The sequence below is a fragment of the Streptosporangium amethystogenes genome (assembly GCF_000721075.1).
GTDB classification, from domain to species: Bacteria; Actinomycetota; Actinomycetes; order Streptosporangiales; family Streptosporangiaceae; genus Streptosporangium; species Streptosporangium amethystogenes.
The window spans coordinates 169,199-226,869 of the sequence record NZ_JOEQ01000001.1 but is presented as its reverse complement, the minus strand read 5'-3'; the positions used below and the strand labels follow the sequence as shown (position 1 = coordinate 226,869).

The 57,671-nt window shown below is 71.4% G+C and carries 43 protein-coding genes (2 of these 43 running past the window's edge); 21 read left to right on the top strand and 22 right to left on the bottom strand.

Annotated features, from left to right (window positions below; genetic code table 11):
- The 3 genes from pgsA to IG98_RS0101005 form a co-directional block, all read left to right on the top strand.
- Window positions 1–269, top strand: partial view of a CDP-diacylglycerol--glycerol-3-phosphate 3-phosphatidyltransferase gene (gene pgsA / locus IG98_RS0101015; RefSeq protein WP_030904162.1) — the final stretch only. It extends 337 nt beyond the left edge of the window; only the last 269 of its 606 coding nucleotides appear in the window; its start codon lies off the left edge, out of view; its stop codon occupies window positions 267–269.
- On the top strand, window positions 266–769 hold the full coding sequence (locus IG98_RS0101010; RefSeq protein ID WP_030904160.1) for a CinA family protein: 504 nt from the start codon (window positions 266–268) through the stop codon (window positions 767–769). Before pgsA ends, IG98_RS0101010 begins: the two co-directional genes overlap by 4 nt.
- A 207-nt stretch (window positions 770–976) precedes the next feature.
- A complete protein-coding gene (locus IG98_RS0101005; RefSeq protein WP_030904158.1) occupies window positions 977–1,324 on the top strand; it encodes a helix-turn-helix domain-containing protein in 348 nt (115 codons plus the stop codon).
- On the opposite strand, the gene IG98_RS0101000 is transcribed toward IG98_RS0101005, so the two are convergent.
- The 3 genes from IG98_RS0101000 to IG98_RS0100990 all read right to left on the bottom strand — a co-directional run bounded on the left by IG98_RS0101000 (window position 1,321) and on the right by IG98_RS0100990 (window position 4,325).
- Complete coding sequence (locus IG98_RS0101000; protein ID WP_030904156.1) at window positions 1,321–2,112, bottom strand: Fpg/Nei family DNA glycosylase; 792 nt, start codon at window positions 2,110–2,112, stop codon at window positions 1,321–1,323. The genes IG98_RS0101005 and IG98_RS0101000 overlap by 4 nt on opposite strands.
- Before the next feature lie 78 nt (window positions 2,113–2,190).
- A complete protein-coding gene (locus tag IG98_RS0100995; RefSeq protein ID WP_030904154.1) occupies window positions 2,191–2,640 on the bottom strand; it encodes an RrF2 family transcriptional regulator in 450 nt (149 codons plus the stop codon).
- Between the two features lie 20 nt (window positions 2,641–2,660).
- Window positions 2,661–4,325: a condensation domain-containing protein gene (locus IG98_RS0100990; protein WP_157594095.1), complete on the bottom strand. Its 1,665-nt coding sequence runs from the start codon at window positions 4,323–4,325 to the stop codon at window positions 2,661–2,663.
- Between the two features lie 335 nt (window positions 4,326–4,660).
- Between IG98_RS0100990 and IG98_RS0100985 the strand changes: the two genes are divergently transcribed.
- Window positions 4,661–5,839, top strand: coding sequence for an ROK family transcriptional regulator (locus tag IG98_RS0100985; RefSeq protein ID WP_030904150.1), 1,179 nt, complete (start codon window positions 4,661–4,663; stop codon window positions 5,837–5,839).
- A 155-nt stretch (window positions 5,840–5,994) separates the two neighbouring features.
- On the opposite strand, the gene IG98_RS0100980 is transcribed toward IG98_RS0100985, so the two are convergent.
- Window positions 5,995–7,491, bottom strand: a complete 1,497-nt coding sequence (locus tag IG98_RS0100980; RefSeq protein WP_030904148.1) for a glycoside hydrolase family 3 protein — start codon at window positions 7,489–7,491, stop codon at window positions 5,995–5,997.
- A 169-nt stretch (window positions 7,492–7,660) separates the two neighbouring features.
- Here IG98_RS0100980 and IG98_RS0100975 point away from each other — a divergent pair, with 169 nt between their 5' ends.
- Window positions 7,661–8,767 carry a condensation domain-containing protein gene (locus tag IG98_RS0100975; RefSeq protein WP_030904146.1) on the top strand — a complete coding sequence of 369 codons (1,107 nt, stop codon included), beginning with the start codon at window positions 7,661–7,663 and terminating at the stop codon, window positions 8,765–8,767.
- 39 nt (window positions 8,768–8,806) lie between these two features.
- On the opposite strand, the gene IG98_RS0100970 is transcribed toward IG98_RS0100975, so the two are convergent.
- From IG98_RS0100970 to IG98_RS0100955, 4 genes are all read right to left on the bottom strand, one after another.
- On the bottom strand, window positions 8,807–10,261 hold the full coding sequence (locus IG98_RS0100970; protein WP_051751317.1) for a glycoside hydrolase family 3 protein: 1,455 nt from the start codon (window positions 10,259–10,261) through the stop codon (window positions 8,807–8,809).
- A gap of 107 nt (window positions 10,262–10,368) precedes the next feature.
- Window positions 10,369–11,250, bottom strand: coding sequence for a carbohydrate ABC transporter permease (locus IG98_RS0100965; RefSeq protein WP_084195057.1), 882 nt, complete (start codon window positions 11,248–11,250; stop codon window positions 10,369–10,371).
- Window positions 11,247–12,260, bottom strand: a complete 1,014-nt coding sequence (locus IG98_RS0100960) for a carbohydrate ABC transporter permease (RefSeq protein WP_030904140.1) — start codon at window positions 12,258–12,260, stop codon at window positions 11,247–11,249. The genes IG98_RS0100965 and IG98_RS0100960 overlap by 4 nt, the downstream gene beginning before the upstream one ends.
- 2 nt (window positions 12,261–12,262) lie before the next feature.
- The gene (locus IG98_RS0100955) at window positions 12,263–13,600 is read right to left on the bottom strand and encodes an extracellular solute-binding protein (protein ID WP_030904138.1); all 1,338 of its coding nucleotides are present in this window, start codon (window positions 13,598–13,600) and stop codon (window positions 12,263–12,265) included.
- A gap of 207 nt (window positions 13,601–13,807) precedes the next feature.
- Here IG98_RS0100955 and IG98_RS0100950 point away from each other — a divergent pair, with 207 nt between their 5' ends.
- The gene (locus IG98_RS0100950; RefSeq protein ID WP_030904136.1) at window positions 13,808–14,980 is read left to right on the top strand and encodes an ROK family transcriptional regulator; all 1,173 of its coding nucleotides are present in this window, start codon (window positions 13,808–13,810) and stop codon (window positions 14,978–14,980) included.
- 215 nt (window positions 14,981–15,195) lie between these two features.
- Window positions 15,196–15,840 (top strand): M15 family metallopeptidase, encoded by a 645-nt coding sequence (locus IG98_RS0100945; protein WP_030904134.1) that lies wholly within the window; start codon window positions 15,196–15,198, stop codon window positions 15,838–15,840.
- On the opposite strand, the gene IG98_RS0100940 is transcribed toward IG98_RS0100945, so the two are convergent.
- Window positions 15,819–16,415 (bottom strand): hypothetical protein, encoded by a 597-nt coding sequence (locus IG98_RS0100940; RefSeq protein ID WP_030904132.1) that lies wholly within the window; start codon window positions 16,413–16,415, stop codon window positions 15,819–15,821. The two genes, IG98_RS0100945 and IG98_RS0100940, sit on opposite strands and share 22 nt — an antisense overlap.
- Window positions 16,416–16,703: 288 nt before the next feature.
- Here IG98_RS0100940 and IG98_RS0100935 point away from each other — a divergent pair, with 288 nt between their 5' ends.
- Both IG98_RS0100935 and IG98_RS0100930 read left to right on the top strand, forming a co-directional pair.
- A complete protein-coding gene (locus IG98_RS0100935; protein ID WP_245651354.1) occupies window positions 16,704–18,851 on the top strand; it encodes a sensor histidine kinase in 2,148 nt (715 codons plus the stop codon).
- A complete protein-coding gene (locus IG98_RS0100930) occupies window positions 18,848–19,510 on the top strand; it encodes a response regulator transcription factor (protein WP_030904128.1) in 663 nt (220 codons plus the stop codon). Before IG98_RS0100935 ends, IG98_RS0100930 begins: the two co-directional genes overlap by 4 nt.
- Before the next feature lie 86 nt (window positions 19,511–19,596).
- Here IG98_RS0100930 and IG98_RS0100925 read toward each other — a convergent pair whose 3' ends face one another.
- The 5 genes from IG98_RS0100925 to IG98_RS0100905 form a co-directional block, all read right to left on the bottom strand.
- Entirely contained in the window at window positions 19,597–21,429 is a 1,833-nt protein-coding gene (locus IG98_RS0100925) for a N,N-dimethylformamidase beta subunit family domain-containing protein (protein WP_030904126.1), read from the bottom strand.
- Between the two features lie 112 nt (window positions 21,430–21,541).
- Window positions 21,542–22,927 carry a condensation domain-containing protein gene (locus IG98_RS0100920; protein WP_030904124.1) on the bottom strand — a complete coding sequence of 462 codons (1,386 nt, stop codon included), beginning with the start codon at window positions 22,925–22,927 and terminating at the stop codon, window positions 21,542–21,544.
- 28 nt (window positions 22,928–22,955) lie between these two features.
- Window positions 22,956–23,252, bottom strand: coding sequence for an acyl carrier protein (locus IG98_RS0100915; RefSeq protein WP_245651353.1), 297 nt, complete (start codon window positions 23,250–23,252; stop codon window positions 22,956–22,958).
- A 2-nt stretch (window positions 23,253–23,254) separates the two neighbouring features.
- Window positions 23,255–23,428, bottom strand: coding sequence for an MbtH family protein (locus IG98_RS0100910; RefSeq protein ID WP_030904120.1), 174 nt, complete (start codon window positions 23,426–23,428; stop codon window positions 23,255–23,257).
- 1 nt (window position 23,429) lies between these two features.
- On the bottom strand, window positions 23,430–29,630 hold the full coding sequence (locus IG98_RS0100905; RefSeq protein WP_051751313.1) for a non-ribosomal peptide synthetase: 6,201 nt from the start codon (window positions 29,628–29,630) through the stop codon (window positions 23,430–23,432).
- A 366-nt stretch (window positions 29,631–29,996) separates the two neighbouring features.
- On the opposite strand from IG98_RS0100905, the gene IG98_RS0100900 reads away from it, so the two are divergent.
- From IG98_RS0100900 to IG98_RS0100870, 7 genes are read left to right on the top strand one after another with little or no spacing between them, the layout of a single operon-like run.
- Window positions 29,997–31,475, top strand: coding sequence for a class I adenylate-forming enzyme family protein (locus IG98_RS0100900; RefSeq protein ID WP_030904116.1), 1,479 nt, complete (start codon window positions 29,997–29,999; stop codon window positions 31,473–31,475).
- On the top strand, window positions 31,475–32,758 hold the full coding sequence (locus IG98_RS0100895) for a condensation domain-containing protein (RefSeq protein WP_030904114.1): 1,284 nt from the start codon (window positions 31,475–31,477) through the stop codon (window positions 32,756–32,758). The genes IG98_RS0100900 and IG98_RS0100895 overlap by 1 nt, the downstream gene beginning before the upstream one ends.
- A complete protein-coding gene (locus IG98_RS0100890; RefSeq protein WP_030904111.1) occupies window positions 32,737–32,967 on the top strand; it encodes a phosphopantetheine-binding protein in 231 nt (76 codons plus the stop codon). Before IG98_RS0100895 ends, IG98_RS0100890 begins: the two co-directional genes overlap by 22 nt.
- On the top strand, window positions 32,960–33,883 hold the full coding sequence (locus IG98_RS0100885; protein WP_030904109.1) for a thiamine pyrophosphate-dependent dehydrogenase E1 component subunit alpha: 924 nt from the start codon (window positions 32,960–32,962) through the stop codon (window positions 33,881–33,883). The genes IG98_RS0100890 and IG98_RS0100885 overlap by 8 nt, the downstream gene beginning before the upstream one ends.
- Window positions 33,874–34,857 carry an alpha-ketoacid dehydrogenase subunit beta gene (locus IG98_RS0100880; RefSeq protein WP_030904107.1) on the top strand — a complete coding sequence of 328 codons (984 nt, stop codon included), beginning with the start codon at window positions 33,874–33,876 and terminating at the stop codon, window positions 34,855–34,857. Before IG98_RS0100885 ends, IG98_RS0100880 begins: the two co-directional genes overlap by 10 nt.
- On the top strand, window positions 34,850–36,022 hold the full coding sequence (locus IG98_RS0100875; protein ID WP_030904106.1) for a 2-oxo acid dehydrogenase subunit E2: 1,173 nt from the start codon (window positions 34,850–34,852) through the stop codon (window positions 36,020–36,022). Before IG98_RS0100880 ends, IG98_RS0100875 begins: the two co-directional genes overlap by 8 nt.
- Complete coding sequence (locus IG98_RS0100870) at window positions 36,019–41,697, top strand: non-ribosomal peptide synthetase/MFS transporter (RefSeq protein ID WP_030904103.1); 5,679 nt, start codon at window positions 36,019–36,021, stop codon at window positions 41,695–41,697. Before IG98_RS0100875 ends, IG98_RS0100870 begins: the two co-directional genes overlap by 4 nt.
- A 172-nt stretch (window positions 41,698–41,869) precedes the next feature.
- Here the strand turns inward: IG98_RS0100870 and IG98_RS50035 are convergent, their stop codons facing one another.
- Both IG98_RS50035 and IG98_RS0100860 read right to left on the bottom strand, forming a co-directional pair.
- Window positions 41,870–42,013 (bottom strand): bacteriocin, encoded by a 144-nt coding sequence (locus IG98_RS50035; protein WP_157594093.1) that lies wholly within the window; start codon window positions 42,011–42,013, stop codon window positions 41,870–41,872.
- 137 nt (window positions 42,014–42,150) lie between these two features.
- A complete protein-coding gene (locus IG98_RS0100860) occupies window positions 42,151–47,109 on the bottom strand; it encodes an ATP-dependent helicase (protein ID WP_030904101.1) in 4,959 nt (1,652 codons plus the stop codon).
- Between the two features lie 232 nt (window positions 47,110–47,341).
- Between IG98_RS0100860 and IG98_RS0100855 the strand changes: the two genes are divergently transcribed.
- Together IG98_RS0100855 and IG98_RS0100850 are read left to right on the top strand one after the other, a co-directional pair.
- Window positions 47,342–47,872 (top strand): VOC family protein, encoded by a 531-nt coding sequence (locus tag IG98_RS0100855; protein ID WP_051751311.1) that lies wholly within the window; start codon window positions 47,342–47,344, stop codon window positions 47,870–47,872.
- Between the two features lie 255 nt (window positions 47,873–48,127).
- On the top strand, window positions 48,128–48,322 hold the full coding sequence (locus IG98_RS0100850; protein WP_030904097.1) for a DUF3046 domain-containing protein: 195 nt from the start codon (window positions 48,128–48,130) through the stop codon (window positions 48,320–48,322).
- A 19-nt stretch (window positions 48,323–48,341) separates the two neighbouring features.
- Here the strand turns inward: IG98_RS0100850 and IG98_RS0100845 are convergent, their stop codons facing one another.
- Window positions 48,342–48,620 (bottom strand): hypothetical protein, encoded by a 279-nt coding sequence (locus IG98_RS0100845; RefSeq protein WP_030904095.1) that lies wholly within the window; start codon window positions 48,618–48,620, stop codon window positions 48,342–48,344.
- A 326-nt stretch (window positions 48,621–48,946) separates the two neighbouring features.
- On the opposite strand from IG98_RS0100845, the gene recA reads away from it, so the two are divergent.
- The 3 genes from recA (at window position 48,947) to rny (ending at window position 52,795) form a co-directional block, all read left to right on the top strand.
- A complete protein-coding gene (gene recA / locus IG98_RS0100840) occupies window positions 48,947–50,077 on the top strand; it encodes a recombinase RecA (RefSeq protein WP_030904093.1) in 1,131 nt (376 codons plus the stop codon).
- Window positions 50,078–50,090: 13 nt separating this feature from the next.
- Window positions 50,091–50,900 (top strand): recombination regulator RecX, encoded by an 810-nt coding sequence (gene recX, locus IG98_RS48015; protein WP_342666789.1) that lies wholly within the window; start codon window positions 50,091–50,093, stop codon window positions 50,898–50,900.
- 284 nt (window positions 50,901–51,184) lie between these two features.
- Window positions 51,185–52,795, top strand: coding sequence for a ribonuclease Y (rny, locus tag IG98_RS0100830; RefSeq protein WP_030904089.1), 1,611 nt, complete (start codon window positions 51,185–51,187; stop codon window positions 52,793–52,795).
- Between the two features lie 72 nt (window positions 52,796–52,867).
- On the opposite strand, the gene IG98_RS0100825 is transcribed toward rny, so the two are convergent.
- The 5 genes from IG98_RS0100825 to IG98_RS0100805 form a co-directional block, all read right to left on the bottom strand.
- A complete protein-coding gene (locus IG98_RS0100825) occupies window positions 52,868–54,745 on the bottom strand; it encodes a S9 family peptidase (protein ID WP_030904087.1) in 1,878 nt (625 codons plus the stop codon).
- Between the two features lie 264 nt (window positions 54,746–55,009).
- Window positions 55,010–55,954, bottom strand: a complete 945-nt coding sequence (locus IG98_RS0100820) for an amino acid ABC transporter permease (RefSeq protein WP_051751309.1) — start codon at window positions 55,952–55,954, stop codon at window positions 55,010–55,012.
- On the bottom strand, window positions 55,951–56,619 hold the full coding sequence (locus tag IG98_RS0100815) for an amino acid ABC transporter permease (protein ID WP_030904083.1): 669 nt from the start codon (window positions 56,617–56,619) through the stop codon (window positions 55,951–55,953). Before IG98_RS0100815 ends, IG98_RS0100820 begins: the two co-directional genes overlap by 4 nt.
- A gap of 59 nt (window positions 56,620–56,678) precedes the next feature.
- Window positions 56,679–57,497, bottom strand: coding sequence for a glutamate ABC transporter substrate-binding protein (locus IG98_RS0100810; protein WP_030904081.1), 819 nt, complete (start codon window positions 57,495–57,497; stop codon window positions 56,679–56,681).
- A 39-nt stretch (window positions 57,498–57,536) separates the two neighbouring features.
- On the bottom strand, window positions 57,537–57,671 hold the final stretch of the coding sequence (locus IG98_RS0100805; protein ID WP_030904079.1) for an amino acid ABC transporter ATP-binding protein. It continues 621 nt past the right edge of the window; the window shows 135 of its 756 coding nt (coding positions 622–756); the start codon falls outside the window, past its right edge; the stop codon is at window positions 57,537–57,539.

The window sequence follows — 57,671 nt, the reverse complement described above, 5'->3', positions numbered from 1 at the left end:
CCGTCGTGATCCTGGGCAGGGAACTGGGCGTCACCGCGCTGAGGTTCGCGGTCATCCGGCACGGTGTCATCCCGGCCAGTTACGGTGGGAAGGTGAAGACCGTCCTGCAGATCGCTGCGATCGTCTCCTACATCTGGCCGGGTGTGCCCGACCCGATCCGCTGGGTCGTCATGGGAGCGGCGGCCGTCGTCACCGTCGGGACCGGCCTTGACTACGTGATCCGGGCGATCAAGCTCAGGCAGGTCGCGAAGCGGGCGCGGGCCGTATGAGCCACCGCCTGCTCGCGACCACCACCGTCCTCTCCCTTCTCGTCCGCAGGGGCGAGACGGTGGCGGTGGCCGAGTCACTGACCGCCGGACTGATCGGGGCGGCCCTCACGGAGCCGCCGGGAGCCTCCGCGGCCTTCCTGGGAGGGGTCATCTCCTACTCCACCGAGCTCAAGCAGCGGTTGCTGCACGTCCCCGCGAACCTGCTCGACCGCGAGGGCGCCGTGCACCCGCAGGTCGCCGCCGCCATGGCGACCGGGGTGCGCCTCCTGGCCGGCTCCACCTACGGTCTGGCCGTCACCGGTGTGGCCGGTCCCGAACCACAGGATGGTAAACCGGTCGGTACGGTTCATCTCGCCGTTAGCGGTCCGGACGGACGGGTATGGCACCGGGATCCGCAACTCGCGGGGACTCGTGAGCAGATCCGGGAATCGACGGTGAATGAGGCCGTAGACCTTCTCCGAGGTGTGCTGGAGGCGAACGTGGGGGAACATTCCGGGTGATTACCGCGTTACGTCCCCAGCGAACATACTCACCATGGTCTGCCGCGGCGTCGGTGGATACAGGTACGGTGGAACTGTGAGTGAGGTAAAGGTCAAGCGATGATGACGGCGAGGAGTATGTACCAAGGGTCGCGTTCGAAGAACGGGCGGCACGAACCGATAGCGCGGAGTGTCGCGAAGGCATCCGCGCCGGGGAGGGAGCGACAGATGGTCCTGCTGCGTCAGCTGCTCGGTGACGTGCTGCGGCGGCTGAGGGTGCGGCAGAGTCGCACCCTGCGTGAGGTGTCCACACTGGCTCGGGTTTCTCTTGGCTACTTGTCCGAGGTGGAGCGTGGCCAGAAGGAGGCCTCTTCAGAGCTGCTCGCGTCGATTTGCGGTGCCCTGGGCGTGCCGCTTTCACAGGTTCTCCGTGAGGTCTCCGACCAGTTCGCGTTGGCCGAACTCCAGCACGCTCCGGTGCTGGCGGGCGATGTCCCCGAGCGGGAGCGTCTGCCGATTCCCGAGACCGTGCCCGATTCCGTCTTCCCTGAGGTCAACGACATGGTCGCCGCCTAGCCGGTCGGTTCTTCCGGCTGGCAGTGACGGCACCAGACGATCAGCCGTTCCTGCGGCTGTGCGCCCATCTCCCCGCGACTGATCCGATGCCCGCAGCGCAGGCAAGGCCGCCCGGCCCTGCCGTAGACCCAGGTGCCCCGTCCCGGACGAGGGTCGCCCGTCGTGGTCCTGTTCGGGCGCTCCTTGTTCGCGTCCATCAACCGTCGCGCGAGCGAAACGATCGCCTCCAGATCCTTTACCGCACCCACCGGTCGCCACGGCCACACCCCGGTGAGAAAAAGCGTCTCGGCACGATAGATGGTGCCGATTCCCGCCAGGTTGCGCTGATCGAGCAGCGCGACCCCGATGCTCGTCTCAGGCCGCCGCGCCAGCCGCCGTACGGCTTCGGCCTCGTCCCAGTCACCTCCGAGTAGGTCGGGTCCGAGATGCCCGACGAGTCGCCCCTCCTCCTCGGCGCGGACCAGGTCGACCATGCCCAGCCGGACCCCCACCGCCTGCCACTCCATGTTGGCCAGCACCAGGCGGACGACGTCACCTCGGGGCAGTCCCCGCCCCGAGGGCGAGATCTGCCAGCTCCCGTCCATCCTCAGGTGGGTGTGCACGGTCAGGCCACCTTCGACGCGGGTGAGCAGGTGCTTGCCGCGTGAGACGGTCTCCAGTACCGCACGCCCGGTGAGATCGGCCGCGGAGTGGCGCGGCACCCGGAAGTCCGAGCGGGTCAGCGTCCGCCCGTCGAGTGCCCGGCCGAGCCGCAGTGCGGCCTGGTGGACGACGTCACCCTCGGGCACGGCGCCCGCCGGGAGACAGGTGCCGGCCGCGGGTGGGCGGTGCCGGCACGATCACGGGGGACGTCGCGGGCGGCACGGTCAGTCCCAGGCCGCGGGGTCGGCGGATAGGCTGCGAACCCGCTCGGGGAGGGCACCGGTGGCCACGTTCTCAAGCGTGACCTCCTCCAGGATCGCCCGCTCACTGGCGCGCAGTGCGATCCAGACCTGCTGCAGCGACTCGGCGGGACCCCGGTAGCCGACGTGCTCGGGCCGCTCCCCCCTGACGTTGGCGAGCGGGCCGTCAACGGCACGGATCACATCGGCCAGGCTGATCTCGGTGGCCGGGCGGGCCAGCACGTAGCCCCCCTCGGGACCACGCTGGCCGCGGACCAGCCCGGCGCGGCGCATTTGGAGCAGGATGTTCTCAAGATACTTGGGAGGCATGTCCTGCTCTTTGGCCAGCTCCCCTACCGTGGTGGGGCCATCACCCGCGGCGGCGAGTTCGGCGGCGGCACGGAGGGCATAGTCGACACGAGCGGATAGGCGCATGTAACCGATTATCCCGCCTGCTATTGGTTACTTACGCGCGAGGGGCACTGAGACCTCGAACGACGCCCGTCGCCCTCGGTGAGGACGGGGCCGTACGGCGACGCGCCGGTGGGTTCCGGTGCGTGCACGACGTAGCGGTGGGGGGCCATCGCGGAGGTGCGGCCCGGCAGCAGGGCGAGGCAGGCCGCGTGGACCTCCTCGGCGGTTCCTGAGGTGACGTGGCAGGTCAGGAGCCCGTCCGGAGCGTGTGTCACGAGATGAGGTCTTCCCTGGACCGCCTCACCGACGAGCCGCTCCACCGCGCGGAGGCTCACCCAGCAGGAGTCGATGTAGATCCAGTCCTCATCACGCTCGATAGGTAAAATTCCCGATATATTCGTAATGTCGCAAGCTTGGACGTCCCCGTCCCCGGCCGCGATCAGGAGCCGGGCGAGCCCGGTCCCGAAGCTCTCCGCCTGCTCCCGGTTCATCACTCGCGGATCGATCCAGAGCGTCAGGTCCACCACCTCCGTCAGCCGGTTGGCCCAGAGCGCGAGGTGTGCGGGAAGCGAGGCCTCCGGCAGCCAGTCGCACTCGACCTCGGCGGCGGGTGCCGGTTCCGGCGAGGGGCCGGTGACACCGCTCATGTCGTTGAAGACGCAGTCACGGGCGAAGTTCACCCCCCGTTCGGCGTTGACCGCCTCGATCACCTCCCAGAGCGCTGTGGAGTCGAAACGGCTGTGCTGGTATCCGGAGAGGGAGGCGCCGCGGAAGCGGCGGACGGCCTCGTCGAAGGTGAGCACGTCCAGCTCCGCGGTGATCAGCGCGTCCTGGGCCAGCGGCCCGACGTAGTCGCGCAGCTCGGGCCGTATTCGGTTGCTCGCCAGCGACGCGATCACGCAGGTCCGCTGCGTGTTCCACAGGCCGATCAGGATGCCCAGCGCGGCGAGTGTGATCGCCGAGCGGCCGGCCCCGGTACGGCTCGCGATGGCTTCCAGAGCCTTGGCCGCCGGTGCCGAGCGGACCCGCAACCGGGGCCGGATCGCGTCGGCGTCGGCGGTCTCGTCGACCGTGAACATCGACTGCGGTGCCCGCCGCAGGCCGTTCTCCCAGTGCCGCAGCGCCGCCTTGGTCCGGCGCAGGGACGCCGGGGTGCCCTCGGCGGTCGCGAGGTCCAGCGGTTGCGTCGGGTACGGCGCCGGTACGGCGACTCCCCGGATCAGGCGCTCCCACTCCCTCATGAGGGTGGCCAGGCCGATGGCGTCGACCGAGGTGTGAGGCAGGACGAACACCACCAGGCGAGGGTCCCCGTCCTCGGTGATCACGGCGACCCTGATCGGAAGCTCGCCCTCCAGGTCGAATCGGGTGCCCTGCATCCGCAGGCCCACGTCCTCGGCGACCTCGTCCGCGAGGCCGGTCCCGGCGCCGTGCACCTCGACGGACAGCGAGCCGGAACCGGCCACGACCTGGACGCCGGAGTGGATGGTGGCCCGCAGTCCCTCGTGCCGGGAGAGTAGCCGCCCGAGCGCCTCGGCGACGGCGGGCAGGGACCTTCTCCCGGGGAGGCGCTTGGTGACGCGGAAGTTCATGTGCAGTGGTGGGTCGCGGAGCACGCAACGCGCCATGTTGGCTTGGCCCATGGTCACGGGCCCCTGCCGGGCCTGTGGCCCCGTGTAGTCGGCCGCGATCCTCAGGACGGTATCCATGTCGAGACCTGCCTCGTCACCGGTCGGCAAAGGGTTTACTGAAAAGAATCTTTACTGTTTTCGGGAGTGTTCCACGCGCCGTGTCGACGTCGCAAGCCCTTGATTTTCTGGATTCGCAGTGGTTCGCCACGCCTGGGCGACGGTGTGCGCACGGCGTACGAAAACCGGAGGGGTCCGTCCCGGAGCGCGGGACGGCGGCGTGGCGGGGACCCTCGCGGCACCTCCGCCGGGTCTCCACGGGGCTAAACTATCGGGAAGTCTTATTAATGAATAGAACCGTTATTCTTGCTTGAATGTAATTGCGACGGGGAAACGGCGAACAAGAGAGCATGCGTATGGAGCGACGTCCTGGCGTGCCCAGGCTATTGAGGGAGATCAACGACAGGGCCGCCCTGGAGTTGTTGCTCGCCTCCGGGCCGCTGACACGGGGGCAGATCGGGGAGCTCACAGGTCTTTCCAAGGTGACGGCCTCCCAGACGCTCGCCCGTCTGGAAGGCCGCGGCCTGGTGGAGGTGGCGGGGGAGCAGGCGGGGGGACGCGGGCCTAATGCCGCGCTTTATGGGATTATTTCCTCCTCGGCCTATGTTGCGGGCCTGGATGTCGGCCCGGAATTCGTCACGACCGCCATCGCGGATATCCATGGGGAGATCATCGCCGAAGCGCGGGTGGCGCCGAACGGGCATGAGGATCCGGTCGCCCTCGTGCACAGTGGGGTGGTCAAGGCCTGCCGGTCCGCCAAGGTCGCGCTCTCCAAGCTGCGCGCGGTCGTCATCGGCACCCCGGGCGTGGTCGACCCCCGCACCGGCGACGTGCGGTTCTCCTTCGACCTGCCGGGCTGGCACGAGGGCATCCACGAGGCGCTCGCCCGTGACCTGCGCCGCGACGTCAGGATAGAGAACGACGTGAACCTCGTCGCCATCGCCGAGCGCACCCTGGGTGCCGCCCGAGAGGTCGACGACTTCGTGCTCCTGTGGGTGGGCCGCGGCATCGGCCTCGGTGTCGTGCTCGGCGGGCGGCTGCACCGCGGCCGGTCCGGCAGCGCGGGTGAGATCGGCTACCTGCCGGTGCCCGGGGTGCCGCTGGCCGAGGACGTGCGGGCCGTGCCCGGCAGGCTGCCCTCGCTCGCCGGTGGTCTGCAGTCCCTGGTCAGCGCCGAGGCGGTCGCCGAACTCGCCGCGACGTACGGCTTCGAGGGGGAGAGCGCCGCCGAGTGTGTCGCGGCGGCGGTCGCGGCGGGGGAGCGGGGAGAACCCCTGATCAACGACATCGCCGGGCGGCTGGCGCTGGGCGTGGCGTCGGTGTGCGTCGTGCTCGACCCCGGACTCGTGGTGCTCGCCGGCGAGGTCAGCAGGGCCGGAGGTGACGCGCTCACCTTCAGGATCGAGGAGGCGGTGGCCAGGAGCTGCCCGGTCCGGCCGCAGGTGGTGGCCAGCGAGGTGACCGGCAACCCGGTGCTGCGCGGGGCCGTGATAGCGGCTCTGGAGCAGGCCCGGGAAGAGATCTTCGCCTCCTGATACGGGTTCTGTGGATCTCCGCCTGCGCCGCGGACCGGCCGGACGGATGGCCCGCGAGGCGGAGAAGGGGCCCATGACGGAGTCATGGGTGACGACAACGCCGCAGGGCATCCGTCCGGGAGAGCGCGGGAGGCGAGAAGATCCGTAAAGCACGGCTAGTGGCCGGCCAGGAGTTCGGCGGCGGCCCGGCCCGAGGCGGCGGTCGCGCCGTGGGTGGTGATGTGCGTGGCACCGGGGGTGGCCGGACCCGGCAGGCCCATCTCCACCACGATCGCGTCGGGGCGGTGTGACAGCAAGGCGCCCAGGCGGTCCGCGACCCAGGCGTGCCGGTGGGCGTCGCGGACCACGATCACCAGCGGGCGCCCGGCGGTGGGCGGCGGGAGCGCGTCCTCGGGGCCGAGCCGGAGAGCCGTCGTGCCCGGCAGCAGTGCGGCCAGCGGCGAGGCGACGCCCCACGGGGTGGCACGGTCGACGGCGATGTTCGTCTCGGAGACGAGTTCGATCACCTGTGGCGCCGAGGGCAGCGGGAGCCCGTCGCCGCGGACCCGCAGGGCCCGCCTGGCCGCGGCGAGACCGGCGGGTCCGCCTTCCGGGACCGCCGCCCCGGCCGTCCGGCGCCGTGCGGCGGACCAGGCGGCCAGGCTGCGGACCCGGGAGGCGGCCTCGGCCAGGCGCTCCTCGGGAAGGGTGCCGTCGGCCACCGCGGCCATGATGGCGTTGCGGATGAAGCCGACCACTCCGGGACCCTTGCGCTCGCCGCCCACGCAGATCGCGTCGGCCCCGGCGGCGAGGGCGCGGACCGCCGCCCCGGTCACGCCGTACCGCCCGGCGACCGAGGGCATCTCCACACCGTCCGTCACGATCAGCCCGTCGAAGCCGAGTTCCTCCCTGAGCAGCCCGACCAGGATGCGGTCGCTCATGGTGGCGGGAGAGTCGGGGTCGTAGGCGGGGACGAGCAGGTGGCCGGTCATCACGGCCCGCACCCCGGCCTCGATGACGGCCCGGTAGGGCGGGAGCGTGGTGGCCGCGAGTTCCTCGGCCGAGTAGGCGACGGTCGGCAGGTCGTCGTGCGAGTCGACGGCGGTGGCGCCGTGGCCGGGGAAGTGCTTGGCACAGCCGGCCACCCCGGCGGACTGGAGGCCGGTGACCCAGGCGCGGGCGTGCCGGGCGACCAGCCAGGGGTCGGTGCCGAACGCGCGGGTGCCGACGACGGGGTTGTCCAGGTCGGAGTTGACGTCGACCACGGGGGCGTAGTTGAGGTTGATGCCCGCGGCGGCCATGTCCAGCCCGACCTCCCGGGCGATGAGCTCGGTCAGCTCGGGGTCGTCCACCGCGCCGAGTGCGAGGTTGCCGGGGCGCGAACTGCCGGTGAGCGCCTCCAGCCGGGTGACGTCACCCGCCTCCTCGTCGGTGGCGATCACCACGTCGGGGTTCTCCGCGCGCAGAGCGGCGGTCAGCGTTCTGACCTGCTCGCCGTCCACGAGGTTCCGGGAGTAGAGCGCGACCCCGCCGAGCCCTCCGGCGAGCCGCCTGCGTAGCCAGTCCGGCGCCTCCACGCCCACGAATCCGGGTTGCAGCACGGTGTCGGCCAGCTCGGCCAGCTCGGGGCTGGCGCCATTCGGCCCGCCCGTCCGGCCGCCACGAACGATCATCAACGCCTCCGGCTCGGTTCGTCACACGTCGCTTGTCTCAGGCGTACCACATGTGTAGCATTCGAGATGTATAAATAAACAAGAAACTTTCCTAATAATTCTCTGCCGGGCGTGACCCGCGCCCCGGCGCCCACCCGAGCGGAGGTCACCTGCGAGGGAGCAGGACAGGATGGCGTACACGCCCTTCGAGCTACGGGGAATCCCGCTGGCGCTGCACCTGAACGGCCCCGTCGACGCTCCGGCGCTGCTGGGCGCGTGCGCCGCCGTAGCCGGCAGGCACCCGGTGCTCGGCCGGGTCAGGGTCACCCGTACGGAGTCGGCCCCCGAGGGTTACCCCGGGATCGCGGCGGCCGAGGCCACTCGCCCGTTCGACCTGAAGCGCGGCCCGTTCGCCCGGTTCACGCTCGTCAGGGTGGGGCCCGAGCGCCTCCGGCTGCTCTTCACCGCGCACGCGCGGGTGTTCGACGCAGGCTCCAAGGACCTTCTGGTCCGTGACCTGGCCGACGCCTACTTCTCGCGTGCGCCCCTCCCGCCGCCGGATGGTACGCCGTCCGCGACATGGGCCCCGGCACCGCCCGAGGGTGCCGAGGAGTTCTGGAGGGAGCGCGAGCGCGAGCCCGTCGAACCGGTCCTGCCCGGCCTGCGCGCCGTCCCGCACGGCGCCGGCCCCGGTGAGATCGTCGAGATGGTGCTCGGCGCCGCAGAGTCCGGCGCCCTCACCGAGGCCGCCGCGATTCTTGGCGCGACCAGGTTCGAGTTGCTCCTGGCGGCGGTGGGCGTGCTGCTGCGGAGCTACGGCACCGTCGCCTCGCCGCTCGCCCTCGACCTCGGGACCCGCACCTGCCGGACGCGCGAGCGCATCGGGCCGTTCGTCGCGCGGGTGCCGTTCACCCCGCACCCCGGCCCTGACGAGGAGTTCCCCGCCTACCTGCGTACGGTCCGGGCCGAACTCCACGCGATGTACCGGTTCCGGTACGCGCCGCCGGAGCCGCCCGTCGCACCGGTGCTGTTCAGCTACCGCAGAAGGGCGGCCGTCCCGGAGTTCCCCGGTGTCGGGGCGGGGGTGGAGTGGACCGTCTTCAACGGGGTGGCCCACGGCGCGCTGCACGTCCAGGCCGTGGACGCGGAGCGGAGTCTCACCCTCGGCCTCCGGTTCAACCCCGCCGTGATCGGTCACGACGACGTGTCCCAGATCGCGGGTCACCTGCGCGCGCTGCTGCGGGCCCTCGCCACGGAACCCGGCGCGAAGGTCTCGGAACTGCTGGAGCCGGTCTGACCCCGAGCCTGCCCAGGCTCGGGGCGGGGGGGACGGCGCTCAGACGCCGAGGAGTTCGGCGGCGGCCTGCGCGTTGGCGCGGGCGGCACCGTAGGTGGCCACGTAGGTCACGCCCTCGGGGCGCCAGATCGGCAGGCCCATCTCGACCACCGTGGTGTCGGGGCGGGCGGCCAGCAGCGCGGAGATCACCGACTTGCTGGCCTCGTAGCGATGGGCGTCCTTGACGACGACGATCAGGGAGCGGCCCGAGGCGCGTTCCAGGATGCCCGGCACGTCGGCGGCCTCCGGCTTGACCCGCAGCACCTCCGCCCGCGGCAGCAGCGGCGTGAAACCCCACGGCACGTCGCCGACCGCGATGGTCGGCGGGGTGTCCACCTCCACCACCAGCGGGTCGACCGGGGGAGGCGCCGAGCCGGTGAGGCTGACCGCGCGGCGGGCGGCGGTGAGGCCGATCACGTCCCGCTCGGCCTCACCCGTGCGGGGCGTGCCGAACCAGGCGCGCAGGGCGGACACCCGCTCGGCGGCCTCCTCCAGGCGGGACGCGGGCAGCCGCCCGTCCAGTACGGCGTCGACGATCTCGTCCAGGATCAGGCGGACGTCGTCCTCGGTGGGGATCGGGCCGAGGCAGAGCAGATCGGCTCCGGCGGCGAGGGAGAGCACCGAGCCGCCTGCCAGGCCGTAGGTGTCGGTGACGGCCCGCATGTCGAGGGCGTCGGTGACGATCACACCGTCGTAGCCCAGCTCGCCGCGGAGCAGGCCGGTCAGGGCGGCGGGGGAGAGCGTCGCGGGGAACCCGCCGGTGACGGCGGGGACACGCACGTGCGCGGTCATGATGGATCTGGTTCCGGCCTCGATCGCGGCGCGGAAGGGCACGAGTTCGCGCTCGCGCAGCAGTTCGGCGGAGGCGTCGACGAGCGGGACCTCCAGATGGGAGTCCTGCCGGGTCGCGCCGTGGCCGGGGAAGTGCTTGACACAGGCGGCCACGCCCGCCGACTGCAGGCCGTGTACGGCGGCGACGGTGTGCCGGGCGACGAGCGCGGCCTGGGCCCCGAACGAGCGGGTGCCGATCACCGGGTTGTCCTCGGCGGTGTTGACGTCCGCGGACGGGGCCATGTCCAGGTTGACGCCGCACCGGGCCAGGTCGTCGCCGATGGACCGGTAGACCCGCCGGGTGAGCTCGACGTCGTCCACGGCGCCGAGGGCGGCGTTGCCGGGATACGGGCTGCCGACGTGGTAGGCGAGCCTGGTGACGTCTCCCCCCTCCTCGTCCAGCGAGATGACCGGGTCGCTTGTCTCACGCAGCCGGGAGGTGAGGGCGGACAGCTGCGCGGCGTCGGCGACGTTGAAGCCGAAGAGCGTGACGCCGCCGAGACCGTTCTCCAGCTCCCGCAGGACCCACTCGGGTGCCTCGGTGCCCTGGAACGCGGCGAGCAGAGTGCCGGCCGCGAGACGACGCAGCCCCTGATCGCCGCGATCCGCGATGAGCTCAGACATGGCGGTAGGTGTTCCTTACCTGAGATGTAGGGGAGCGGACATGGAACAGGCAGGGCTGGTACGGCTCGCGCCTTGTGGGTGCGAGCCGTACCAGCACCGATGGGGGATCAGCCCTTGACGGCGCCCGCGACGAGTCCGGAGACCATCCGCCGCTGCACCAGGAGAAAGAAGACGATGACCGGGATGGTCATCAGGGTGGAGGCGGCCATGATGCCGCCCCAGTCCACCGACCGCTGGCTGACGAAGTAGCGCAGCGCCACCGGCATGGTGTAGCTGCCCTGGTCGCCGATGAGCGTCAGCGCGAACACGAACTCGTTCCACGCGGTGATGAACGAGAAGATGCTCGTCGCGACGAGGCCGGGGGCCACCAGCGGGAACAGCACCCGCCAGAAAGTGGCGAACCGGCTCGCGCCGTCGATCCAGGCCGCCTCCTCCAGTTCCTTGGGAACCGCCGCGACGAAGGTGCGCAGCATCCAGATGGCGAACGGCAGCGTCATCGCGACGTTCACCACGATGAGGCCGAGGAGCTGGTCGTACAGCCCGGCCCGCCTGACCATCATGAACAGCGGGATGAGCAGTGCCTCGCCGGGGACCATCTGCACGATGAGCAGCAGGATCAGGAACGAGGTGCGCCCGCGGAAGCGGAAGCGGGCCACCGCGGTCGCCGCCAGCAGCGAGAAGACAGCGCCGATGAGCACGGTGCCGAGGGCCACGATGGAACTGTTGAGCAGGTAACGCCAGATGGAGTGGCCGGCGACGCCCTCGGTGAAGACCCGCCGCACGTGTTCGAGGGTGGGATCGGTGGGGAAGGGGATGAAGTCCGTCGTGAAGATCTGCTCGCTGCTCTTGAAGGCGGTGCTCACCATCCAGTAGACGGGGAAGACCGCGAACAGGAACACCAGGACGGCCGCGGTGTTCAGGCCGATGTTGCCGAGTCGCTTACGCCGCTGGAGATCTCCCCGCGGCCCGCGCCTGCCGTACGTCGTCATCGCACGTCCTCCGTCTTCACGATCTGGCGGACGTAGAAGAAGGTGATGAAGAGCAGGATCAGCGTCAGCACCACCGCGATGGCCGCGCCCATGCCCATCTTGGGCGGTGCGCTGAAGGCCTGGGTGAAGGCGAACAGCGACAGGTTGAACGCCTCCCGGTTGGAGGTGCCGCCGGCCAGCACGAACAGCTGGGTGAAGACCTTGAAGTCCCAGATCACCGAGAGCACGGTGAGCACCGCGAAGACCGGCTTCAGCAGCGGGAAGGTGATCTTCCAGAAGATCCGCCACGCGGAGGCGCCGTCCACCCTGGCCGCCTCGTACAGCTCCTTGGAGATGCTCTTCAGCCCGGCCAGCACCGAGACCGCGATGAACGGGAACGACGCCCAGACCACCGCGATGATCAGCACGATGTAGATGGTGAACGCGTCGTTCAGCCACGGCTCGCCGGTCCAGTCCGAGCGGCCGAACAGCAGGGAGGAGAACCAGTCGGGCAGCGCGTTGAGCGCCCAGTTGATGACGCCGGACTCCGCGTCGAACAGCCAGCGCCAGATGATCGCGGTGGCGATCTGCGGGGTGGCCCAGGCGGCCATGATGCCGACGATCAGGAAGGTCGACATCTTCTTGCCCAGCTTGTGCAGGAGCAGGCCGACCAGCGTGCCGAGCAGCAGGGTGAGCGCCACCGTGACGACGGCGAAGACCACCGTGTTGCGCAGCGAGGTCCAGAACAGCTCGGACTCGACGAGCTTCTGGTAGTTCTCCAGGCCGACGGACTCGGCCGGCACCCCCCGGATCTGCCGCAGTCCCACGTTCTGGAAGGACATGACGACCATCTGGAAGAGCGGGTAGAGCAGCAGGCCCGCGATGACGATCAGGCCGGGGACGAGCAGCGCGTAGGGGACCACCCGGACGGGCAGCCCGCTGGACCTGCGCGGGGGCGTGGCGCCTCGGTGCCCCCGCGCCGGGACGGAGGGGGAGCCCCCGTCCCGGGCGATGGTTGAGGTGTTCGCCATGACTACTGGTTCAGGATCTCTTCGAGTTCCTTGTTGGCGTCGGCCAGCGCGGTGTCGACGTCCTTCTTACCCTCGATGACCGAGCGGGCCGCGCTCTGCAGGACCGCCTTGGTGTCGTTGGCCTCGGCCCAGTTGGTGTCGTTCGGGAAGCCCTTGGCGACCTTGAAGGTCTCGGCGAACGGCGCCTGCACCGGGTCGGACGCGTACTCGGTCAGGGCCTCCGGGTAGAGCGGAAGCAGGCCGCCCTCCTTGGCGTAGCGGGTGCCGAACTCCTTGCCGGCGGCCAGCTTGACGTACTCGGCGGACAGTTCGAGGTTCTTGGTGTCCTTCCAGATGGCGATGTCGTTGCCGCCCTGGAAGGCCGGGGCCGGGCCGCTGCCGTCCTTGGCCGGGAGCGAGAAGAAGGACATCTTCGAGTCGTCGACCTTGCCGCCGCTCTGCTCCTTGATCGTGGTGATGTCCCAGCCGCCGGTCACGTACATGCCGACCTTGCTGTTGGCGAAGCGGGTCGCGATGTCCACCGAGTTCTGGGTGAGCGCGGACTTGCGCGAGACGCCGTGCTTGGTCACCAGGTCGGTGTAGTACTGGAAGCCCTCCTTGAACCCGGGCTCGGTCAGCTTGCCGACCCACTTGCCGCCCTCGAACGCGGCGAAGTCGCCGCCGGCCGACCAGACGAACGGGGAGAGCGACATGTTGGCGTCGGAGCCGCCGTTGAAGGCGAAGCCGTCGACGTCCTTGCCCTTCTTGGCGACGATCTTCTTGCCCGCCTCGACGAGCTCCTCCCAGGTCTTGGGCACCTCGATCTTCAGGTCCTCGAACCAGTCCTTGCGGTAGAGGACGGCGCGGGTGCCGCCACCCCACGGGGCGGCGTAGATCTTGCCGTCCACCGTCTCGTAGCCCCACAGGTTCTGCGGGATCTGCTGGAAGTCGGGGGCGGCCTTGACGATCTCGGTGATGTCGGTCAGCGCGTCCTGCGCCACCCAGGCGGCGACCTGGTCGTTGCCGAACTCGGTGACGTCGGGGCCCTCGCCACCGGCGAGCGCGGCGGTCCACTTGGCCTGCGCGTCGGGCCACGGCACCCACTGGAGCTTGACCTCGGCGCCGGTGGTCTCCTTGAACTTGGCGTTCAGGTCGCCCATGAGCTTGTTCTGCTTCTCGTCCGGAGCGCCGAGGCGCCAGACGGTCAGGGTCTGACCTGCGAACTTGGGTCCGGACGCGGCGGGTGCCGACGCGTCGGAGCCGGCGGCCGGGGTGGCGGGCTCACTGCTGCCACACGCGGCGAGACCCAGGGCGAGGGCGGCCGTGGTGGCCGTCGTGGTGGCGATTCTCGCGAACTTCACTGGAGTTCTCCCTTTCAGGCTTTCGCCGGAGTTTGCGCTCATCTGTTATGGCCGGGGTCCCCGCGACCCGTTGCACTCACTGGGAGCTGTCGGAACTGTCACAACCCGCGGTCCCGATCACTTGCCTGCGGGCTGGCTAGGGATAAACTAACAAGAAACTTTCTTAAAAGAAACGATCGTTAGCGGATCGTGACGGGAAGGACGGCCTTGTCCACACGCCCGGGGACCCCCCGGTTGCTGCGCCAGCTCAACGACCGCGCGGCGCTGGAGCTCCTGCTGTCCAGTGGCCCGCTAACCCGGGCCGAGCTGGGAGAACACACCGGGCTCTCGAAGGTGACCGCGGGTCAGCTGCTCGCCAGGCTCCAGGAGCGAGACCTTGTCGCGGTGGTCGGCGAGCAGGCCGGCGGGCGCGGCCCCAACGCCGCGCTCTACGGGGTGGTGCCCTCCTGCGCGTACGTGGTCGGGCTCGACGTGCTCCCCGACCGGATCAGTGCCGGGATCGCCGACATCACCGGCACACTCGTCGCCGAGGTCTCGGCCGACCCCAGCGGGCACGACGACCCGGTACGGCTGGTGCGCGGCGCGGTCGGCCAGGCGTGCGGGGCCGCGGGCATCGGCGCGGACCGGCTCCGTGCCTTCGTGATCGGCACCCGGGGCGTCGTCGACCCCGGCACCGGCGACGTGCGGTTCTCCTTCGACCTGCCCTCCTGGCACAACGGCGTGCTCGCCGAGCTCCGTCGCGACCTCGGCGTCCCGGTGACGATCGAGAACGACGTGAACCTGGCCGCGCTGGCCGAGCGCGCGCACGGCGCGGCGCTGGGCGTCGACGACTTCGTGCTCGTCTGGGCCGGGGTCGGCCAGGGGCTCGGCGTCATGCTGGGCGGGCGGCTGCACCGCGGTTTCACCGGCGGCGCGGGTGAGATCGGTTGGCTTCCCGTTCCGGGCGAGCCGCTCCCCACCGACGTGAGCGAACCCCAGTCGGGCTCGTTCCAGCGCCTGGTCGGCGGCGACGCCGTGGCCGGGCTCGCGAGCGCCTACGGCATCGGTTCCGTCGCCGACGCGACTCCGGTGGGGGAGCGGGTCCGTACGGCCGTCGCGGCGGGTGCCGAGGCATTTCTGGACGAACTGGCCGGGCGGCTGGCGGTCGGCGTCGCCGCGGTCGCCGTGGTCCTGGACCCCGGGTTGATCGTGCTCAGCGGCGACGTCGGCAGGGCGGGAGGGGACGCGCTCGCCGCCAGGGTGCAGGATGCCGTGGCCCGGGTCTGCCCGAGCCAGCCCCGGGTCGTGGTCTCGCGGGTCAGGGGCAACCCCGTACTGCGCGGCGCGCTGGTGTCGGCGCTGCAGCAGGCTCGGGAGCAGGTGTTCTCCGACACCGTCTGACGTTCTTTCACCCGGAGGACGCCGGTGGCCGAGCCGTTCTCGATCCTCGCGGGTTCCTTACCGGATGACGGCACCGGATGATGGATGGCGGCGGGCCGGGCTCCGGAGCGCCGCTCTGCCGGGAAGGCCGAAGTTGACGATTCGCAGACCGGTCCTTGACCCCTTCTGGAGAACCGGGTCTCCAGCCGGCAGGTGTTTGGTGAAGAATTGCCGTCATGCGTGACATCGTGCTGATCTCCGACGCCAGAGTCGCCTCGATCCCCGTCGAGGAGTCCGGTGAACCCTTGATCGACGTGCGGGGGCGGCTGGAGACGGACGGGCGGCTCGCCGACGCCGAGGGGGCCTTCGCCCACCTGCGGCTCGGGCTGCTGGACCGGCTGGAGAAGGCGCAGGCGCAGCTTCCGGGGGGATACCGGCTGCTGGTCGTGGAGGGCTACCGGCCACCGGCGACCCAGAAAAAGATCTTCGATGACTACTCGGCGGAGTTGCGGGCGACATTTCCGGAAATGTCGCCTGCGGAGCTCCGGAGCGCGGCGAGCCGCTACGTCTCGCCCGTCGAGATCGCCCCGCACACCGCGGGAGCGGCGGTCGATCTGACCCTGTCCGCCGAGGACGGGACCGAGCTCGACATGGGCACCCCGCTCAACGCCACCCCCGAGCAGAGCGGCGGCGCCTGCTACACCGAGGCCCCGGGCCTGTCCGCCGAGGCCCGTCACCACCGCAGGATCCTCGGTACGGCCCTGGAGGCGGCCGGCCTGGTCAACTACCCCACCGAGTGGTGGCACTGGTCCTACGGCGACCGCTACTGGGCCATGACCACCGGCGCCCCCTGCGCCGTCTACGGCCCGACCTCCACCTGACCTCCGTGCCCTCCGGGCACGGGCCGGATGCCGCTCACCGCTCCGCCGTCCACACCGGGGAGCACGGCGGCCGGGCGCAGCGCCAGGCGCAGCCCGAGCACCGCGTACGTGCCCAGCAGCCAGGCGGCGCTGACGTAGATCCCGACCCCTATCCCGAGCAGGTTCTTGACCGGGATCATCACGATCAGCCAGCTCCCGCACAGCAGCGGATGCCAGCGCAGGAAGCCCCGGTAGCGGCCCCGCCAGGCGACCACGCCGCCCATGACGAGCGTGCAGAGGTTGGCCAGCGGCCAGCAGACGTCGACGACGGCCAGCCAGAGCGGCATCTGGTCGTAGGTCTCGTACCAGAACCCGGCCACGCTGTACACCAGAGCCCCGGCCAGCAGGACCAGCTGCACCGACGTGATCATTCGCCCCGCCGCCCCGGTGGTCCCGATCACCCATGCCAGAGCGGCCACGCCGATCAGGTACAGGATCTCGGTGACCGTCGAGAAGACGACGATTCTCGTCTGGATGGTCTCGCCCGACACGAGGGTGCCCACCGCCCACGAGGCGCTGCCCACGGCGAGGATCATCCCTGCCAGCCTCACACGATCGGCTAGGGAACGGTGGGTATCCACCTGAACGGCCATGACCGGCTCCTTCCTGCGGGACCCTCGGTCCCCTGTTCTCGCTCGCACCGCGCCTGTGCACGGCCAGCTCTTCGGCTCGACCGACAAGCTCTCCCACCCCCGTCCCGGACGGCCAGGGAGCATGCCCTCGTCTCTGTCCCGTCTCCGCCCGCCACGGTTAGGGACAAGGGGGCCTCGACGCGGGACACCTGACCCGTGGCCGTGGGGTCCGTGGGGTGTCACCATACGAATGTGCCGACTCCTCGCCAGGAAGCCGCCGGCCAGCCGGACAGCTCTGATCACGCCGCTCCCTCCGGGCGGCTCGACCGGGCCCTGTGGATGTGCGCGTTCGTGTCGCTGATGCTGTGTGTGCTGGCCACCGTGGGCGGGTACCTGGCCGACGCGGCGGCGGGCGCGACTCCCCGGCCCGACCCGATCAGCTGGCCGATATGGACCTCCACGCTTCCCGGCCTGGTGCTCGTGGCGGCGGGGACCGTCCTGATCCACCGGCTACCCCGGCACCCGATGGCGTGGCTGCTGGTCGCCGGAGGCGTGCTCACCTGCGCCAACGGTTTCGGCGCCGGCTACGCGGCACTGTCGGTGCTGCGGTATGGCGGAGACCTGCCGCTGACCGAGATCGCACTGTTCATCGGTGGTCGTACCGGCCCCGTGCAGAACCTGTTCGTCCCGCTGGTGCTGCTGTTCTTTCCCGACGGGCGGCTGCCCTCGCCGCGCTGGCGATGGGCCGCCTGGCCGGCCCTGGGCAGCGCCGCGCTCGCCGTGCTGATCCTCTTCACCGTCCCCTGGCGGATCATCTCCGAGAAAGACCCCGTCTTCCCCGGCCTGGCCGGGCTCGCGGTCGACCCGGTCACCCCGCCGCTGCCCGAGGCGTTCTGGCAGGCGACCCGGTTCGGCATCCTCGCCCTGATCCTGGTCAGCGTGCTGATCTCGGTGGCGGCCTTCGTCCGCAGGTTCCGTAGCTCCGAGGCCGGGTTGCGGGCACAGCTGCGCTGGATGCTGCTCGCGGGGCTCGTCAACGTCGTGATCACCGTGGTCCTGGTCGCCACCAAGCCGTACCTCCCCGACCTCAGCGGGATCATCTGGCCACTCTGCCTGACCTCCATGGCGATCGCCGTCGTCGTGGCGGTGGCCCGCTACCGCCTCTACGACGTCGACCTGCTGCTCGGCCGGACGATCCTGTACGGAGGGCTGGCGGCCGCCGTGGTCGCCGTGGACATGGCGGTCTTCCTGAGCGTGGGCGCCTTCATCCAGGACCCGCTGGCGGCGGTGATCGGGGCCGGGGTGGTCGCGGTGCTCTACGCGCCGCTGAGGCTGCGTGTCCAGCGGGGAGTCAACCGGATCCTCACCGGCAGGGGGGAACCCTACGACGTGGTGTCGGTGCTGGCCGAGCGGCTGGAGGAGTCGGTGGGCCCCGACGAACTGCTGCGCGAGGTCGCCGGGGTGTTGTCGACCGCGTTCCGCTCGCCCTACGTCCGGGTCGAACTCGACAGGCCCGACGGCCACACCGCCGTCGTCGAACACGGCACCCGCCGCGACGACGTCGTGGTGCTGCCCTTCGCCTACCGGGAGGCGCAGATCGGGCGGCTGGTCCTTGTCCCCATGATGGGCGCGCGGCTGTCGGACGCGGACCAGCGCCTCCTGGCCGATGTCGTCCGGCAGGCGGCCGCGGCCGCCCACGCCACCGCGCTCACCGAGGAACTCCAGCGCAGCCGGGAGCAACTCGTCACCGGCATCGCGGAGGAACGCCGACGGCTCCGCCGGGACCTGCACGACGGTCTCGGCCCCCTCCTGGCCGCCGCCGCGCTCAAGGTCGAGGCCGCAGGTAACGTGGCCGTGCGCGACCTGCCCGCGGCCGAGGAGATCCTGGCCAGCGTGCGCGGGGATCTGTCCTCCGTCCTGGCCGACGTGCGCCGCCTGGTGCACGACCTGCGGCCCCCGGCCCTTGACCAGTTCGGTCTGGTGGGCGCGGTGGAAAGGCTGGCGGCCAGGTTCGCCGGCGACGCGCCGGCGGTGACCATCCGGACGGACGGGGACCTGTCGAGGCTTCCGGCGGCGGCCGAGGTCGCGACGTACCGGATCGTCTCCGAGGCCCTGGCCAACGCCTCCCGGCACGCGCGGGCCGCCGCCTGCACCGTAGAGCTGACCGCCGCGGGCGGCACGCTGCGGATCGAGATCACCGACGACGGGCGGGGCATGGCCGCCGGAGCCGCCGCCGGCGTGGGGCTGGTCGCCATGCGGGAACGGGCCGCCGAGCTCGGCGGGCGCTGTACGGTGTCGGCCGGGCCCGGGGGCGGAACCCGGGTCCGGGCGGTCATTCCCTACGGAGTGGACTGCGAGACAATGTCCCTTTCCGACGTCTCAGAGGGAGGCCATCGATGACCGCCTCCGGAATCCCCCGGGTGTTGCTGGCCGACGACCATCCCGTCTACCGCGACGGGCTCCGCCTCATGCTCTCCTCCACCGGAACCGTGGAGGTGGTGGCCACCGCCGCCGACGGCGCTGAGGCGGTGCTCCTCACCGGACGGCTACGGCCCGATGTCGTCGTGATGGACCTGCAGATGCCCGGACTGGACGGCATCGAGGCCACCCGCAGGATCGTGACCACGCACCCCGGTGTCGGCGTGCTGGCGCTGACCATGTACGACGACGATGAAAACGTCTTCGCCGCCATGCTCGCCGGTGCCCGCGGCTACCTGGTCAAGGGCGCCGACCAGAACGAGATCCTGCGCGCCATCACCGCCGTCGCCAGCGGTGATGTCATCTTCGGCCCGGCCGTCGCCGGCCGGGTGAACGGCTACTTCGCCCGTCTGGCCGCGATCCGCCCCGCCGTCGAGGAACCGTTCTCCCAGCTCACCACGCGAGAACGCCAGATCCTCGATCTCATCGCGGCGGGATCGTCCAACCGCCAGATCGCCGAGCGCCTGGCGCTGTCACCGAAGACCGTCCGCAACAACGTGTCCAACGTCTTCGCCAAGCTCCAGGTCGCCGACCGCGCCCACGCCATCATCCGCGCCCGCGAAGCGGGCCTCGGCCGCTAGGGCGCCGCCACCTGCCGTGGCCGGTCGGGTGGCGTTCCGCCGCGTCGCCATCGGCCTCGCCACGGCGGGAACCGCGGGACCGGTGCCTAGGGCGTAGGGGTCCGCCAGCGCAGCGGGCCGCCGGGAGTGGTGCCGATCAGGCGGCCGGCGTGGGCGGTGAGCGTGGTGCTCCCGTCGGCGGGGCAGAGGTCGGCCCACTCGCCGGGGCCCGGCAGCGGCAGCCGGGTGCGGACCCGCCCGGCGAGGTCGACGGCGTAGAGGCGGCCGTTCATGGCGGTCATGGCCATCGCGCCCGGGAGTTCGCCGGTGTTCTCGTCGGCCGGGATCCACTCCGCGGCGTCCGGGGGCAGGTGCCACAGCCCACCGGCGGTGGTGACGGCCCACAGGTCGCCGTCCACCAGAGCCAGCCCCACCCCGCCCGGCGGGGCGTCGCCGAGTGCGACCCAGGGGGCCCGCGTGCCCGGGGCGCGGTAGACGAGACGCCCGTCGCCGGTCAGCCCGTACAGGCCGACGGGCCTGGTGCCGGACGCCTCGCGCGGGGTGGCCATGGCCACGACGCCGCCGCCCGAGTCGATGCGGCGCCAGCGCAGGTTCTGGCCGCCGACGTCCCTGCGGTACAGCGCGTCGTCGGTGCCCACCCCGTACAGCCGCGAGTCGCACGCGGTCAGCGCGCGGATCGAGCCGCCGGGGCCGATCACCTCCCAGCCGGAGACGCGGTGGGAGAGCCGGTCGAGCACGTTGCGGGTGATCCGCTCCACCGCCGGGTCGTGCAGGGTGTTTCCCCAGTTCACGGTGGAGGCGGTGAACACGGTCCCGGCGCCGAGGCCGAAGACGCCCATGGTGGCCATGCCGCCCTGGCCGTACCGGTGCCAGTGCCGCAGGTCGGCGGTGGCCAGGATGACGAAGGACGGCGGGGTGCCGTCCCGCCCGGTGGCCACCGGCACGCCGTCCTGCTCGACGAAGTCGCAGGCGTCCGTCTCGTAGCCGATGGCGCCCCTGCCGAAGGCGTCGCCCTCACCCAGCCTGGTGCCCTCGAACACCCAGTGCTCGGGGAAGCGGACCGTGTAGGACTCCTCGTGCATGAGCCGCATGTACGGACCCCAGGTCCCGGCGCCGCGCCGGAAGCTGACCCCGGTCAGGCCGTTCTCCGGGCGGTTCACCGGCGCGCTGGACCACTCGACCGTGGTGAGGGCGGGATCCACGGCGGCCATCGGGTCGGCGACCGCGTCGCGGTAGCAGACCATGGTGCGCCCGTCGTCCTCCAGCCGGAACTGCCACCAGCAGGTGTTGCCGGAGAAGACGGCCAGGTTGCCGCCCCGGCGGACGAACTCCTCGACGCTGTCGCGCATCCCGGCCGACCAGTACTCGTCGTGCCCGCTGACCATCAGCAGCCGGTAGCCGGCCAGCAGTTCGCGCCCGGAGTGCAGGTCCAGGGCGGAGCAGTAGTCGACGTCGTATCCGGCGGGACCCAGCCAGCGGATCATGCCCTCCTCCCAGCGCTCGGGCGGCGGCCCGCCGCCCGGCCGGTCGAAGGAGACACGCGAGGCCCGGGTGGCCTGCTCGGTCCAGTAGATGGACTCGCCGGGAATGCCCGCCCGGTTGTATGCCTGCCAGGTCGGGAACGGGATCGACAGCAGGATCGGCGAGCCGGCCCTGGCGGCCCGTACGACGAAGTAGACCTCGCAGACGCCCTCGTCGGCGGTGAAGATCGCACGGTAGAGCGAGCTGGACCAGTCGGCGGAGACGTCGAGCGTCCAGGACGGGCCGGTGAACTCCCCTTCGAGCACCGCCAGGTCCGTGGCCACGTCCTCGATCAGCACCGAGCCGCGCAGCGGGGCCCGGGAGGCGCGGGCGAGGTGGAAGCGGAGTGAGCCGCCCTGGACGCAGGACGTCGACTCGGCGTAGGCGTGGACCGTCATCGGGCTCCGGTTCCGGGCAGGAGGCCGGGCGGTGGGCGCCGGCTGGGGTGGGTGTGGACCGCCGTCGGGCACCTTCGGCGGGGAGTGTCCGGGTTCCGGTCCGGGAGAGGAGTCAACCGACGGGCTCCAGCACCTCGCGGAACGCGGCCTCGACCAGCAGGGACTCCAGATCGAGGAGATAGCGTTCCATCGCGGGGCGGGACAGGTGGCGGGTGTCGGCGGTGAGCGAGACGCCCAGCCCGCCGGGCTCGCCGGTCACGTGCAGGCAGAACCGGCAGTTGAGCTTCTCCTGGCTGAGCGGCCAGGTGAGGATCGTCTCCGCCAGCGCGCCCCGCACGGTCCGCTCGTCGGGGGAGGCGTCCACCCGGTCGGCGAAGCGCATGTCGTTGAAACAGCAGTACGGGTGGATCGGCGTGCCCCGCTCCCGGCTGATCCGCTCGGTGATCCCGTCCCGCTCGGCGGGGTCGTGGTAGGCGGATCGGTAGGCGCGCAGCGCGGCGGGCTTGGCCGCGGGCAGCAGTTCGGTGAAGTCGCCCCGGCGCAGGTCCAGCACGAACAGGCCCTCCTGGGAGAGCGTGGTGACGGCGCCGGCCGTGTCGCCGCGGAAGCGGTTGCCCACGATCGGCAGCATCGCGCACACCTCGTGGCCGCTCACCTTCCCGGCCAGTACGGACGCGGCGGCCAGCAGGACCGTCGAGGTGCTCGTGCCGCGCACGGCGGCGATCCGTCGCACCGCCAGGTCCATCGCCCGCGAGACGAGTCGCGCCCGCCAGATCGGCGGATCCGCGGGGGCCTCCTCGCGCCGGTCGAACATGGTCGGCGGGATGCGCCGGTACTCGCTCTCCCAGTGCTCGGCGGCGATCCTCGCGACCTTCAGACCCCGCTCGGAGCCCTGCCAGCGGGCCAGATCCAGCGGTGAGGGCGGGGGCGGGCCCGGCAGGGAACCGCGCAACAGGAGCAGCCGCAGATCCGTGACCGCCACCTCGGCCCCGAGGCCGTCGGCGGCCAGATGGCAGAAGACGAGCACGATGTGAGTGACCTCGCCGCACTCGACGACGAGCCCGATCCGCAGCGGCCACTCGTTCCGGTAGTCGAAGGCGGTCTGTGCCAGCGCGTCCCGGAGCCGCTCGGGGTCGCCCTCGGAGACGGTGACCGGGACGGCCCCGGTGGTCTCCAGCACCTGCCACGGTTCCGCGCCGCCGCTGCTGTTTTTGTACCCGTGAGCCTTCGCGGGGGTCTGAAGGTAGGACTCCGCGGTTCCGTACGGGGGCTCACCCAGCCTGGTGCGCAGCGACTCGTGCCGTTCCACCAGCGCGCGCAGCACCTCGGCGGCCCGTGCCACGGTGAGCGGTCTGGCCCGCCGGGGCACGGCGAGCACCCGGCCGAAGTTGAAGTAGTGGTCGTCCGGCGCCGTCCTTCGGATCGTGTCCCAGATGGCGCGCTGCCCCCAGGTCAGCGGTGCCGTCCCCGACCGGCTCCCCGAGAACCGGATGTCCATGTGCTCCCCCTGTCGCAGGAGTCGGAGGTCAGGAGTGCGAGCGCTGTACCGCGTCGATGTGGCGCTCCAGCGCGTCCAGGTCGTCCAGCAGGTCGAGCCCGTCACCCGACAGGTCGATCTCCACCCCGAACTCGGTCTCCACCGCGTCGATCAGCCGCATCTGCGCGAGGGAGGTGACCCCCAGCGCGGACAGCGGGACCGTGGCGGCCAGTGCCTCCCCGGCCGTGACCGCGCCGTCGGACGCCGAGGCCACCATCGCCGCCAGCCGTTCCCTGACCATGACGATCTCCTCTCGCATGCTTCCCGGCACCAATCGGTCGGACATCTTCAGGACCTCCGCGCGCTGAGCGGGCGCAGATCGGTCCAGACGCGGTCGATGTGAGCGAGGCAGTCCTCTTTGGTACCCCGGGCACCCTCGTGCCGCCAGCCGTCCGGCAGGTCCCGGCCGTCCGGCCAGATCGAGTACTGCTCCTCGTGGTTGACCACGACGTGGTAGTCCATCTCAGCTCCCGGTCTCCATGAGGCGCGCGGCCTCCTCGTCGGACATCTCGGCCAGTTCGGCGACGAGCAGTTCCTCCACCGCCGCCGCGAGGTCGGCCACGGTGCTCCGCGCGAACAGGGTGCGGATCGGCACGTCCACCTCGACGGCGGCGCGGAGCCTGGCGACGGCGCGGGTGGCCAGCAGCGAGTGCCCGCCCAGCGCGAAGAAGTCGTCGAAGGCGCCGACCTCCTCGATCCCCAGCACCTCGCCGAAGATCTCGGCCACCAGTTCCTCGGCGTCGCCGCGCGGGGCGGTTCTCGTCCGGGGGCCGGTCTCGGGCGCGGGCAGTGCGGCCCGGTCAAGCTTGCCGTTCCCGGTCAGCGGCAGGGCGGCGAGGTTCACCCAGAGGGCGGGGACCATGTAGGCGGGCAGCGTTTCGGCCAGGTACCCGGCCAGCTCGTCTCCCGTGGCCGTGCCGACGACGTGACCGACCAGCGCCTCCCCGTACACGGCCACCGCCGCCTGGCCGACGCCGGGGTGGGTCAGCAGCCGCGCCTCGATCTCGCCGAGCTCGATCCGGAAGCCGCGTACCTTGACCTGGTCGTCGAGGCGGCCCAGGAACTCCAACTGCCCGTCGGCCCGCCAGCGCGCCAGGTCGCCGGTCCGGTAGATCCGCCCCCCGCCGAGGACGCCGGGGACACCCGGGTCGCCAAGGGTGGGGAAGCGCTCGGCCGTGAGGTCCTGCCTGCCCAGGTAGCCGACGGCCACCCCCGCCCCGCCGACGCACAGCTCACCCGGCGCCCCCGGCGGTACGGCCTCGCCGGAACCGTCCAGGAGCAGGATCGAGGTGTCGGCGATCGGGACGCCGATGGGCGGGCGTCCGGGGGAGCCGTCCAGTTCGGCGGCGGTGGCGATGATCGTCGCCTCGGTCGGGCCGTAGGTGTTGACCAGCCGTACCCGGTCGCCGAAGCGTCGGCGCCAGCGGGCCACGGCCGCCTCGTGCACCTGCTCGCCGCCGAGGATCACCAGACGCAGGGTCGGCGGCCAGGGGATCTCGTCGATGTCGTCGACCAGCGCGTGCCAGTAGGCCGTGGGCAGGTCGAGCACGGTGACCTGGTCGAGGTGGTCGGGCAGGGTGACGCCGCCCTCGGGCAGCAGCTCCAGCCGGGCCCCGGCGGCCAGCGCCGGGTAGATCTCCTCGGCGTGGGTGTCGAAGCTCAGCGAGGCGAACTGGACCATCCGGTCGCCCGGACCCAGCCCGTACGCCTCGCGCATCCACCCGACACGGGCGGCCAGGTTGCGGTGCGAGACCACGACCCCCTTCGGCGTGCCGGTGGACCCGGAGGTGTAGATCACATAGGCGGCCCCGCCGTCCGGTGCCGCCGGATCGGCGGGCCGGCCGGTCTCCGGAGCGGGGGGCCGGTCGTCCAGGTGGACGACCGGGGTGCCGGCGGGCAGCCGGTCGCGCAGGGCCGCCGAGGTGAGGACGAGGCGGGTGGCGCTGTCGTCCAGCATGAAGGCGAGCCGCTCGGCGGGATGGTCCGGGTCGAGCGGCAGATAGGCCGCCCCGGCCCGCCAGACCGCGAGCAGGGCCGCGACGGCGTCGGGCGATCTGTCCAGGCAGACGCCGACCACATCGCCACCGGCGACGCCGTGCCCCCGCAGGAGCGCGGCCAGCTCGTCGGCGCGGGCGTCCAGCCCGGCGTAGCCGAGCGTGGCACCCCCGCACCCGATCGCGACCGCGCCCGGCGTGTCGCGTACGGTCGCCGCGAACAGGTCGGGCACCGGGGCGGCGGTGGGCCGTACCGGGCCGTGGGAGAGGCGCAGGAGCAGGGCGCCGTCGTCCTCGGTGCGCAGCGGCAGCTTCGAGACGCGGTCGCCGGACGCGCCGGGCAGCGCGGTGAGCAGCAGGTGGAACCGTGCGGCCATGGTCTCGATCGTGGCCCGGTCGAAGAGCTCGGCGTCGTAGGCGAAGCTGAGCATGAGCTCGTGCTCGTCCTGCCAGGCCTCCAGCATCAGCTCCAGTTTGGCCTGCCGCATGCCGTGCTCGAACGCCGTGGCGGTCAGCCCGGCGAAGGCGTCGCGGGCCTGCCCGGAGTCCTGCGTGTGCAGGATGAGCATGGTCTGGAACAGCGGCGTGCGGGTGAGGTCGCGTTCGACCCCCAGGGCCCGCACCAGCTCCTCGAACGGCACGCCGCGATGGGAGAAGGCGTCCAGGACACCGGTCCTGGTCTTCCGGAGCAGGTCGGCGAAGGTGGGGTCGGCCGACAGGTCGCCGCGCATGACCAGGGTGTCGCTGAGATAGCCGACGACCGGTTCGAGCTCGACCCGGTCCCGGCCGGCGGTGGCCGTACCGACGAGGATGTCGCTTTGGCCGCTGTGCCGGGACAGGAGAGCCTGGTAGGCGGCGAGCAGGACCATGAACATGGTGGCACCGTGCTCCCTGCCCAGCCGGGCCAGGGCGGCGACCTCGGCCTCCTCCAGCCGGACGGTGACCACCTCGCCGCGCCTGGCGGCCCCGGCGGTGCGTGGCCGGTCGACCGGCAGGTCCAGCGGGGTGGGGTCGGCGAGCCTGTCCCGCCAGTAGCCGAGCAGGCCACCGAGGTCGCGCTCGCGCTGCCAGCGGGCGACGTCGCCGAACTGGAGCGGGACCGGGGGCAGGCCGGGGTCGCCGGAGTACAGGCGTGACACCTCGTCGAAGACGAGGTTGAGCGACCAGCCGTCGCCGAGGATGTGGTGCAGCACGACGCACAGGACGTGGTCGTCCTCGGCGATCCGGATCAGCGCGACGCGCAGGGGCGGCCTGGCGGCCAGCTTGAAGGGAGCGTTGGTCAGCGCCGAGACCAGCTCCAGTGCCTCGGCCTCACCCGCCGCGTCGGCCTCCTCGACGGTCACGGGCCCCGGCGGGTCGACGACCACGACCGGCACGCCGTCCGCCTCGGGGAAGCGGGTGCGCAGGCTCTCGTGGCGGGCGGTCGTGCCCGCCAGGGCGCGGGCCAGGGCATCCCGGTCCAGCGGCCCGCGCAGCCGCCTGACCAGGCACATGTTGTACGACGCGTCGTCTCGGTCGAGCCGGTTGAGGAACCAGAGCCGCTCCTGGCCGAAGGAGAGCGGCGGGGCGGTTCCCTCGGGCCTCGGGCGCGGCCCGTCGCTCCGCTCGCCGGACGCGGTCGCGATCAGCTCCGCCAGCCCGGCGACCGTCGGCCGGGTGAACACCTCCCTGACGGGAATCTCCGTTCCGGACAGCGCCGCCAGCCGTGAGGTGACCATGGTGGCCAGCAGCGAGTGCCCGCCCAGGGTGAAGAAGTCGTCGTGCGCCCCGACCTCCGCCGTCCCGAGCACCTCGGCGAAGACCTGCGCGACCATCCGCTCGCCCGGGGTGCGGGGAGCGACCGCGTCCCGCGAGGGTGTCGCGTCCACGTCGGGAAGGGCGTTGCGGTCGACCTTCCCGTTGGGGGTCAGCGGCAACGCCTCCACCTCGACGAACACGCTGGGCACCATGTAGCCGGGCAACTCGCGCGCGGCGTGCTCCCCGACCCCGTCGAGCGCTCCCGCGCCGTCCGTCTCCACCTGTGATGACGCGGCTGGAACGACGAAGGCCACCAGCCGGTCCCCGCGCACCGCGACGACCGTCTGCCGCACGTCGGGGTGGGTGTCGAGCACCGCCTCGATCTCGCCGAGCTCGATGCGGTGCCCCCGGAGCTTGACCTGGTTGTCGTTACGGCCGAGGAACTCCAGGGTGCCGTCGTTGCGCAGGCGGACGCGGTCTCCCGTCCGGTAGTGCCGCGAGCCGCCGGGGCCGGGGACGAAGCGCTCCGCGGTCAGGGCCGGGCGGCCCAGATAACCGGTGGCCACCCCCGCGCCGCCGATGAGCAGCTCTCCGGCCACCCCGATCGGGCACGGTCCGCCGACGGGGTCGGTGACCTGGACGACGGTGTTGGCGATCGGGCGGCCGATGACGATCTCGCCGGGATGCTCTGGAACGTCCCAGGCGGTGGACCAGACGGTGGTCTCGGTCGGGCCGTAGACGTTGACGAGCCGGTCGAGGTGCGGGCGGAGCTCGCGGGCGAGCCGGGGTGCGAGCGGCTCACCGCCGGTCAGACCCACCACGCGCGGCAGGTCCCCGGTGAGCAGGACCCGCCAGCCCGAGGGGGTGGCCTGTACGTGGGTCACGCCCTCGTCCCTGATCAGGCGTGCGAGCCGCGCGCCGTCACGGGCCGTCTCCGCGTCGGCGACGACCACCCGGCCACCGGTCACCAGCGGCAGGTAGAGCTCCAGGGCGGAGATGTCGAACGACAGCGAGGTCAGCGCCAGCCACACGTCCCGGGGTGCGGAGCGCAGCAGCGCGCGCATCGCCAGCAGGAAGTTGGTCAGCGCCCGGTGGGGCACCATCACCCCCTTCGGCCGCCCGGTGGACCCGGAGGTGTAGAGCGCGTACGCGGTGTCGCCGGGATGTGGTCGCGTGGTCGCGGCGGGGACCGTGGTCGCCGGGGGAAGGTCGTCGAGGCCGGTCAGGACCAGCGCGGCCGCGGAGTCCTCGATCACGTACCCGACCCGGGCCTCGGGGTAGTCGGGGTCGACGGGAAGGTAGGCCGCGCCGCTCATCGCCACGCCCAGCAGGGCGACGAGCATGTCGGCGCCGCGTTCCATCCGGACCGCGACCAGCGAGCCGCGCCCGATCCCGGCCGCGCTCAGCCGCCCGGCGAGCTCCGCCGCCCGCCCGGCCAGTTCCGCGTAGGTGAGTTCCGCCGCTCCGGATCCGCCCGCCGACGCGGTGCCGGCGGGCACGGCCCGTACCGCGATCGCGCCCGGGGTCGCCGCGGCCTGTTCGAGCAGCAGGTCGACCAGCGTGACCTCGGGTGATTCGGTCCCGGTGTCGTTCCACTCCGCCAGCAGGGCGAGTTCGGCGTCCGGCAGCATCCGCAGCGAGCTCACCGGCGAGCCGGGGTCGGCCACCACGGCCGCGAGCAGTTCCTGGAAGCGGGCGACCAGCCGTGCCACGCTCTCGCGGTCGAACAGTTCGGTGCTGTAGATGACGGTGCCGTACAGGTGGCCGTCGTCGCCGGGGGAGAGGTCCATGGACAGATCGAGCCGGGCACGGGCCCAGCCGTTGGGGAAGGGGGTGGCGTCGAGGCCGGGCAGGGGCTCGGCCCACTCGCCGTGGGTGTGGAAGGCGAACATGGTCTGGAACAGCGGCGTGCGGCTGAGATCGCGTTCCGTGTCGAGATCCGCCACCAGGCGCTCGAAGGGGATCTCCTGCCGCGAGAGCCCGTCCAGCACCATCCTGCGGGTGCGCCTGAGCAGGTCGTCGAAAGTGGGGTCGCCGGACAGGTCGCAGCGGAGGGCCAGCGTGGTCGCGAGGAAACCGATCATGGTCTCCAGTTCGGTGCTGCCACGACCGGCCGAGGGGGTGCCCACGCAGAAGTCGCGCTGGCCGGTGTGCCGGTGGAGCAGGACCTGGTAGGCCGCCAGCAGCACCATGAACGGCGTGCACCTGGCGCGCCGGGCGAGGGCGCCGATCGAGGCGGCCACCTCGGCCTCGATCCGGAAGTCGACCTCGGCGCCCTCGCCGGTCCGCCGGGCGGGGCGCGGCCGGTCGGTGGGCAGTTCCAGGGCGGGCACCCCGGCGAGCCGCTCGGTCCACCAGCGGAGCTCGGAGTCCGCGGGGCGCAGGTCGCGCGCGTACTCGCCGTACTGCAGGGGAAGCTCGGGCAGCGCCGCGCCGCCCCGGCTGCCGTAGTGGACGGCGACCTCGGAGCGGAGCACGTTCAGCGACCAGCCGTCGCCGTTGATGTGGTGCAGGACGACGCAGAGCACGTGCTCCTCGGAGCCGAGTTCGATCAGCGAGACCCGGAACGGCGGCGCGGCGGCCAGGTCGAAGGCCGTGTTGGTGAGAGCGGAGACCAGGGCGGTGGCCTCCCGCGCGTCCTGGGCCGCCAGCCGCTCCACCGGGATCGGCGAGGGCGGGTCGACGATCGCCAGGGGCTTCCCGTCCACCTCGCGGAACCTGGTCCGCAGGCTCTCGTGCCGGGTGGCCACGGCGGTGAACGCGGCCTCCAGGGCGGCTCTGTCAAGGCGACCTTTCAACCTGTAAACATAGGATGTGTTGTAGGTCGAGTCGTCCGGGTCGAGCCGGTGGAGAAACCAGAGCCGCTGCTGGCCGGGGGACAGGGGGTACTCCGTCCCCGGCCGGCCGGTTGGAACGGTCTCTGATTGGAACACGCAGGGCTCCTTTTTCGGCCGCGGGTCCGGTGGCTTACGCAATCGCGCTGGAAATTGGTACGCAAAAGGCCCACTCCGTGCATATTTGCCCAGTTGAGCGGGCCTCGGGAAAGGTCACTTTCTGGAAAGAAACCTTTCAGTTAGTTCTGGGTGGTCAGTGTTACACCTCCACTCCGAGGGCGCAAGGCCCACTCTCGCGAGGGTTTCGTCCTTCCGGTGAACCTCCGCCAAAGGTCTTGCCAGGCTGTGGCGATCATGTAAGACTGGCGCTCGATTTTGAATAGTAAAGATTCTTTCCTGTAATGCTATCAATGGCCACGTGCCTTGATCGCATATACATCCGATCTTTAGTGGGAGGTTCACCCGGTGAACCTGACCGTCCCCCAACTGCTCGGAGACCGGGCACTCGCCGACCCCGACGGGATCGCGCTGATCGTGCACGGCTCGGCCCCGCTCACCTACCACCGGTGGTACGAGCGGTCCCTCGCGCTCGCGAACGGCCTGCTCGCACGCGGTGTCACCCCGGGCGACCGGGTGGGCCTGGTGTTCGGGGCCGCCGACTGGACGGACTACGCCGTGGCGTTCTGCGGGGTTCTGGCGGCCGGGGCGGTGGCCGTACCGCTCTCCGACCGCCTCGCCCCCGATGACCTGCGTCTCATGCTGGTCAACTGCCGTGCGACCGGGATCGTCCACGCGGCCGGCCTCACCGCGGACCTCACCGCCGCCCTCGCCGTGCCCGAGGTCGGCTGGAGCGCGACCGTCGACCGCCTGAGCGCCGAAACGTCCTATGAGAAGGCCGACCTCGCGGCACCGGAGCCGGGAGATCTCGCCCAGATCCTCTACACCTCCGGCACCACGGGCCGCCCCAAGGGCGTCTCGGCCACCCATGCCAACCTGACCTATGGCTGCGGTTCCAGACGCCGCCCGTTCGCGCACTCCCGGCATCTCGTGCACGCCTTCCCGATCGGCACCAACGCCGGGCAGACGATGCTGATCAACGCGCTCGACGCCCGGCCGGCCGTCGTGACGCTGCCGCGCTTCACCCCCGGCCGCTTCGCGTCACTGATCGAGTCCTACCGGGCGGGGACGGTCTTCCTGGTCCCCGCGATGGCCATCGAGCTGATCAACGCGGGAGTGGCCGAGCGGCACGACCTGTCCAGCGTGCTGCTGCTCGGCTCGGCCGCCGCGCCGCTGCCATCGGCCGTCGCCCAGGCGCTGACCAGGGCCTTCCCCAGCGCGACGATCGCCAACTACTACACCTCGACCGAGGCGGCCCCGGCTCAGACGATCATGATGTTCGACCCGGAGCGGCCGGGAAGCGTCGGCCGCGCCATCGCCGGGGGACGGGTCAGGATCGCCACCGCGACGGGCGAGCCGCTGGCACGGGGGGAGACCGGGGAGGTCTGGATGCGATCTCCAGCGGTACCGCGCGCCTACTACGGCGACCCCGGCAGCGAGACCTTCCGCGACGGCTGGGTGCGGATGGGCGACCTCGGCTACCTCGACGCCGACGGCTATCTCTACCTCGTCGACCGGGAGGGCGACGTGGTGAAGTCCGGGGCCTTCAAGGTCTCCACGATCCACGTCGAGGAGGCCGTCCACCGGCACCCGGCGGTGATCGAGGCGGCCGCGTTCGGGGTTCCGCACCCGGTGCTCGGAACCGTCGTCGCCGTCGCCCTCGCGACCTCGGAGCCCCTCGCGCCGGAGGAGCTACGGATCTTCCTCAAGGACCGGCTGGCCCCGCACGAGCTGCCCGCGCACATCGTCACCGTCGGCGCCCTGCCGCACAACGCCGGCGGCAAGGTCGACAAGAAGGCGCTGCGCCGGACGATGGGGGGCGTGTGATGTCCGGGTCCGAGGTCACGTTCACCCAGCAGGGGATGTGGGTGACCGAGCAGGCCGCGGGCGGCGGCACCGCCTACCACATGCCGTTGATCGTTCACCTCCGCGGCGCCCTGGACACCGGCGCGCTGCTGGCGGCCTGCGCCGCGGTGGTCGACCGGCACCCGGCGCTGGGCGGTGTGGTGGCGGAGGTGGGCGACGAGCTGAGGCTCGTGCCCGGCGCCGAGGTTCCGGTACGCCGAGCGACGGCCTTCCCCGCTGATCCCTCGACCGGCTCCCCGGCAAAGGGGCCGGCCGCCCCGGACTCGCCCGACCTCCCGGGCGTGCGGGAGGAGATCCTTCGCGCCTTCGACCTGGAGAAGGGCCCGCTGGCCCGCTTCACCCTGTTCGAGACCGGCCCCGGGCGGCACCTGCTGCTCTTCGTCGCCCATCACCTGATCTTCGACGGGCAGTCCAAGGACATCCTGGTGCGTGACCTGGCCGCCTTCCACAACGGTGAGCCGCCGTCCCCGCTGCCCGGGATCGACCACGGCAGGGCCGAGCGCGACCGGGTGGCCGCCATGCTTCCCGCCGCGCGCGAGTTCTGGAGGCCCCGCTGGCGAGACCCGGGCGAGACCGTCGTGCTCGGCCGGGCGCTGAGGTCCCGGCGGGCGGGCGAGGGACGGGTGCTCCGGTTCACCCTCGACCCGCAGGTCCCCTCGGTTCCCGGCCTGACCCGGTTCGAGGTGCTGCTGGCCGCGCTGCACACGCGGCTTCTCGGCTACGGCAACGCCTCGGTGACCACCGCCGTCGACCTGTCCACCCGGCCCGAACAGGCCGCCGGCCACATCGGCCTGTTCGTCAACGAGCTCCCGGTCGCCTCCGCCCCGTTCGGGCGGGAGACCTTCCGCGAGTTCGCCACCGCGCTCCGCGCCGAGCTGCGCGAGGTCTACCGGTTCCGCCAGGTGCCGCTCTCCCGGGCGCTGCCCCGCATCCGGCCGCACGCCGCACTGGTACCCGTCTCCGTCAGCTACCGCGTCCGCCGCGACGCCGACCCGGTCTTCACCGGCCTCGACGCGTCCGTGGAGTGGACGGTCTTCAACCACGGGGTACGCGGCGCGCTGCACCTGCAGTGCGTGGACGGCCCCGGCGGGCTGGAGATCAGCCTGCGCCACGACCCCGAGACGGTGCCCGACGCCGCCGGGGTGGCCGAGGACCTGCGCCTCCTGCTGGAACGCGCCACCGATGACCCCGACCTGCCACTGCACGAACTTCTGGAGAACGAATGGGTTCCGTCACCACGCTGACCGACCAGGTACGCGAGATCTGGGAGGAGGTCCTGGGCATCTCGCCGATCGAGGACGACGACGACATCTTCGACCTGGGCGGTCATTCGCTGACCATCACCCAGATCATCGCCCGGATGCGCAAGCGCCTGGACGTCGAGGTCTCCCTGGACGACTTCTTCGACAACCCGACGATCGCCGGGATCGTGAGCTCCCTCGGCGATGACTGAGACCCTCGACGGGCTCCGTCTCTCCCGCCTCGCCGACGACGACCTGGAGCTCCTGCTGCTGGTCAGGCACTTCGAGCTCAAGCTCCTGGAGCTGTACGGCAGGGGAGAGCTCAACGGCACCACCCACACCTGCCTCGGCCAGGAGTACGTTCCGGTCGCGCTCCGCCCCCTGCTCGGCCCGGCCGACCACGTCTTCAGCAACCACCGGGGCCACGGCCACTACCTGGCCAGGTTCCGCGACCCGCACGGCCTGCTCGCCGAGATCATGGGCAGGCAGGGCGCGGTCTGCGGAGGTGTCGGCGGCAGCCAGCACATCCACCGCGACCGCTACCTGTCCACCGGGGTGCAGGGCGAGAGCATGCCGGTCGCCGCCGGTGTCGCGCTCCATCTCAAGCGCGCCGAGCCAGGGGCCCTGGCCTGCGTCCACATCGGCGACGGCACCTGGGGCGAGGGAGCGGTCTACGAGGCGCTGAACCTCGCCGCGCTCTGGCGGCTCCCGCTGCTCGTCGTGGTGGAGAACAACGGTGTCGCCCAGTCCACCCCGACCGCGTCGCAGATGGCGGGCACGGTGGCCGGCCGGGCGGCGGCCTTCGGCATCCCGCACCTGCTGGTCGTCTCCACGGACGTCAACGAGATCCGCCTCGCGCTGGAGGAGGAGGTGGCGCGGGTGCGCGAGGCGGGGCCGCTGGTGGTCGAGTTCGTCACCCACCGCCTCGGGCCGCACAGCAAGGGCGACGACGCGCGCCCGGCCGACGCGGTACGGGTCGCCAGGGACAACGACTGGTACGGCCGCTACGCCCACCACCATCCCGGGCAGTTCCACCGGATCGACGACGCGGTCAGGGCAGAGGTCCAGGCCGTCGCCGACGAGGTCGCGGCGCGCCCGCTCTCCCGCTGGGAGGCACCGTGCGCGTAGCGGAGAACCTCAACGCGGCACTGCACGGGCTGCTGGACGACGACCCCACCGCCTACGTCCTCGGCGAGGACATCCTCGATCCATACGGAGGCGCCTTCAAGGTCACCAAGGGCCTGTCCAGCCGCTTTCCCGGACGCGTGATCGGCACTCCGATCAGCGAGGGCGCGCTGACCGGCGTCGCGGCGGGCCTGGCGCTGACCGGCAACACGGCCGTGGCCGAGATCATGTTCGGCGACTTCGTGTCGCTCGCCTTCGACCAGCTCTGCAACTTCGCCGCCAAGTCGGTGTCGATGTACGGCGGGCGGCTGCCGCTGCGGATGGTGGTGCGCTGCCCGACCGGCGGCGGCCGGGGCTACGGCCCCACGCACAGCCAGAGCCTGCAGAAGCACTTCGTCGGCATGCCGGGGCTGTCGCTGTACGAGATGTCCCCCTTCCACGACAACCGCGCGGTGCTCGCGGCGATGCTGGAACGAGGCGAGCCGTGCGTGTTCTTCGAGGACAAGATCCTCTACACCCGGCCGATGGGCCAGGTGGATCCGCTGTTCCTCCTGCGCCGCGACGGAGACCTGGCCGTGGTGGACATCCGCGACTCCGCGGAGCGCCCCGACTGCGTGGTCATCGCCCCCGGCGGGATGGCCCACCGGGTGCTGGCCGCGATGCGCTCCCTGCTGGTGGAGCAGGAGATCTGCACCCGGCTGCTGGTGCCCTCCCGCCTCTATCCGCTGGACGCCGACGCGCTCCTGCCGCACCTCGCGGACGTCGTCGTGGTCGCGGAGGAGAGCACCGCCGGGGGGACCTGGGGCAGCGAGGTGGCCCACCTGCTGCACGCCCGCGTCTGGGAGCGCCTGCGCGGTCCCGTCCGCCTCGTCCACTCGCGGGCCGCCGTGATCCCCACCGCCGCGCACCTGGAGAACGAGGTCCTGGTCGGGGAGTCCACGATCCACCGTGCCGTACGGGAGGCCCTGCGTGGCTGACATCCGCGTCCCCAAGCTCAACAACAACGACACCGAGTACCTGATCGTCGAGTGGCTCGTCGAGGACGGCGGACCCGTCGTCGCGGGGGAGGCGGTCGCCGTGCTGGAGACCTCCAAGGCCGCCGACGAACTGGAGGCGGGGGAGTCCGGCCACCTGTACCACGCCGCCGCCCTCAACAGCTGGATCGCTCCCGGCGCGCTCCTCGCCCGCGTCACCGCCGAGGCCGTCCCCGTCCTGGAACGTCCCGGTTCCGAGCCGGTGGCAGGTGCGGACATGGCGGGACGGGGGAGCGCGCCGGCTCTCCAGCCGGTCGTCACCGATCCCGCCCGCGCCGCCATGGAGGAGCTCGGGATCTCCGACTCCGACGTCGCGTCCCTGGGTCTGGCCGTCATCCGCCGGGCCGACGTGGTGGCCCTGGCCGCCCGCCGCTCCGGGGAGACGACCGGCACCGCGCGGGTGGACGCGCCGGGACCCGGTACGGACCCGGACAAGGCCGACGGGCGACAGGCGGGCACCACCCAACGCCTGTCGCGGGTGCAGCGCGCCGTCGCGCGCGCCGTCACCGTCTCGCACGCCGCGATCCCCGCCGCGTACACGGTGGTGAGGTTCGAGGTGGGCCCGCTGCTGGCGCGGACGAAGGAGCTGAGCAGACAGGTCCGCAGGCCGGTCGGCCTGGCGGAGCTGTTCGTACAGGCCGTGGCGGCGCTGCACCCCGCCTTCCCGCTCTTCTTCGCCTCGGTCGACGGGGACGAGGCACGGCTGGCCGACGCCCCGCGCGTCGGCGTCACGTTCGACCTGGGCGAGGGCCTGTACGTGCCGGTCGTCCGCGACACCGGGTCGCTCAGGGAGATCGCCGAGGCGCTCATGCGCTACCGGCTCGCCGCGGCCGAGGGGGACTTCCGGGAGAAGGACCTCACCGGCGCCAACATCGCCGTCACCCTGCACACCGACGCCGACGTCGTCCTCGCGATCCCGCTCATCTTCCCCGGCACCGTCTGCGCCCTGGCGATCACCTCGCCGCAGTCCGAGCCGGTACTCGCCGAGGACGGCACGGTGACCGTGCGAACCGTCGCCAACATCGGCCTCGCCTACGACCATCGACTGATCAACGGCCGGGACGCCGCGCTCTTCCTCGCGGCCCTCAGAACGGAGCTGCGGGCTTGAGCGAGACAACGCTGTCGGACGCGAAGAAGGCACTGCTCGCGAGAAGACTCCGGAACCGGGGGGAGTCGCGGGCCGTCGTCGCCCGTGCTCAGGGAACCGTCCCGCCCCTGTCCCACGCGCAGGAGCGCCTGTGGTTCCTGGAGCAGTACCGCCCCGGCACCACCACCTACACGGTCCCCGTCGCGGTGCGCCTGCGCGGGAAGCTGGACGCCGGCGCGCTGCGCCGGGCGCTGGACGAGATCGTCGCGCGCCACGAGGCCCTGCGGATGCGGTTCCTCACCACCGAGGACGGCACCCCCGAGCTCGTCGTCGACGAGCCGGGACCCGCCGAGCTGCGGGTCACCGAGGCGGCCGACGTGGACGCCGCGATCGAGCTGCTCGACGCCGAGCTCGCCGTCCCGTTCGACCTGGAGCGCGGCCCGCTCTTTCGCGCGACGCTGGTCCTCCTGGCGCCCGACGACCACGTGCTCCTGCTCGCCGCCCACCACACGGTCATCGACGGCTGGTCAAGCGACCTGCTCATCCGCGAGCTGCTCGCCCTGCACGACGGTGAGACCCCGCCGCCCGCACCGGTCGGCTACGGCGACTACGCCCGCTGGCAGCGGGGCCGGGACCACCGCCGCGAGCTCGGTCACTGGCGCGACCGGCTCGCCGGGCTGCCCGCCCTCGAACTGCCCACCGACCGGCCGCGCCCCGCCGAGCAGCGTCACGAGGGCGCCGCGCTCGACGTCCGGGTGGACGCCGACCTCACCCGGCGGCTGGCCGAGCTGGGCGCCGCGTCCGGTGCCACGCCGTACATGACGTTGCTGGCCGCCTTCCAGGTGCTGCTGGCCCGCTACTCGGGGCAGGCGGACTTCGCCGTCGGCTCCCCGGTCGCCGGACGCGGGCTGCCCGAGCTGGACGGTGTCGTCGGCATGTTCGTCAACACCCTGGTCCTCCGCGCCGACCTGGCGGACGACCCGCCGTTCACCACCTTCCTGGCCCGTACCCGGGAGAGCGCGCTGGACGCCTTCGCGCACCAGGAGCTCCCGTTCGACCAGCTGGTCGGCGAGCTGAACGTGGTCCGCGACGTCAGCCGCTCGCCGCTCGCGCAGGTCACGTTCGCGCTGCAGAACTTCAAGGCGGGCCAGGAGGACGGGCGCGTCTCCTACCTCACCCTCCCGGCCAGGACGACCCGGTTCGACCTCGGCCTCTACCTGTTCGAGAGCCCGGACGGGCTGGTCGGTCACCTCTCCTACAGCACCGCACTGTTCGACCCCGAGACCGTGGAGCTGCTGGCGGCGCGGTTCGAGACGCTGCTGCGCTCGATCGTGGCGGATCCCGGTGCGCGGGTGGGCGAGCTCTCGCTGCTCGGCGATGACGAGCGGGACCGGGTCCTGGGCTTCGGGGCCGGACCCGCGCTCCGGCCGTCCGGCCATGACCTGCTCCACGACCTCCTCACCGCGCAGGCCGCACTGACCCCCGGCGCGACGGCGGTGGTCCACGCCGGCTCGCCGGCCTCGGGCGCGGCGTCTGCGGCGTTTGCGGCTCGCGGCGGTTCGCTGACCTACGCCGAGCTCGACGAGCGCTCCACTCGGATCGCCGCCCTGCTGAGGAACCGTCATGGCGTGGGTCCGGACAGCAGGGTCGGTGTCCTCCTGGAGCAGTCCACGGACCTCGCGGCGGCGGTCATCGGTGTGCTGAAGGCCGGTGGCGCGTACCTGCCCCTCGACCCCAAGCAGCCCCGCGACCGCCTGGCGTACATGCTCGCCGACGCCGGGGTCGTCGCCGTCCTCACCGCCTCCGCCCTGTGCGACCTGGTCCCCGATCTCCCCGAGGCGCCGGTGATCCGCCTGGACTCCGAGGCGCTGGACGAGACCGGGTTCGAGCCTCCGGAAGTCTCGCCGGACCATCTGGCGTACGTGATCTACACCTCGGGGACCACCGGGCGGCCGAAGGGCGTCGGGGTGCAGCACCGGCAGGTGCTCAACTACCTCACCGGGGTCAGGGAGCGCTTCGAGGTCGAGCCCGCCTCGGTCCACACGCTGCTGCAGTCGCTCTCCTTCGACTTCGGGGTGACGATCCTCTACCTGTCGATCATGACCGGTGGTGAGCTGCACCTGGCCGACCCGCAGGCCCCGGCCGAGGAGCTCGCCGGGCAGCTGAGCCGCACCGACTACCTGAAGATGACCCCCTCCCACCTCGCCTCGCTGCTCGCCGCGGTGGACGACCCCGCCGAGCTGCTCCCGCGCAGGCTCCTCATCCTCGGTGGCGAGGCCTCCGGGTGGAGCTGGGCCCGCGAGCTGGCCGCGCACACCACGGTGGTCAACCACTACGGCCCCACCGAGGCCACGGTCGGCATCTCCACCCACGCCGTCACCGGCGAGGAGGAGCGGGCGCTGAACCTGCCGATCGGCAGGCCGCTGCCCGGCGCCCGGGTCTACGTGCTGGACGAGCACCTGCGGCCGGTCCCGCCGGGCATGACCGGCGAGATCCACCTCGGCGGTGACCGGCTCGCCCGCGGATACCTCGGCCGCCCCGGGCTGACGGCCGACAGGTTCCTGCCCGACCCGTACGGCGAATCCGGCGCCCGGATGTACCGGACCGGCGATCTGGGCCGCTGGCTGCCCTCAGGTGATCTGTGCTTCCTCGGCCGCCGCGACCTGCAGGTCAAGGTCAGGGGCTATCGGGTGGAGCTGCCGGAGATCGAGTCGGTACTCGCCGGCCAGCCGGGGATCGCCCACGCCGTCGTCGAACTACGCGCCGACCGGCTGGTCGGGTACGTCGTCGCGGAGACCGCCGGTGACCGGAGCAGCGTCAGCGAGCTGCGGGCCAGGCTCGGCGAGCGGCTCCCCGAGTACATGATCCCCGGTCGGTTCGTCTGGTTGGACGAGCTGCCGCTGAAGGCGCACGGCAAGGTCGACCGGGCAAGGCTGCCGGAACCCGACGAGGCACGACCCGACCAGGAGGCCGGGTTCGTCCCGCCGGGAACGCCGCTCGAAGAGGCGATCGCAGCGGTATGGGCGAAGGTGCTGGGACTCGTCCAGGTCGGCGTGCTGGACGACTTCTTCGACCTGGGCGGACACTCGCTGCTCGCCGCGCAGGTGGTCGCCCGCCTCAGAAAGGCCATCCCGGAAGGCGGGCGCCAGGTCACCATCCTGGACCTGTTCAAGAACCGGACGGTCCGCGAGCTCGCCCGGCTCGTCGAGACGGCCGACGACGGCCCGCGTATGCTCCTGCACCGGCTCACCCCGGCCCGCGCGGCCACCTCGACCCTGGTCTGCGTGCCGTACGGCGGTGGCAGCGCGGCCATCTACCAGCCGCTGGCCGACGCGCTGCCGGCGAGCTGGGCACTGCATGCGGTCGCGGTCCCCGGCCAGGAGATGGGGCTGATCGAGGAGACCCGGCCGGTGGAGGAGGTCGCGCGGGGCTGCGTGGCGGAGATTCTCAGGGACGTCCGGGGGCCGCTCGCGCTGTACGGGCACTGCGGGCTCGGCGTCATGCTGACCGTGGAGATCGCCCGCCACCTGGAGGCGGCGGGCCGCCAGGTCGAGGCGATCTATCTCGGCGGCATCTTCCCCTTCGCGCGCCCCAACTCGTTGCTGGCCCGGTTGTCGAACCTGACCGACCGCCTCCGCAGCGACCAGGTCTGGGCCAACGCCCTGCAGGCCGCCGGTCTCGACGTGGAGGACCTGGAACGCGACCAGCTCAAGCTGATGATCGACAACCGCCGCAAGGGCACCAGGGAGGCGGAGCGCTACTTCACCCGCCTCTTCACCGACGGCGTCGAACCGCTTAGGGCGCCGATCATCTCCGTGGCGGGCGACCGCGACCCGGCCACCGAGTTCTACCAGGAGCGCTACCGCGAGTGGCACCTGCTGACCGGCTCCACGGCCGTGGTCGTCCTCGACGAGGCCGGACACTTTTTCCTGAAATATCGGGCAGAGGAGCTCGCGGCCATCGTCACCGGCACTCACCGGGCCATCGCCTCCGGCGACACGGCGAAGCTGGGCCGCACCGACAGGTCCACCTGGTGGCTCGACGGCGTCTCCATCCAGGACGCCTCTGCGCGGGGCATCTCCGTTCAGGACACATCGGCCCGGGCCGCCTTCGCCGATCCGGCCCTCACCCGAGCCGTCACGCCTCCGGCCGCGCCGGTAAAAGTCGCGGAGGCCGGAACCGGTCAGGACCCCGGTGAGCGGACCGTACCCACCGGAGCCGTCGTCCGGACTGGGCGGACCCCGGCAGTGCCCGATCTCGCCGCTCCCGGCACGGGGGGTTCGCCACCGGCGACCGGGCTGGCATCCCCGGCGAGGCCCGGCCCCCAGCCGAGCATGAGGCGGTTCGCCACCGTGGCCGCGGGACAGCTCGTCTCGATCGTCGGGTCGTCGCTGACCGAGTTCGCCGTACCGCTGTGGATCTACATCACCACCGGCTCGCTCGCCAGGTTCGCCCTGTTCTCAGTCCTCGCACTGGTCCCGGGCATGCTGGTCTCCCCCCTCGCCGGTGCTCTCGTCGACCGTTACGACCGGCGACGGGTCATGCTCGCCGGAGACATCGGCGCGTTCGGCACCCAGCTGGCCCTCGGCGTCCTGCTGTGGACCGGCAACCTCCAGGTCTGGCACATCTACCCGCTTCTGGTGCTGCTGTCCGTGGCGCTGACCTTCCAGCGTCTCGCGTACAACTCGGCGGTACCGCAACTGGTCCCCAAGCGCTTCCTCGGCCACGCCAACGGGGTGGTCCAGATGGTCACCGGCACCGCGCAACTGGTCGTCCCGCTGCTCGCGGTCGGCCTGATGGCGGTGGTCGGCCTGGAGGGCATCCTCGTCCTGGACGTCGTCTCCTACGTCTTCGCGATCGGGGTGCTGCTCTTCGTCCGCTTCCCGAGGACCATGGCGTGGAAGCGCAGGGAGTCGCTGGTCGCCGAGATGGTCGAGGGCTGGAGGTTCTCCTGGGGTAACCGGGGCTTCCGCGGCATGCTGTTCTTCTTCGCGGTGCTCAACGTCTTCCTGTCCCCGCTGTTCCTGCTCATCTCGCCGCTGGTCCTTGGCTTCGCCACGCTGGAGGACGTCGGCCGGATCTCCTTCGCCGGCGGCCTCGGGGTCTTCCTCGGCGGCCTGACCATGACCGTCTGGGGAGGACCGAGGCGGCGGCGGCTGCGCGGCGTCATGCTCTCCACCCTCGTGCTGAGCCTCTTCTGCCTGGTCACCGGTTTGCGGCAGAACCTGCCCCTGATCGCGGTGGGCGCCTTCGGGATGTCGTTCTGGCTGACCATGCTCAACGGCGTCTACGCCACGATCATCCAGGTCAAGGTGCCGCAGCGGTTCCACGGCCGGGTCATCGCGCTCAACACGCTCATCGCCTGGTCCACCCTGCCGATCGGGTTCGGCCTGGTCGCGCCGTACGGCAGCGCCCTGTTCGAGCCGCTGCTCGCGCCAGGCGGGCCGCTGGCCGGCACGGTCGGCCTCGTGCTCGGTACCGGCGAGGGCCGCGGCGTCGGACTGATGTACGTGCTGTTCGCGGTCGCCATCGCGGTCACGGCGCTGGTCGCGATGCGGACCCGCACGCTGTCCAGGTTCGACCTGGACGTGCCCGACGCGCTCCCGGACGACCTGGTCGGTTTCCAGAGCATCCAGAGGCGCCAGGAACGCGAGCGAGAGGAGCCGGTCGCCGAGGTGGTCTCGATCCGGAGATGACCTCGTCCTGACCGGTGGAACCCCGGGAGAGGACCGGTACCCCGGAGGGTTCCGGGGGAGAACGAGGTGGGGAACGCCGACGGGGCGCGGACACCGGCCGCGCCCCGTCCATCTGCGTTATATGGCTACCCGCGTCCGTTCAACGCGATGGCCTGGCTGACGCCTGGTCGGATCAGTAGCCCGGGGCGCCGGGAACGAAGTCCTCCCAGTGGTAGCACGCCCAGTAGTAACCACCATTGACCTGCGCGAGCTGGTCATCGTCCAGCTCGAGGCCAAGTGCGGACAGAGTGGAGAGCTCTGACTTGTTGTTGGTCACTATTTGTTCCCCCTTCGACTGACTTGCATGACCAGCATCGCGACGGCACTTGGAAACCTCTTAGGAATTACTGGCGACCGGCTTGAGTATCGTCGACCGGCTGGAAGGCGTGCGGCTTGAGAAAGGCGTACGGCACTTCAGGCTCGCAGACGCAGCCCCCGAGGGGTCGGGTGGAAGCCCGCGGACTCCAGGGCGGCGGCCAGGGGGGAGTCGTTGATGGCGGTGCCGTCCGCGCGCTCGACGGTCAGCTTGCCGAGGGCGCCGTCGCGTACGGCGAGCGCGAGGGCGTCGACGGCGGGCCGGAGGCGGTCGTCTCCGGAGAAGGAGAGCAGGGTCTTACCGCCGCGCTCGACATAGAGGATCAGGTGCCCGTCGACGAGCACGACCAGGGATCCGGCCTTCCTGCCCGGCTTGTGGGTCACCTCGCCGGGATGGGCGGGCCACGGCAGGGCCGCCCCGTACGGGTTGGCCGGGTCGGTCGCCGCCAGCACCACCGCTCGGCGGCCGCTCTCCCCCGCGCCCTCGGGCTTCCGGGAGCTCCACGGGTCGGGTACCGGTGCCGCGCTCGGTGGCGTGGTGGGGGAGACGGACATGGCGCGCATCCGGTCGACGGCACCGGGAAGGGCGAACTGGGCGCCGCCCAGCCCCTCCACGAAGTAGCCCCTGCGGCACCGGCCGCTCTCCTCGAAGGCGCGAAGCACCTGGTAGACGGCGGCGAACCCGCCCGGCAGCCGCTCGGCGGTCACCGCGCCCCTGGTCACCACGCCGTACCGCTCCAGCAGCACCTCGGCCTGGGCGTGGGCGCGCTGGGTGGCATCCTCGGCGGGGGCGGGCAGCGTCCACCAGCGCCCGCCCACCGTGGGCGGGCCGCTCCGGCTCGGCAGCACCGCCCGCCGCCGCCGGGTCGGAGCCGGGCGATGCGCGGGGCGCCCCGTCCCGAGCGTGGCCCGCAGCGGCGCCAGCGTGTCACCGGTGATCCGGCCCGACCACACCAGGTCCCACACGGCGGACGACAGAGCACGGTCGTCCGGGACCGAACCGGCCAGAAGAACGCCGGTCCGGCCCGCCAACTCGCGGAAGAAGAGCGCGCCCCCACCGCCCAGCACCTCCAGCACCGCCCCGTGCACCGGGGTCAGCGTGATGTCGGCGGGATCGGGCATCAGCAGCGGCGCGGTGTCGGCGAAGTAGAGCGACACCCAGCCGTCGCCACCCGGCAGAGATCCCTGCCCCGCCCAGATCACCTCGCCGGAGGCCGTCAGCTCGTCCAGTAGCGACGGGTCGTATCCGGGCACCCGCGAGGGCAGGATCAGCGTCTCCAGCGCCGAAGCGGGCACCGCCGAGCCCTGCAACTGCTCGATCGCGCTCACCAGCGCGTCGATCGGCGGCCTGCCCCGCCGCGGGGAGTCGGTGATGCCGTGCCAGGCGGGGGCGAAGACGGCCAGGGTCTCCGCGGAGACCGGTTCCACCTCCTTGCGGAGCCTGGCCAGGGATCTGCGGCGCAGCATCCGCAGCACCCCGGCGTCGCACCACTCCTCGCCCCGGCCACCCGGTCTGAACTCCCCGCTCACCACCCGTCCGGAGGCCGCCAGGCGGCGCAACACGTCGGTGACGACCGCGGTGCCGAGGCCGAACCTGGTCGCGGCCGTGCTCGCGGTGAAGGGGGTGCGGGTGCGGGCGTGCCTGGCGAGCAGGTCGGCCAGCGGATCGTCCACCGGTTCCAGGAACGCGTGCGGCACTCCCACCGGCAGCGGCACGCCGAGCGCGTCGCGCAGCCGGGCGGCGTCCTCGATCGCCGCCCACCGCTCCTGCCCGGCCACCCGAACCCTGATCGCCCGCCGGGAGCTCTCCAGCATGGCCAGCCACGCCGGGTCGCCCTCGCGCACGCTCACGTCCTCGGCCACCAGGGGGCCGTGGGAGCGGAGCAGGTCGGCCAGGTCCTCGGCGTCGCGCAGCGGCCGGTCCAGCCGGGCCAGCTCCCGCTCGGTGTCGGCGATCACATCGGGGTCGAGCAGCTCGCGCAGGTCGGCCTGGCCCAGCAGCTCGGCCAGCAGGCTCGTGTCGAGCGCGAGCGCCTGGGCGCGGCGCTCGGCCAGCGGGGCGTCCCCCTCGTACATGAACGCGCCGACGTAGTTGAACAGCAGCGACGCCGCGAACGGCGACGCCTTCCCGGTCTCCACCTCCACCAGCCGGACCCGCCGCGCCTCGATGTCGCGCATCAGCCGGACCAGTCCCGGAACGTCGAACACGTCCTGAAGACACTCGCGCATCGTCTCCAGCACCACGGGGAACGACGCGTAGCGGCCGGCCACGTTCAGCAGGTGCGACGCGCGCTGCCGCTGCTGCCAGAGCGGTGACCGCCTGCCCGGCACGCGGCGCGGCAGCAGCAGGGACCGCCCCGCGCACTCGCGGAACCGCGCCGCGAACAGCGCCGAGCCGCCGAGTTCTTCGGTGACGATCCGCTCGATCTCGTCCGGGTCGAAGGCGGCGACGTCGGACGGAGGTTCCGCGAGCGTGTCGGGGATGCGCAGCACGATCCCGTCGTCGGAGTGCACGGCCTGCACGTCGACGCCGTAGCGCTCCCGCAGCCGCCGCCCGATCGCCAGCGCCCACGGCGCGTGCACCCGTGCTCCGTACGGGGAGTGCACCACCACCCGCCAGTCGCCCAGCTCGTCGTGGAACCGCTCGACCAGCAACGTCCGGTCGTCCGGCACATAGCCGGTCGCCTGCCGCTGCTCGGCCAGGTAGGCGAGCAGGTTGGCCGCGGCGAACCCGTCCAGCCCCGCCGCCCTGATCCTCTCCAGCGCCCCATCCCGCGCCGCGTTTCCGGTCTCGCCGTTTCCCGCCCCTGAGCTCTCCCGATGCCCTGTCCCCGTGCCTCCCGTCCGGGCGTTCCCCGCCACCGAGCTCGGCGTTTCTCTGGCTCCCGCCCCCCCGTCCCCTGGCCGCGCGCTCTCCGTACCACCGTCTCCCGCCTCGGCATCCGCGCCCGCCGTGGACATCTGGCGGAGGAACGCGCCGATGGCCTTCCCCAGCTCCGCCGGGCGCCCCGCGGTGTCGCCGTGCCAGAACGGGAGCTTCCCCGGCTGTCCGGGCGCGGGGGTGACCAGCACCCGGTCAGCGGTGATCTCCTCGATCCGCCAGGAGGTGGCGCCCAGCACGAACACGTCACCGGCCCGCGACTCGTAGACCATCTCCTCGTCCAGCTCGCCCACTCGGGAGGACTTCTCCCCGACCAGGAACACGCCGAACAGTCCCCGGTCGGGGATCGTGCCGCCGTTGGTGACCGCCAGCCGCTGGGCTCCGGGACGGCCCCGCAGGGTGCCGGCCACCCGATCCCAGACGATGCGCGGTCGCAGCTCGGCGAACTCCTCGCTCGGATAGCGCCCGGCGAGCATGTCGAGGGTCGCCTCCAGCGCGCTTCTGGGCAGCGTCCGGTAGGGGGCGGCTCGCCGTACGACCTCCTCCAGCTCGTCGACGGTCCACTCGTCCAGCGCGGTCATCGCCACGATCTGCTGGGCGAGGACGTCGAGAGGGTTGCGCGGATAGCGCAGTTCCTCGATCTCCCCGCTTCTCATCCGTTCGGCCACCACGGCCGTCTGGACCAGGTCACCCCGGTACTTGGGAAAGATCACACCACGTGAGACGGCTCCCACCTGGTGCCCGGCCCTGCCGATCCGCTGCAGGCCGCTCGCCACGCTCGGCGGCGCCCCCACGCAGGCCACCAGGTCCACCGCACCCATGTCGATGCCGAGTTCCAGGCTGGAGGTCGCGACCACGGCGGGCAGTCGCCCGGACTTGAGCGCCTCCTCGATCTGGGAACGCTCCTCCTTCGACACCGACCCGTGGTGGGCCCGTACGACCTCCGGGACGACCCCCTTGGCCGAACCGGCCTGCGCCATCATGGCCGCCGGGGTGGAGAGGGAGGCGGGAGGCCCGGGGAGGTTCTCGGCCCGGTGCGCGGGATCCGCCTCCGTGCCCTCGGCGGCCCGTCGCTCCCACGCCAGCTCGTTGAGGCGGGTGCAGAGCCGTTCGGCCAGCCGCCGTGAGTTGGCGAACACGATCGTGGACCGGTGCCTCCCGATCAGGTCGAACAGCCGCTCCTCCACATGCGGCCAGATCGACCGCCTGGCCGGGGTCTCGGTCAGCCATCGGTCGTCGTCGGAGGCGGGGGAGGTGGGCGGCGTGTCGAGCTCTGTCATGTCCTCGATCGGGACGACCACCTCGACCTCGATCTCCTTACCCGCCGGCGGCTGGACCACGGTCGCCGGACGGGGCCCGCCCAGGAAGGCGGCGACCTCGCTCACCGGCCGTACGGTCGCAGACAGGCCGACGCGCTGTGCGGGCCGGGCCAGGAGGGCGTCGAGCCGCTCCAGACTGAGTGCCAGGTGTGCGCCGCGCTTGGTGGCGGCCACCGCGTGCACCTCGTCGACGATGACCGTCTCCACGCCGCGCAGTGCCTCACGGGCCTGGCTGGTGAGCAGCAGGAACAGCGACTCGGGGGTGGTGATCAGAATGTCGGACGGCCTGGTCGCGAACCGGCGCCGCTCCTCGGCCGAGGTGTCGCCCGAGCGGATCGCCACCGAGATCTCCGGCACCGGCAGGCCGAGCCTTCTCGCGGTCTGCCTCAGCCCGGCCAGCGGCGCCCGGAGGTTGCGCTCGATGTCGACGGCCAGAGCCTTGAGCGGCGACACGTAAAGGACCCGGCACAGCCTCGGCGGCCCCTCGTCCCGTCGGGAACGGCTCCGCCTCCCCCCGGTGCCCGTGCCGCTCGTCATGTCCGGGACGGCGGCGCCCGCCGGGGCGTCCACGATCGTGGTGGTCTCTTTGGCACTTCCGGGGAACCCGGCGTCCTCGCTGGACGGGGGAGACCCGGCGGCCGAGTGCCCGGCCGCCAGCCGGTCGAGCGACCACAGAAAGGCGGCCAGCGTCTTGCCGGAACCCGTGGGGGCGACCACCAGGGTGTTGTCACCCCGGGCGATCGCCGCCCACGCCCCCTCCTGCGCCGCGGTCGGCGCGGCGAAGGCCCCGGTGAACCAGTCCCTGGTCACCCGGGTGAAGTGCCCCAGCGCCCCGTCCGCGCCCGCCGTCTCGCTCATCGCGCCCCCTGCCTCCCGGCTCGGCCGACCAACCGGCCACCGCCCATACTGCACGGTGCCACCGACAGAACCCGTCACCGCCTGCCGCTGACCGGGGCCGCGCATCACCTGCGGATACGTGATCCACCGGCGCCACGGCCAGATCGCCGGGTCTGTACGCCGGAGGCGTTCGAAAGGGCGTCGCCGGCATGGCCCCCGTCCCAGGGGTAGGTTGGCTCCTGTCGTCACTGGCATGCTTTGGCGAACACAGGACGCATTGAGTGGTGAGCTGACGGTGATCATCGACTACCAGGCCATCGAGGCGAAACGCGAGCGGATCAAGGCGGAGCACCTCGGGGAGAACCGTCCGCCGAGCAGCGCGAGAGGGCTGCACCACTTCGCGCTGATCTCCTCAGACGTCGAGACGACGATCAGGTTCTACCAGGACCTGCTGGAGTTCCCCCTCACGGAGATCTTCGAGAACCGCGACTACCGGGGGTCGAACCACTTCTTCTTCGACATCGGCAACGGCAACCTCCTCGCCTTCTTCGACTTCCCGGGGCTGGACCTCGGCCCCTACCGGGAGGTCCTCGGCGGGCTCCACCACGTCGCCGTCTCCGTGGACCCCTCCACCTGGGAGCGCCTGCGAGGCAAGCTGGCGGCGGCGGGCGTGCCGCACCAGGTGGAGAGCGGTACCTCCATCTACTTCACCGACCCGGACGGGGCGCGGGTGGAACTGCTCGCCGACCCCCTCGGCGAGATGTACGGCTCCCGCGTGCTCTGACGGTCCGCGCCGCCCCTCAGCCGCGAGCCGGTCGCCCTCGGTTACGGTTCCCGCGTGCTCCGACGGTCCGCCTTACCTCCGTGGCGGCCCGTACTCCCGCCGATACGCGGCCCCCGCCCCTGCCGGTCCCTGCCGGTCTCTGCCGGTCCCCGTCCCCGGGTCTCCCTTTCACCGGGACCGGGGACCGGGACGCCGCCGACGCGCGGCGTGCCGGGCGCGGGCCGCGGCACGCCGGTGTGGTCCCATACTTGGGGCATGCGCCTGTCGGATTTCTGGAAGCGGATGAAGTTGCACTTCGGCGACCAGTACGCCGAGTCGTGGGCCCATGACTACGTCATCGCCGACCTCGGCGGCCGGACCGTGATCCAGGCGTTGGCCGAGGGGGTCGGGGCGAAGGAGGTCTGGCACGCCGTGTGCGGGGTGACCGACGTCTCTCCCAGGCTCCGCTGAGGAGCGGGCCGGGGGGCGGTCAGGAGGGCTCCTCGGGCGGAGCGAGAAGTCTCTCCACCGAGCCGGCCGCCTGCGCGGGGTCGTCGGCACTCTCCTCGCCGTCCGGCGACCACAGAAACAGCCAGCCGTCCTTGACGGGAGTGGCGAAGACGATGGTCTGCCGGCCGTTGTCCGGATGCCACACCCACAGCACCGGAGCGGCGCCTCCGAGGGTGCGGCTCACCAGCCCTCGTTGTCGCAGTTCGGCGGCCAGGGAGTCGAGATGGACTAGGCGTTGCTGCGTGAACGTGTTGGGCACGTCGGGCACCTCGGGTCGTTTCCCCTCAGGATCACCCCAGGTCAGCCCGGTTACAACAGGCTCAGGACAATTCTCGGAAATGTCGCCTCCCGGATGGGGCCGCGCTCCTCGCGGCCACGGCCCCACGTCTGTGACCGGCCCCGTACGGGAGAGTCCCGCGGTGGATCACGGTTCCTGGAACACGTGATGCCAACGGGCCGCGATCGAACAGTCGTTCGGCTATATTGAACGGGCCGTCACTCCTGGCGTGCCCTCCCGAAATTGTCGGCGGCACCCCGTAGCTTTCTGGCAACCGATCCAACCCGCGACCCTCCAGGGGGGCTCCCATGGCAGCTAACGACCGCGAGAAGGCGCTCGAGACCGCCCTCGCTCAGATCGAGCGGCAGTTCGGCAAGGGCTCCATCATGCGCCTGGGCGACGAGACCCGGGCGCCCATCGAGGTGGTCCCCACCGGCTCCATCGCGCTCGACGTGGCGCTCGGCATCGGGGGCTTCCCACGCGGACGCATCGTCGAGGTCTACGGTCCCGAGTCCTCGGGAAAGACCACGGTCGCCCTGCACGCGGTGGCCAACGCCCAGCGTGGCGGCGGCATCGCCGCGTTCATCGACGCCGAGCACGCGCTCGACCCCGAGTACGCCCAGAAGCTGGGCGTCGACACCGACGCGCTGCTCGTCTCCCAGCCGGACACCGGTGAGCAGGCGCTGGAGATCGCCGACATGCTGATCCGGTCCGGTGCCGTCGACCTGCTGGTCATCGACTCGGTCGCGGCCCTGGTGCCCAAGGCCGAGATCGAGGGTGAGATGGGCGACAGTCACGTCGGCCTCCAGGCGCGCCTGATGTCCCAGGCGCTGCGCAAGGTCGCGGGCGCGCTCAACAACACCGGCACCACCGCGATCTTCATCAACCAGCTCCGCGAGAAGATCGGCGTCATGTTCGGCTCGCCCGAGACCACGACCGGTGGAAAGGCGCTGAAGTTCTACGCCTCGGTCCGTCTCGACATCCGCCGTATCGAGACGCTGAAGGACGGCACCGAGGCGGTCGGCAACCGCACCCGGGTGAAGGTCGTCAAGAACAAGATGGCCCCGCCCTTCCGGGTGGCCGACTTCGACATCCTCTACGGCGTCGGCATCTCCCGCGAGGGTGGCCTGATTGACATGGGTGTGGAGCACGGTTTCGTCCGCAAGTCCGGAGCCTGGTACACCTACGAGGGCGACCAGCTCGGCCAGGGCAAGGAGAACGCGCGAAACTTCCTCAAGAACCACCCGGACATGGCGAACGAGATCGAAAAGAAGATCAAGGAGAAGCTCGGTGTCGGCCCGCGCGTCGACAGCCCGGCCACCCCGCCGCCTGCCGCTCCGGCGACCGCCGCGCCCGGTCGTGGTTCCGGTCCGGCCCCGGCGGCCGCCGCGTCCGGTCGAGGTTCCAAGGCGGCCACTCCCAAGCCGGGTGACGCCTGATCCGGGCTGATCGATGATGATGGGAGCCGACCTCGGTCCGCCCGGTGAGGTCGGGCCGAGAGACTGGGGTGCCTGGCCCGACGAGCCCCGGAGCGGCTCGCCGGGCAGAAGCGGGCGCGGGCGAGGCGAGGGTCTCCCCGCTTCCGAAGGAGAGGCCGCAGGTCCTGCCGGCGGCGAGCCGCGAAGCCGGCGGGGACGTGGCTCCCGGCGTGGTGAGCGCCGCTCCGGGGGCGGTTCTTCGGGCGCCCTTCCTGACGGCCTCCTTCCTGACGGACCGGCCGAGGAACCTCCCGCGAGCCGGGGAGCCGGGGCCGATCCGCAGGCGGTGGCGCGGGCGATCTGCCTGCGGCTGTTGACGATGGCGCCGCGCACCCGAGCCCAGCTCGCGGAGGCGTTGCACAAGCGTGAGGTGCCCCAGGCGGCGGCGGACGCCGTGCTGGAGCGCTTCTCCGAGGTCGGGCTCATCGACGATGAGGCGTTCGCCGCGGCATGGGTGAGCTCTCGCCATGCCGGGCGGGGGCTTGCCAGAAAGGCCCTTGCCTCCGAGCTCCGGCACAGGGGGGTGGACGAGGAGACCGTGAAGGACGCGGTGGAGCAGCTCGACCCCGAGCAGGAGGCGGAGACCGCCCGTCGCCTTGTGCGGCGCAAGCTCTCCTCGACCCGCGGTCTGGACCCTGCGGTCAGGACCCGCAGGCTGGCCGGCATGCTCGCTCGGAAGGGATACGGTCCTGGCCTGGCGTTTCGCGTCATCCGCGAAGCGCTGGAGGATGATGAGGCAGAAACAGCGCCATTCACGGAAGATTCGGGCTATCCCCTCGACTAGCTCAAAGCAGCCTGACGCCAGGTCTTTGCTTGCTCGTTACCTCTCTGACGCTTAATCTCAACGGCAGTGAGGAGTTACTCCGCGCAGTGCGGATTGTCATAGCGGTGTATACGGACAAACAGGCTCGGCGGATGAGGGCGGGAGAGCGGGCCGGCGCGAAAAGCCGGTAAGTGATCCCTCTGGGTTCACTTCTGTCCCGGCAGCGCCGTCTCTTGAGCTTTCCGTGCCGTGCGTGTGACCCCTCGTGTGCTTGATATTTGCGACGCGAGGAAGGTGAGGCGCGCATGGATCCGGTCGTGGTCGTCATATTGGCAGTGGCGGTTGTGGCTCTTGCCATGATGACGGCCGTGCTGGTCGTGTTGCTGCGTCGCATCGGAGGAGCCGGGCCGAAGGGCCTCACCCCGGAGCAGGAGGCCGAGGTTTCGGCCCAGTTGGAGGAGGCCAGGCGTGAGGCCGCCGGTATCCGGGCGAAGGCCCAGGACGACGCCGGAGAGCTGCTGCGCAGATCGGAGGCGGCGGTCGAGGCGGCGGCCGAGATGCGCAAGGAGGTCGAGGCCGAGGGCAAGGTGCTGAAATACGAGCTCAAGGAACTCCGGGCAGACCTCGAACGCAGGGAGAACCGGCTGGCCGAGCGGGAGGAGCGCCTCGACGATGAGGCCAGGCGCCAGGCCGACCGGGCCCGCAAGCTCGCCGAGACGGAGACCGAGCTGGCCGATCGCCGCGAGGATCTCGAACGGGTGGCCGAGGAGCGCAAGGCCATCCTGGAGCGCGTGTCCGGGCTCACCGGCGACCAGGCCAGAGCCGAACTGGTCCGGGAGATCGAGAACCAGGCCAAGCGCGAGGCCGCCCTGATCGTCAGGGAGATCGAGAGCGAGGCGCGCAAAGAGGGCGAGAAGCGCGCCACCAAGATCGTTACGCTGGCGGTCCAGCGGGTGGCCACCGAGCAGACCGCCGAGTCCGTCGTGAGCGTCCTGCACCTGCCGGGTGACGAGATGAAGGGGCGCATCATCGGCCGCGAGGGCCGTAACATCCGCGCCTTCGAGTCGACCACCGGAGTCAACCTGATCATCGATGACACGCCGGAAGCCGTGTTGCTGTCGTGCTTCGACCCGGTCCGTCGCGAGACCGCGCGGCTGACCCTGGAGAAACTCGTCCTCGACGGCCGCATCCATCCGCAGCGCATCGAGGAGGCCCACGAGCGCAGCAAGGCCGAGGTTCAGGAGCTGTGCGTGCGGGCGGGGGAGGACGCCCTGGTGGAGCTCGCCATCACCGACATGCACCCCGAGCTGGTCACCCTCCTCGGCCAGCTCCGCTACCGCACCTCCTACGGTCAGAACGTGCTCGGCCACCTCATCGAGTCCGCCCACATCGCCGGCATCATGGCAGCCGAGCTGCGGCTCGACACGACGCTGCTCAAGCGCTGCACGCTCCTGCACGACATCGGCAAGGCCCTCACCCACGAGGTCGAGGGCAGCCACGCGCTCATCGGCGCCGAGATCGCCAGGCGGTACGGCGAGCACGAGGACGTGGTCCACGCCATCGAGGCCCACCACAACGAGGTCGAGGTCAAGACCGTCGAGGCCGTCCTCACCCAGGCCGCCGACGCGATCAGCGGCGGCCGTCCGGGCGCACGCCGAGAGTCGCTGGAGGCCTATGTCAAGCGGCTGGAGCGTCTGGAGGAGATCGCCACCTCCTACGAGGGGGTCGAGAAGGTCTTCGCCATGCAGGCGGGCCGTGAGATCAGGGTCATGGTCAAGCCGGGCGCGGTCGACGACATCCAGGCTCAGGTGATCGCCCGCGACGTCGCCAAGCAGATCGAGGAGGAGCTCACCTACCCCGGTCAGATCCGCATCACGGTCGTCCGTGAGTCCCGGGCCACCGAGTTCGCCCGCTGACCGGCCCGGCACTCGAAAGGTCGTCCGCCGGACGGACACTCGTGCCGGGAGCGAGAAGCCGCGGCTGAGCGTTCAGACGTGGAAGATCTGCTGGTAGAAGGCCAGTTCGGTGGCCAGTGCCGCGCTGCGGGTCTCGGCGCGGCGGAAGCCGTGGGCCTCGCCCTCGAACGTGAGATAGGTACAGGGAATGCCGCGCTCGGCCAGAGCGTCGACGAAGGCCTGTGACTGCTCGGGGGGAACCACGGGGTCGGAGAGACCCTGCAGGAGCAGCATCGGGCAGCTCACCCCCGCCACCTGGCCGAGAGGCTCGCGTGAGGCGTACAGAACGGGATTTTCCGGACCGATCAGCCATTCGATGTAGCGCGACTCGAAGTCGTGGGTGGTCGCGCTGAACGTGGCGAGCGAGCTTATGCCGTAGTAGGAGACGCCCCCGGCGAACGCGTCGGACGTACAACAGGCCGCCATGACCGTCCAGCCGCCCGCGCTGCCGCCCCGGATCGCGATCCGCGCCGGGTCGGCCAGCCCCTCCGCGGCCAGCCATTCGGCCGTGGCGATCGAGTCCTCGACATCGACCACGCCCCACTGGCCGCGCAGCCGCTCGCGGTAGGCACGGCCGTAGCCGGTGGAACCGCCGTAGTTGACGTCGATCACCCCGATGCCCCTGCTGGTGAAGAACGCCTTCTCCAGGTCGAGCGCTCCGGCGCTGTGCCCGGTCGGCCCGCCGTGCACGAACACGACGTACGGCGGGGGGCCCTCGCCGCGTGCCAGGGGGTTGGACGGCGGATAGAGGAACGCGTGCACCTCGCGCCCGAACCGGCTCTCGAACTCCACGGTTCTGGAGAGCGGCAGGTAGGCGGTGTCGGGCAGTTCGTTGATATCCCTGCGCAGCTCCCGCGCGCTGCCGGTCACCGTGTCGACCCGGACGATCGAGCGGGACAGCGCTGGGCCGTACCCGATACCGACCAGGGCGTGCCCGTCGGTGGCCAGCACCGGATCCCAGCCGTCGTAGGGCACGTCCAGGTCGCTCAGCAGGCCGCTGTCCGGGTCGAAGACGCCCAGCCGCAGACCGCCCAGCCCATGCAGGACCGCGAGGCTGCCGTCGGCCATCGGCGCGTACGGTGTCGCACCGAGCTGCCACAGCGGGCCCGCGAACTCCTCCTCCATCGGGTAGAGCGCCCGGGTCGCGGTGCCGTATATCCCGACCAGGTAGAGATTCCACCAGCCCGACCAGTCGGAGATCGTGTAGAGGTGTCGCTCGTCACGCCACTGCGGGGCGAGCACCGACTCGGAGGTGCCCCCCTTGACCTTCCAGGAGGTGCCGTCGGCCAGCCGGCAGACCCGCAGCTCGGTGCCGTTCCACGGCATCTGGGGATGGTTCCAGCAGATGAAGGCCAGGTGCTCGCCGTCGGGGGAGATGGTGGGAGAGGCGTAGAAATCATGCCCGCTGATCCGTTCACGGGGCTCGACCTCACCGGAGAGAGGGATCGACACGATCGACCGGCTCACCTCGCCGTCGTCGTGCCGCTCCCTGACGCACCAGATCTGACCGTCGTGGACGAGGAGGTCCGCGTAACGCAGGGCGGCAGGGTGCTTGGGCTCGGGGGTGAGCGGCCGGGGCTCGCCGCCGGTGGGCAGCAGGTAGAGCCGCTGGTCTGTGAAGTTCGTGAACACCAGGCCCCCGCCGGGCAGCACCGCGTACGACCGCCCGCCGTACTCGTGGACCCTGGTCCTGGCGCTCCACGGCGCGCTCAGCAACTCGCGCCGTGTGCCGTCCGCGCTCTGGTGCACGATGGTGGTCCGCCCGCCCTCGGCGGGACGGTCTTCGGTCCACCAGACCTCCTCGCCGAGCACTGTCGGGAACCCGAGGCGCAGCCCGGAGCGGGCGACGTCGGAAGTGGAGATCGGCGAGGGCCAGGTGGCGTACGGCAGGATGGCCTGCTCGGGGGACATGGCGCAATCCTGCCCGATAACCCGCCCCGTGTCGCCGGTATCACGCTCGCGTCACCAGAGATATGCCGCCGAGGGGCGGCACGGGCCGCAGGATCGGGGGGAATGAGGGGGGTAGAGGTAGTTGATCCGACCTCTCCCACAGGCCGGGTTTCACCGCCGGTGGGACCCTCACCTGCCTCGGAGCGCCCGGCCACCCGGTCGGGGGCCCGGTATGGGAAGAGGGCGGCCACCGGATCCGGTGACCGCCCTCGACCGCTGTGGTTGCTAGGGCGCCGGATTTCCCAGGCCGCCCTCGACCGCGGTCGGTGAGTCGGGCCGGGCGATCGGCTGGGCCGCCGTCTTCCTGCTGCGACGGCTCCGCATCTCCAGCCAGGTGGCGACGGTGCCCACCAGCACGTTGATGATGATGTAGATGATCGCGATGACGATCACCGCGGGAATGATGTTGTTGAAGTTGGAGGGCAGCACGCGCGCCCCCGCGTTCAGCAGGTCCTCGAACGACACGATGAAGCCCAGGGCGGTGTCCTTCAGCAACACCACCAGCTGCGCGACGATCGCCGGCATCATCACGGTGACCGCCTGCGGCAGCAGGATCATCCGCATCACCTGACCGGGACGCAGGCCGACCGCCAGCGCGGCCTCCCGTTGTCCCCGGGGGATCGACAGGATGCCCGCCCGCACGATCTCCGCCAGCACCGAGCCGTTGTACAGGACCAGGCCGACGACCACCGCGGCGAACGGGGTCACGGTGAGCCCGAAGACCGCGCTCCCGCCGAACATCACCGCGAAGATCATGATCAGCAACGGGATCGCCCTGAAGAACTCGACCACCGCACCCGCCGCGAGGCGGATCCAGGCCCGTTCCGAGAGCCGGCCGATGCCGAAGACGAAGCCGAACGGCACTGCGATCACGGCGGCGACCGCGGCCGCGCTGAGCGTGTTCAGCAGGCCGGGCAGGATCAGGTTGAGCCACACGTCGCCGCGCAGGAACGGCGTCCACATCTCGGCGCTGAGCTGGTTCTTCTCGTCGAGCTTGGTCACCATCACGTACACCGCGAACAGCGCGGCGACGATGACCAGCACGGTGAGCACGTTGTTGCGGATCCTGGCCTTGGGGCCGGGAATGTCGTACAGGACGCTGACGCGCTCGGAGCTCTCGGCGCGCCCGCGCGCCGGGCGCCGGGCGGGCTCGGTGGTCACCGCGGTCATCGGACCACCGCCAGACGCTTGGCCAGCCAGCCGAACAGCAGTCCGGTCGGCAGGGTGAGGATCAGGAAGCCCAGCGCGAACCCGGCGAAGATCTGCACGACCGCGTCGCCGTGCGCCTCGAAGAGCGTCTTCATCGTCAGGGACGCCTCTCCGACCCCGATGGCGGCGGCGATCGTGGTGTTCTTGGTCAGCGCGATCAGGATGCTGCCCAGCGGGGCGATCACCGCGCGGAACGCCTGGGGCAGCACGATCAGCCTCAGGTTCTGGCCGAAGGTGAGCCCGATGGCGCGGGCCGCCTCGGCCTGGCCGACCGGCACCGTGTTGATCCCTGCCCTGATCGCCTCGCAGACGAACGCCGCGGTGTAGGCGGACAGGCCGATGATGGAGAGCCACATGTAGTTGGTGGACAAACTCGTGGAGAACGAGACATCCAGCACCAGTCCGAGGCCCAGCCCGCAGAACACGATCACCAGGGTCAGCGGGGTGTTCCGCAGCACGTTCACGTACGTCGTGCCGATTCCGCGCAGCACAGGTAACGGGCTGACCCGCATCCCCGCGAGGATCGTCCCGAGCACCAGCGCCACCAGCCCACTGGCGAGGGTCAGCCGGATCGTCAGCCAGAAAGCGTCCAGAATGACCGGGAATTCATCGAAGAGTGCCTGCACTCGTCCCTCCAGTGGTCACCGGCCGGGGCGTTCGCGCGCCCCGGCCGAGGTGTGACCGGTCAGTAGCGATCGACAGCCGGCGGGGTGGTGAAGAACTTCCCGAACTCACCGAAGTTGGCGTCGACGGCCTTCTTCCAGCTACCGTCCTTGAACATCTTCTCCACCGCCGCGTTGACCTTCTCGCGGGTCTCCTTGTCCTCCAGCTTCAGGCCGATGCCGTACTTCTCCTCGGAGAAGGGCTGGCCGACGAGGCGGAACTTGCCGGGGGACTGGGCGGCGAAGCCGGCCAGGATCGTCGCGTCCGTGGAGATCGCGTCAACCTGCTTGTTCTCCAGCAGGGGCAGGCAGGCACCGTAGCCCTGCTGCTCGGTGAGGAACTGGCTCTTCCACTCGTCGCCGAACTTCTCCACCAGGCGCGCGGGAGAGGACGAGCCCTGGGCGCCGCAGACCTTCTTGGTCTTGAGGTCCTCGACGCTGTTGATCGTGGTGTCGTCCGCCCGGGTCAGGATGTCCTGGCCGGTGACCAGGTACGGGCCGGCGAAGGAGACCTTCTTCTTGCGGTCGTCGGTGATCGAGTAGGTCGCGATCACCGCGTTGACCTGGCCCTGCTGGATGAAGGACTCGCGGTTGGCCGAGATGGCCTCCTTGAACTCAATCTTGTCGTCGGCGTAGCCGAGTTCCTTGGCGACATACCTGGCCACGTCGACGTCGAACCCCTTGAAGGAGCCGTCGGGCTGCTTCTGCCCGAGTCCGGGCTGGTCGACCTTGATACCCACGACGAACTTGTCGCTTCCACTGCCGCCGTCACCGCACGCGGTCAGGCCGGCCACCGCCGCGGCGGCTGCGATCACCACGGCTCCAATACGACGTACACGCATTCTTGCTACCTCGTCTTTCGTCAGGGTTGAGCAGAGCCGTCAGTGAGTGAGGATCTTGGAAAGGAAGTCCTTGGCCCGATCGGTCCGGGCGTTGGTGAAGAACTCCTCGGGGGTGTTCTCCTCCACGACCTGGCCCTCGGCCATGAAGACCACGCGGTCGGCCGCGCGGCGGGC

Bases quoted from the DNA above. Each gene is read 5' to 3' on its own strand.
- IG98_RS0101010 (WP_030904160.1), top strand. From the start codon at position 266: ATGAGCCACCGCCTGCTCGCGACCACCACCGTCCTCTCCCTTCTCGTC.
- IG98_RS0100990 (WP_157594095.1), bottom strand. From the start codon at position 4,325: ATGGATACCGTCCTGAGGATCGCGGCCGACTACACGGGGCCACAGGCC.
- IG98_RS0100960 (WP_030904140.1), bottom strand. From the start codon at position 12,260: ATGGCGAACACCTCAACCATCGCCCGGGACGGGGGCTCCCCCTCCGTC.
- IG98_RS0100850 (WP_030904097.1), top strand. From the start codon at position 48,128: ATGCGCCTGTCGGATTTCTGGAAGCGGATGAAGTTGCACTTCGGCGAC.
- IG98_RS0100975 (WP_030904146.1), top strand. From the start codon at position 7,661: ATGGCGTACACGCCCTTCGAGCTACGGGGAATCCCGCTGGCGCTGCAC.
- IG98_RS0100810 (WP_030904081.1), bottom strand. From the start codon at position 57,497: ATGCGTGTACGTCGTATTGGAGCCGTGGTGATCGCAGCCGCCGCGGCG.
- IG98_RS0100910 (WP_030904120.1), bottom strand. From the start codon at position 23,428: ATGGACTACCACGTCGTGGTCAACCACGAGGAGCAGTACTCGATCTGG.
- IG98_RS0100940 (WP_030904132.1), bottom strand. From the start codon at position 16,415: ATGATCCTCGCCGTGGGCAGCGCCTCGTGGGCGGTGGGCACCCTCGTG.
- IG98_RS0100895 (WP_030904114.1), top strand. From the start codon at position 31,475: ATGTCCGGGTCCGAGGTCACGTTCACCCAGCAGGGGATGTGGGTGACC.
- IG98_RS0101005 (WP_030904158.1), top strand. From the start codon at position 977: ATGGTCCTGCTGCGTCAGCTGCTCGGTGACGTGCTGCGGCGGCTGAGG.
- IG98_RS0100820 (WP_051751309.1), bottom strand. From the start codon at position 55,954: ATGACCGCGGTGACCACCGAGCCCGCCCGGCGCCCGGCGCGCGGGCGC.
- IG98_RS0100915 (WP_245651353.1), bottom strand. From the start codon at position 23,252: ATGTCCGACCGATTGGTGCCGGGAAGCATGCGAGAGGAGATCGTCATG.
- IG98_RS0100925 (WP_030904126.1), bottom strand. From the start codon at position 21,429: ATGACGGTCCACGCCTACGCCGAGTCGACGTCCTGCGTCCAGGGCGGC.
- IG98_RS0100825 (WP_030904087.1), bottom strand. From the start codon at position 54,745: ATGTCCCCCGAGCAGGCCATCCTGCCGTACGCCACCTGGCCCTCGCCG.
- IG98_RS0100890 (WP_030904111.1), top strand. From the start codon at position 32,737: ATGGGTTCCGTCACCACGCTGACCGACCAGGTACGCGAGATCTGGGAG.
- rny (WP_030904089.1), top strand. From the start codon at position 51,185: ATGGATCCGGTCGTGGTCGTCATATTGGCAGTGGCGGTTGTGGCTCTT.
- IG98_RS0100985 (WP_030904150.1), top strand. From the start codon at position 4,661: ATGGAGCGACGTCCTGGCGTGCCCAGGCTATTGAGGGAGATCAACGAC.
- IG98_RS0100945 (WP_030904134.1), top strand. From the start codon at position 15,196: ATGCGTGACATCGTGCTGATCTCCGACGCCAGAGTCGCCTCGATCCCC.
- recX (WP_342666789.1), top strand. From the start codon at position 50,091: ATGATGATGGGAGCCGACCTCGGTCCGCCCGGTGAGGTCGGGCCGAGA.
- IG98_RS0100995 (WP_030904154.1), bottom strand. From the start codon at position 2,640: ATGCGCCTATCCGCTCGTGTCGACTATGCCCTCCGTGCCGCCGCCGAA.
- IG98_RS0100885 (WP_030904109.1), top strand. From the start codon at position 32,960: ATGACTGAGACCCTCGACGGGCTCCGTCTCTCCCGCCTCGCCGACGAC.
- IG98_RS0100980 (WP_030904148.1), bottom strand. From the start codon at position 7,491: ATGATCGTTCGTGGCGGCCGGACGGGCGGGCCGAATGGCGCCAGCCCC.
- IG98_RS0100965 (WP_084195057.1), bottom strand. From the start codon at position 11,250: ATGACGACGTACGGCAGGCGCGGGCCGCGGGGAGATCTCCAGCGGCGT.
- IG98_RS0100920 (WP_030904124.1), bottom strand. From the start codon at position 22,927: ATGGACATCCGGTTCTCGGGGAGCCGGTCGGGGACGGCACCGCTGACC.
- IG98_RS0100930 (WP_030904128.1), top strand. From the start codon at position 18,848: ATGACCGCCTCCGGAATCCCCCGGGTGTTGCTGGCCGACGACCATCCC.
- recA (WP_030904093.1), top strand. From the start codon at position 48,947: ATGGCAGCTAACGACCGCGAGAAGGCGCTCGAGACCGCCCTCGCTCAG.
- IG98_RS0100855 (WP_051751311.1), top strand. From the start codon at position 47,342: ATGCTTTGGCGAACACAGGACGCATTGAGTGGTGAGCTGACGGTGATC.
- IG98_RS0100970 (WP_051751317.1), bottom strand. From the start codon at position 10,261: ATGTCTGAGCTCATCGCGGATCGCGGCGATCAGGGGCTGCGTCGTCTC.
- IG98_RS0100860 (WP_030904101.1), bottom strand. From the start codon at position 47,109: ATGAGCGAGACGGCGGGCGCGGACGGGGCGCTGGGGCACTTCACCCGG.